This window comes from Streptosporangium sp. NPDC049078 (genome assembly GCF_040648855.1).
Taxonomy (GTDB): domain Bacteria; phylum Actinomycetota; class Actinomycetes; order Streptosporangiales; family Streptosporangiaceae; genus Streptosporangium.
Genome location: NZ_JBEZEL010000009.1, coordinates 214,938 through 269,397, shown reverse-complemented (window position 1 = coordinate 269,397; position 54,460 = coordinate 214,938). Strand labels below are relative to the sequence as shown.

Genomic DNA, 54,460 nt, shown 5'->3' with positions numbered 1-54,460 from the left:
CGCCGAGCAGCACGCGGTGCCCCTCCCGTACGAGGGAGCGCGCCCTGACCACCAGGTCGTCGAGGGAGGTCGTCGGGTCGTCCCCGGCCGTAACCGCCGAAGTGCTCGTCACGTGAACGAACGTAGCCGAGCCGCCCGCCGACCTCCAGCGCGGCCCGTACGTCCCGACGGCGCTGCAACAATTCCGGTCCCTGCGCCGTCTAGGCCGTAACGACGCAGAAAGGACGACAGTTGGCCGACGAACCCGGCTTTGACGACTTCGTGGTCGAACGAGGCGAGGCGCTGCTCCGCTACGCGTACGTCCTGACCGGCAACCCCCACGACGCCGCCGACCTCACGCAGGAGGCGCTGACCCGATTACGCGCCGCCTGGCCGAGGGTGCGGCGCAAGACCGACGCGCTCGGTTACGCCCGGACGACGATGGCTCGGCTGCACATCAGCATCTGGCGCCGGCGCAGGCGCGAGCATCTCACCGGGGAGCCGCCCGAGCAGACCTGGGAGGTGGTCTTCCCGTCCGACGAGGACCGGGGGCTCTGGAAAGAACTGGCCGCGCTGCCCCGCAGACAGCGCGCCGTGCTGGTGCTCCGCTACTACGAACAGCTGACCGACGCCGAGATCGCCGAGGTGCTCCGCATCTCCCAGGGGACCGTGCGCAGCCAGGTCTCCCGGGGCCTGGACAAGCTGCGATCCGCCGTCTCCACCTCACCGAAGGCCTACGGGGGCACGCGATGACCGAGATCGAAGACAAGCTGAGCCGCGTCCTGTCCGCAGCCGCGGAGCAGGTGCCCGAGCAGGCGCGGATCACGTTGTCCGCGGCGGTCAGGGAACGCCGTCGGCCTCGGCGGGCGCCCGCCGCGCTACTCGCGGCGGTGGCCGTGGTCGTGGTGGCCGGTGGGGCGGGTACGGCAGTGCGAACCCTGGGCGCGTCGGCCGTACCCCAGCCCGCGGTGAACGCCACGGGTGCGCAGAAATCCACGCCACCGCCGATCCCGGGATGGGATGACGACCTGCCACCGCACATCGAGCGGGTATGGCCGCAGGCCCTGCACAAGATCCCGGCCAGGCTGCCCGATGGCCGTGTCTACCATCCGCAGTTGCTTCTCGACGATCGGACGCTGCTCGTCATAACGAGAGTGGGCGCCGAGAAAAGGCGGCTCCTGTGGAGCTACGACCTGGTGAGCGGCAAGCTCCGGCGGATCGCCGAGTTCCCGAGCCGGAATTCGACGCTCATCGCCGAAAACGTCACCGTGAACGGCGGAAACATCGCCTGGTGGGCGTCGTACAAGGAGCCGGGCAAGCAACGGGTCGCGCGGATCTGGACGGTGCCCGTCGGCGGCGGCACTCCCCGTAAGGTGACCGACGTCCCGCTGGAGGACGTCATGAAGAAGGGCCACATCCGGGCATTGGAAGTGGTGGGCTCGGACGTGGTCTTCTCCCGCGAGAGCGGCGGGGTGTACACGGCACCGCTACGCGGCGGCACTCCGCACCTGGTGCCGGGCACCGAAGGACAGCACCTCCTGGGGTGGCCCTGGGTCGGCTCCCACAGCAAACAGGCCGTCTTCGCCAAGCTGTTCAATATCAAGACGCGGGAGCGGCGCGACGCCGTCGTCAGGCCCGGCGAGAAGTTCGTCAGGTGCGGCGTCAACCGATGCTATGGCCACAGCTCGTCCGGCGGGCCCGGCCCGCGCGTCTTCGCCCGCGACCGCGACGGCTCCCGGGAGCAGACGCTGCCCTCCGTGATCGAGGTAGGTGACGATCCTGGCCTGGAGCGGTTCTACAAGGGGACGCTCATGAAAGGCGTCGTCCTCCACGACGCGCTTACCGGCACCTCCGCCGACCTGGGCGTACGGCAGGACAAACAGGGGGTGATGACCATCCCCGACGGCGGCTTCGACCGGCTGATGGCCTATCAGGTCGGCAAGGAGATGTACGTCGTGGACCTGGCTGCCATCGAATAGCGAAGATGCCGGGACTCATGCCCACCCCGGCACCTTCGGGGAACGCTCCTCACCGCGAGAACAGCCGACCTCTCCCCCTGAAGGAACCCGGGGAAGACCGGCCGGTCCGAGGTGTACGGATCATCGTCGGGGGCCGAAGGCGGAAGCGTGGTCAGAGCGGTGACGCGGAGGCGGCGCGGAGGGCGGAGAGGACGAGTGCGCTCGCCTCGCGGCCGGCCTTCAGCATCTCCTCCGCCGAGCCGCCGTTGCTCAAGCTGACGACGGTGGCGAGCTTGCCCCCGCCGATCACCGCGCCGACGATCGCCGACGCCTCGACGAGGCTCAGCTCCTTTGGGCATGCCCGGTGCAGGGCCTCGGCGAGCTCCCGCTGGCTCTCGAAGAGGAGTAGCAGGCCGCGCGCCCGCAGCGAGGGGACGGTCATGACGAGGTGGTTGATCGGGCCTATCTCGCCCTGGAGCTGCTCGTCGAGGGTGATCGCGGAGAAGCCGGAGTCGACGGCGCGGGCAAGGAGGTCGATCGCCCGGTCTCCCGGACGGGGCTCCGCGATCACCCGCAGCACGCTCTCGACGCCCTCCCGCGAGTTGGAGAAGATCACGTCCTCCTTGCTCGCGAAGTAGCTGAAGAAGGTGCGCGTCGAGACGTCGGCGGCCGCGGCGATCTCCGAGACGGTGGTCTGCTCGTAGCCCTTTTCCATGAAGAGATCCAGCGCGGCGGCGATGAGCGCGTGCCGGGTGCGCAGTTTCTTGCGTTCGCGCAGTCCCAGTGCCTCACTCATGCGGGCAGTTTAATCCATCAAGCCATACTTTGCACCTATTGAAACTTTGCACTTGATGTAGTTTTCTGGATGGGACGGAGCGCATCACCGCAGAGGAGCGCGAGATGACACAGTCCCAATCGGAAGCACAGGCCCACCGGGAACAGGCTCACCAGGAAGCGGTCACCTTCCCCTTCGGACGTCCCAGCCCCTTCGAACCGCCCGAGCGCCTGACCTCGTTACGCGAGGAGGGGCCCATCACCCCGATGGTCTACCCGGACGGCGCGACGGGCTGGCTCGTGACCGGCTACTCCGCCGTACGGTCGATCCTGGCCGATCCCCGCTTCAGCTCCCGGCGCGAGCTGCTGCACGTCCCCATGCCCTTCCCGCTGATGCAGGAGATGCGCCAACCGGCCGACCCCGGCATGTTCATCCGGATGGACCCGCCCGACCACACCCGCTACCGCAAGCCGCTCACCGCGCAGTTCACGGTGCGGCGGATGAAGCAGCTGGAGCCGAGGATCCACGAGATCACCGAGGAGCGGCTCGACGCGATGGAGAAGGCCGGGCCTCCCCAGGACCTGGTGAAGGAGTTCGCGCTGCCCATCCCCTCCCTGGTGATCTGCGAGCTGCTCGGCGTCCCGTACGCCGACCGCGAGGAGTTCCAGCGGTCCACCGCGGTGCTGCTGAACCTGGAGTCCTCCGTCGAGGACATCCGCGCGACGCTCGTCAATTTCAGCGCGTTCTTCGCCCGGCTCATCGAGGCCAAGCGGGCCGACCCGGCCGACGACCTGCTCAGCGGGCTGATCGAGGGCGGCGAGCTGACCGACCAGGAGCTGAGCAACATCGGGTTCCTGCTGCTCGCCGCCGGGCACGAGACGACGGCGAACATGCTCGGGCTCGGCACGTTCGCCCTGCTCCAGCACCCCGACCAGCTCGCCGCGCTGCGCGCCGACCCCTCGCTGATCGACAACACGGTCGAGGAGCTGCTGCGCTATCTCGGGATCATCCACGTCGGCCCGCTCCGCGCGGCCCTGGAGGATGTCGAGGTCGAGGGGCGGCTCATCAAGGCGGGAGACCCGGTGACCCTCTCGCTCGTGGCCGCCAACCGCGACCCCGCCCGCTTCGCCGACCCCGAGCACCTGGACATCACCAACCCCGCGACCGGGCACCTCTCGTTCGGCCACGGGCTGCACCAGTGCCTCGGCCAGCAACTCGCCCGCGTGGAGATGCGCACAGCGTTCCCGATGCTGTTCGACCGCTTCCCCGGCCTGCGCCTCGCCGTACCGGCGGAGGAGGTCCCCATGCGCGAGAAGATGTCCATCTACGGTGTACGGGAGCTGCCGGTCAGATGGTAGGAGGCGACATGAAGGTCACCACGGACGTGGCGCGGTGCATCGGAGCGGGCATGTGCGTGCTCACCGCGCCCGAGGTCTTCGACCAGAGCGAGGACGAGGGCACCGTCGTGCTCCTCGACGAGACGCCCCCGCCCGAGTTGCACGCCGCCGTCCGCCGGGCCGTGCAGCTGTGCCCCTCGGGCGCGATCTCGGTGAGCGATCCGGAGAGCTGAGGCAAACGGATCGGTCGGCCCTGAACAGGAGGACTGAGGCCGGCGGGCCCGCCGACTCTGAACGGGAGGGTCGAGGTTACACGGGCCCGTCGGTCCTGAACGGTAGGGCCGAGGCTACGCGGGCCCGCCGGTCCTGAAGTAGTGGCCCTTCTCCAGGTCCTCGATCAGGCCCGGCTGGGTGGGCTGCCACCCCAGCAGTTCGCGGGTGAGTTCGCCGGAGGCGGGGTTGTCGGTGGCGAGGAACCATGACAGCCACCCGAAGTGCCCGGCCGCTTCGTCGACGGAGACGGAACGGGTCGGCAGATCGAGGTGACGGCCGACGACCTCGGCGATCGAGCGGATCGGCACGCCCTCTTCGGCGACCGCGTGCAGTACCGATCCGGGCGGCGCCCCCTCCAGGGCGAGCCGGAACAGGTGCGCGGCGTCGAGGCGGTGCGTGGCCGGCCAGCGCTGGGAGCCGTCGCCGACGTAGCCGGAGAAGCCCTTGTCGAGGGCGATGCCGACCAGGGCCGTCATGAACCCGTTGTCGCCCTCACCGTGCACGGTCGGCGGAAGTCGTACGACGGACGAGCGGATGTTCCGGTCGGCGAGGGCGAGGGTGAGGTGCGCGGTGCTCAGCCGGGTCCGCGGGCCGCTCTCCAGGCCCGCGGGCAACGCCTCGGGGGTGAGCACGTCCTCTTCCGTGGCCAGATGGCCCGGGGTGAGCCCGAGCACCCCGGAGGCGAGCAGGAACGGCCGGGCGGACCCGGCGAGCACCTCACCGAACGTCTCGACGACGCGGCGGTCCGCGTCGGCGGCGCCCTGGAAGTCTCCCGCGAAGGCGCTCTCGTGCTTGAACGCGAGGTGGATCACCCCGTCCGAGGCGGCGGCCGCGTCGCGCAGGACGTCGAGATCGTCGAGCGTGCCGCGGACCACCTCGACCCCGGCCCCGGTGAGGGCGGCGGCCGAGGCGTCGGAACGGGCGAGCCCGACGACCCGGTGACCCGCGTCGATGAGTTCGGGGACGAGTGCGGAGCCGATCCATCCGGATGCTCCGGTGACGAAAACGCGCATGAGTCATGCCTCCAGCCCGGTCGGTCACCCCCGCGCGGAGAAGGCGCGTCGGGCGACCAAGTAATGTCAGTCGCTGCCATCACACCGTAGCAACCGATGTCAGTCGCTGTCATCATATGGCGGCGAACAATGTCAGCGACTGTCATCACGCGACGCCGACCGATGTCAGCCACTGCCATCGGGTACACTGCCCGACATGGGAAGATGGGAGCCGAACGCACGATCTCGGCTCGAACAGGCGGCGCTGGATCTCTACCTTGAGCACGGCTTCGAACGCACCTCGGTCGCGGAGATCGCCCTGCGGGCGGGGCTGACCGAGCGGACGTTCTTCCGCCACTACGCGGACAAGCGCGAAGTGCTGTTCTCGTGTCCGAGCCTGCTGCAGCAGCTTTTCACGGACGCGGTCACCCAGGCCCCCGAGTCCGCCACCCCGATAGAAGCCGTGGCGGCGGCCATCGAGGCCACCGCGGCCGTGCTCCAGGAACGCCGGGAGTACACCCTCCGCCGCCAGACCATCATCGCCGCCAGCGCCGAGCTGCAGGAACGCGAGCTGATCAAACTCGCCACACTGTCGGCCACACTCACCGACGCGCTGCGGCAACGCGGAGTCGAGGACGCCTGCGCGAACCTCGCCGCCGAGGCGGGCATCGCCGTCTTCAAGGTCGCGACCCGCCTCTGGGTCGAGCAGTCCGGCCAGGGGGACCTCTCCCGGTTCGTCAAGGAGTCGTTCGAAGGACTCAGAGCGGTGACCGCGGGCACCTGACCCGCGAGGCCCGACCGGCTCGGATTCCCGGCGCTCGACGTTCCCCTTGGTCAGGTGCCCGCGTTCTCCCGGTCAGCTGCCGACGTAGGCCGCGAGGTGTTCGCCGGTGAGGGTGGAGCGGGCGGCGACGAGGTCGGCGGGGGTGCCCTCGAAGACGATCCGGCCGCCGTCGTGGCCGGCACCCGGGCCGAGGTCGATGATCCAGTCGGCGTGCGCCATCACCGCCTGGTGGTGCTCGATGACGATGACCGACTTGCCGGAGTCGACGAGCCGGTCCAGCAGGCCGAGCAGCTGCTCGACGTCGGCGAGGTGCAGGCCGGTGGTCGGCTCGTCGAGGACGTAGACGCCGCCCTTCTCCGCCATGTGGGTGGCGAGCTTGAGCCGCTGCCGCTCGCCGCCGGACAGCGTGGTGAGCGGCTGACCGAGGCTGAGGTAGCCGAGCCCGACGTCGGCGAGCCTGCCGAGGATGGCGTGCGCGGCCGGGGTGCGCGCCTCGCCCGCTCCGAAGAACTCCTCGGCCTCGACCACCGACATCGCGAGCACCTCGCTGATGTCGCGACCGCCGAAGTGGTATTCCAGCACCGACGCCTGGAACCGCTTCCCCTCGCACTCCTCGCAGACGGTGGCGACGCCCGCCATCATCGCCAGGTCGGTGTAGATGACGCCCGCGCCGTTGCACTCGGGGCAGGCACCCTCGGAGTTCGCGCTGAACAGTGCCGGCTTCACGCCGTTCGCCTTCGCGAACGCCTTGCGGATCGGTTCGAGCAGGCCGGTGTACGTCGCCGGGTTGCTGCGCCGCGAGCCCCGGATCGCGCTCTGGTCGACCGAGACCACCCCCGCGCCCCGGGGGATCGACCCGTGGATGAGCGAGCTCTTGCCGGACCCCGCGACACCGGTGACGACGACGAGCACCCCGAGCGGGATGTCGACGTCGACGTTCTGGAGGTTGTGGCGGTCGGCGCCGCGAATCTCCAGCGTGCCCTTGGGTGTCCGCACCGTCTCCTTGAGCGTGGACCGGTCGTCGAAGTGGCGGCCGGTGATCGTGCCGCCGGTCCTCAGCCCCTCGACGGTGCCCTCGAAGCAGACGGTGCCACCCGCCGTACCGGCGCCGGGGCCGAGGTCGACGACGTGGTCGGCGATCACGATCGTCTCCGGCTTGTGCTCCACGACGAGGACCGTGTTGCCCTTGTCCCGCAGCCGCAGCAGCAGGTTGTTCATCCGCTGGATGTCGTGGGGGTGCAGGCCGATGGTGGGCTCGTCGAAGACGTAGGTGACGTCGGTGAGCGAGGAGCCGAGGTGCCGGATCATCTTCACGCGCTGCGCCTCGCCGCCCGACAGCGTGCCCGCGGGCCGGTCGAGCGAGAGGTAGCCCAGCCCGATCTCCACGAACGAGTCGAGGGTGTGCGCCAGCGTGCCGAGCAGCGGAGCCACCGAGGGCTCGTCCAGGCCGCGTACCCATCCGGCCAGGTCGCTGATCTGCATCGCGCACGCGTCGGCGATGCTGACCCCGCCGATGCGCGAGGACCTCGCCGCCTCGCTGAGCCGGGTGCCGTCGCACTCGGGGCAGGTGGTGAAGGTGACCGCCCGGTCCACGAACGCCCGGATGTGCGGCTGCATCCCCTCCCGGTCCTTCGACAGGAACGACTTCTGGATCTTCGGGATCAGTCCCTCGTAGGTGAGGTTGACGCCGTCGACCTTCACCTTGACCGGCTCCCCGTAGAGGAAGTCGTGGAGCTCCTTCTTGGTGTAGTCGCGGATCGGCTTGTCCGGGTCGACGAACCCCGACTCGGCGTAGACCCGTACGGTCCAGAAGCTGTCCGACTTCCAGCCGGGGATGGTGAACGCGCCCTCGGCGAGCGACTTGGAGTCGTCGTAGAGCTGGGTGAGGTCGATGTCGGAGACCGCTCCCCGGCCCTCGCAGCGCACGCACATGCCGCCGATACGGGTGAAGGTCGCCTTCTCGGCCTTGCGGGCACCGCGCTCGACCGTGATCGCACCGCTCGCCCGGACCGTGGCGACGTTGAAGGAGAACGCCTGCGGCGAGCCGATGTGCGGCTGCCCGAGCCGGCTGAAGAGGATGCGCAGCATCGCGTTCGCGTCGGTGGCGGTGCCGACCGTGGAGCGGGGGTCGCCACCCATCCGCTGCTGGTCCACGATGATCGCGGTCGTCAGCCCTTCGAGGACGTCGACCTCGGGCCGCGCCTGCGTCGGCATGAAGCCCTGCACGAAGGCGCTGTAGGTCTCATTGATCATCCGCTGCGACTCGGCGGCGATCGTACCGAAGACCAGAGAGCTCTTGCCCGAGCCGGAGACACCGGTGAACACCGTGAGCCGTCGCTTCGGGATCTCGACGCTCACGTCCTTGAGGTTGTTCACCCGCGCGCCGAGCACGCGGATCAGATCGTGGCTGTCGGCGGCGTGCGGCTCGGACGACCTCTCGGTCATGCTCATCGGCTCTCCAACTGTCTGCGGGGGCGGTTGTGCGAGTTCTTCTTGGCTGCGCTTTCCCCGGGGGATCAGCGCAGCTCCTGGATGCGGACCAGGTTGCCCGCGGGGTCACGGACGGCGCAGTCTCGAACGCCGTACGGCTGCTCGGTCGGCTCCTGGCTGATCTCGGCGCCACCGGCACGCAACCGTTCGAAAATACTATCGAGATCGTCGGTGGAGAGGACAATACCGGCGTAGGTGCCCTTCGCCATCATTTCCACGATGGTGCGGCGCTCGTCGTCGGTGACTCCGGGGTCGGCGACCGGCGGTTGCAGCACGATGGAGGTGCTCGGCTGCCCGGGGGGACCGACCGTGATCCAGCGCATCCCGGCGTATCCGGCGTCGTTGCGGACCTCGAAGCCGAGGATGTCGCGGTAGAAGGCGAGGGAGGCTTCCGGGTCGTCGTGCGGAAGGAAGCTCGCGTGGATGGTGATGTCCATGGCATTCACGCTAGGTGCGGCTCGGGGGTGGTCGCTTCTCCGATCCTGACCGGTCGGGTCACCTGTCCGGCCAGGCAGGACGGTATTTCCGTCGCCGCCCGGCCGAATCCGGACGGAGATTTCGACATCCCTCCCGGGGAGAGCGCAAAAATCTCATGCCCGCTCCGACTACTCATCGAAAGGACACACTTCAACGATCATCGGAGAACGAGATGAACCATCCGCGTATCGGCGTCAGCCTGCCGCACTTCGGACCGTACGCGGGCCCGGACGCCATCGTCGCCGTGGCGCGGGCGACGGAGCGGCTCGGGTTCCACGCCGTGTCCGTCAGCGAACGGCTGCTCATGCCCGCCGCGCCGGACTGGACCAACGACGCCGGTCTGCCCGAGTCCCATGTCTGGGACTCGCTGGAGATCCTGACCTGGGCCGCCGCCCACACGGAGCGGATCCGGGTGAGCACCGGAATCGTCAATTCGATCTTCCAGTCGCCCGTCATCCTCGCCCGCAGGCTGGCCACCCTCGACCGGCTGTCCGGTGGCCGTCTCGACGCCGGTATCGGCCAGGGGGGCGGCACGATGGAACCGCCGTACTACATTCCCGAGGAGTTCGTCGCGGCGGGAGTGCCGGCCTCGCGCAGGGGCGCCGGGTTCGTCGAGCACATCGCCGCGATGCGGGCCTGCTGGGGTCCGGACCCCGTCTCGCATCACGGCCGCCACTACCAGATCCCGTCGTCCCTGGTCGGGCCGAAGCCGTTCGGGGACACCATCCCCCTGTTCATCGGCGCGCTCACCCGGCAAACCATCGAACGGGCGGCGCGCGTCGGTGACGGCTTCATCGTCGTGGCCCTGGACTGGGAGGAGACCCGGACCAAGATCCTGTGGTACCGGGAGGCGGGCGGCACCGGCACGGTCGTGGTGAACACGATCCAGGCCTACCCCGACACCCCGATCACCCCCGCCACGTTCACGGACGCCATGCTGAACGACCTCGAACGCGCCGCGAAAGCCGGCGCGGACGAGATGCACCTCACCCTCAACCTCAAGCCCGTCTCCCCTGACGATCAGATCGAACTGCTGGAGGCCCTCGCCGGCAAGCTCGGCCTGCCCGCCTGACGAGGCGCCGGTGAACGCCTCGTCCCGCGTTCACCGGCACCTCTCCCGTCGGCTTCTACGAGAGCGACGTCGTCGCCGCTACGCGCCGGACGACCCCCTCAGGAGTCGCGTCGCAGCGACGACAGCCCCCACAGCTCGGCGATGCGCCCGTCACGCACCCGGAAGATCTCCAACATGGTGGGTGATTCCCGGCCGGGAATCCCGTGCACGCTCGTGCGGACGGCGACTGTGTCCCCTTCGACGACCATGTCCTCGATGACGACCCGGGCATCGGGGAACGCCTCGTGGAACCCCTGCCATGCCCGGGTGACGCTCGCGGGGCCGGTCGTGCCCAGAGGGTGGCTGTAGAAGTCCGCCGTGAATATCCCCTCCGTCGCGGCGTGGTCGTGGGCGTTGAACGCCGCGTACATCCGCCGGGCGGCGGCCCGCACGTCTTCGGTCATCGGCCCTCCTGTTCGAGGATGTTCGCGCGGACGCGACGCAGGACATCCAGCACGATCTCCCGCTGTTGCGGGGTGGTCCGGTCGAGAAGCCGTTCCTGGTACGCCTGGTGTGCTCGCTCCAGATCGGCCGCCACCCGCTCACCGGCAGCGGTCAGCGCGGCCAGGGTGTAGCGGTTGTCCTCCGGGTCCAGGCGACGGCCGAGCAGTCCTTCGGCCTCGAATTCCTTGACCAGCCGGGTGACGCTCGCGCCGTCGACGCTCAGTGTCCGGCGCAGGTCACTGTGACTGGTCTCGCCGTCACGCCACAGCCGGATGAGCAGCTGCACTCGCTGAGGGCTCATCCCCACGTGCCGGGCGAATGCCTGCCGCAGCTCAGCACAGGACCCGCCAAGCTCACGGAAGAACGTGTCCTCCACCGTCTCTTCACGCATGATCTCTTTATATTCTCAACTCTTGACTTCATCAAGAGATTTATCGCCCCGCCCAGGACACGGAATCGAGGAAGATCAAGAAGTGACGCCGAAGCCACCTCGCGCCCTGCCCGACGTCCGCCGGGAGCGGTGCCCTCGCCACCCCTGACAAGGGCACCGCCACGGCGACCGGGGTCATGAGTCCCGGTCGCCCCCGGCCCCGCGAGCGATCCCGGAAGGTTCGCACCACCGCTCGCGCTCGCGGGAGTCGTCGGCGCGACGATCACGAGACCGCCGCCGCGCCCGTCCGGGAGACGTACCGGAGCCCTCCACCTCGGGGCGGACGGCCAGAGCCATCACGATCCCGTACATCTGGGCTTCGAGATCGTCGGCGGTGGCCCCCTGGAGGATCACCGGGCCAGGCACCGGCCAGGCCGCGATCGCGTAGAACAGCCGCGAGTGCGTGCCGTAGAAGACGGTCCAGTCCTTCCACTCACGATCCAGCCGCTCCGCCTCACCACGGGCACGGTGATCCCACGTACGCCGGGGAACGAGAGCGGGGGCCATACCGTCCCGGTGCCGCCCTCCGCCGGACGCGGGCCTGCGCCGGATCACGAGACCGCCTGCTCGCTCACCTGCCGAGCGGCACTCTCCTGCCGCTCGACCTCCTCCCGCAACTCGTCGAGAGTGTCGGCGTCGACCGTACGCGCCGCCCCGGCATCGAACTCCGCATCGGTGAACGGAACGACACGAGACGCCCACAACCGCCCCTTGTCACTGAGAATGACCCGCCAACCGGAAATCACCGGCTCGCGGGGCGTTGATTTATCATCGTCCATGGATCGGACCTCCATCCGATCAAGGGGCCCGTTCCGGCGTGTAGTGCCGTGGCGGGCTCCGCCATTTCACGGGGATCTTCGCCGCGTCCATGTAATAGTGGAATTGCCGAACGAGATATCCAAGAGGTTTACTGGGGGAAGAGGCACACCCCCCAAACTCCCCAATCCCGGAGTACGAAATGCCACGTACGTCCCAGCCGGTTAATCCCGCTGATTCACCTTGGCACCTGCTTGGCAGCACTATTCGCCATTGGCGGGAAAATGCCCGTTTTTCGCAGCGCGACCTCGCCGCGATGATCCACGTGGACCACACGATGATCTCCGCCTGGGAGCGTGCCGCCTCACGCCTGGACACCACCAACGTCCGGGCAATCGATACGGCATTAGAGGCGAATGGGCAGATCTCAGAGCTTCATGCCCTCGTTGTGGAAGTTGACCGATTCCGGGTAAGTAAGGTGGAAACAGACACCTCAATATGTAATGAGGATGATGTGGAGCGCCGTACCCTTCTCCAGCTCTTGGCGATGATGGGTGCCGGTGCCGGCATCCCCGCTTCCGCCGTAGACGCTCTCCACGCGGACCTGTGGCGGGTCACGGACGCGGCCGACAACAGCGTGAGCGACTGGGAGCAGATCGCGTGGGACTACGCACAAGGCGTGTGGACCGAGCCACCGGGTTCCAGGAGCGCCGACCTGGCGGGCGACATCCGTAACCTGGGCCTTGCTTTGACGCGCTCCCACACCCCGGCCGACCGCACCACCTTGCTGCGCGTCTACGCCCAACTGGCGGCCTTCATGGCCCTTGATCTGGCTGAAACCTCCAGCGCCCGCGCATGCTGGCGTTCATGGCGTGCGGCCCGGTCGGCGGCCGACGCCTCAGGCGACCGTGAGCTGAGCGTGTGGGTACGCGCCGAAGAGGCCACCAAGTCGTTCTACATGCGTCGTCCCGGACCGGCCGCAGGTGTCCTGGTCGAGGAGGCCGTGCATCTCGCGGACGGCCATGCGTGTCTCGGCTTGTTGGAGGCACTGAAAACACGGAGCCGCATTCTCGCCGCAGACGGGCGGGTGGCCCCCGCCCGTGAGGTTCTCGACGATTTCAGGGACGTTTACGAGCGGCTCCCCGACTCCGTGACCAATGACCCCATCTCCGTGTGGGGATATCCCCTGGAAAGCGCACAGTACGCCGAGGCTTTTGTGCTCTCCATGCTGGGAGACGGGAAGTCGGCGACGCCGATACTGGAGCAGGCTCTCGCCTCATGCCCACGAGAGAAGGCCGGAGGCAGGGCCAACATCGGCCTCATCCAGGCATGGGGGCTAATCCAGGAGCGAGATGTGACCGAAGGGCTCGACCATGCTCTCAACATCGCGACATCCCTCCCCACCACAACCGCCAGACGCAAAATCATGCGGGAGGTCGTAACCGCCCTCCCCGAACGCGCCCGAACCCTGCCCGCCGCCCGCGAACTCCACGCCCTGACGACAGGAACCCGTTCGGGATGACACCTTGAAGAAACGTCCGCGTGACGGTGGGCTCCAGAATCCCGACCAAGTATCAATGCCTAATTCCGTCAGTTGCAAGACAGGTGATCATGGTGGAACCGGCCCACCTGTACGCTCCCGTCAGGCCAGACTGAAATTCAGGAGGTAGACGTGACCGAAAGGCCACATGCCTATCTCCGTATTGCCGATCACCTGCGAGAACTGATCGTGTCGGGCGAGCTCGCCCCAGGAGCGAAGCTGCCGACGCAACGGCTCCTTGCCGAGGAGCACGGGGTCTCCGACATCCTCATCCGGCGGGCGCTGGAGATCCTTCGCAACGAGGGCTTGGTCGAATCGCGCCAGGGCTCCGGAACGTACGTCCGGGAGCGTCTGCCTGTACGCCGCATCTGCATGGACCGCTACCTGATCGATGCGGGGCCGCAGGACAGTCCGCAGACGAGTTTCACACATGATGTCGGGATCACCTGGTCGCAGTACCGTCTCGACAAGGCTTACCGGATGATTCAAGCCGACGAGCGCCTGGCCGGCCTGTTCGGAGTCCCGGCCGGAACCCGGGTCCTTGAGCGCCGGTTCGTCTTCTACGCCTCGGGCAACCCGAGCCAAATGGCGCGCTCGTGCCTGTTGGCCGCTGACGTGGAGGGCACGCCGGTCGCCAACCCGAATAATGAGCCGTGGCCGGGCGGCAACATCGGTCAGCTGCGGACTCTCGGGATCGAGATCGACAAGATCACCGAAGAGACCGCGACGCGCATGCCGACACCGGAAGAGACCGAGCTGCTCAGGATCGCGGCTGGAGTTCCGGTCTTCGCGATCACGCGACTGATGTACTCGAAGAAGCGTGTCGTCGAGGTCGCGGATCCGATCGTCATCCCCGGCGACCGGGCCGTGCGGGTGGATCACATCGTGCTGTGAGAGGCAGCCCGCTCAGGGGTCCCAACAGAGGGTAAGGCGTCGTCGGCAGCCAATCGTGAGGGCCACGAAGACCTCGTGAATATCATCACGCGTCTCCCTCTCAACGGATACGTGGTCGGTGAAACCAGCGCAGCGGGCGATCGTCTGCTCGCCCTCCATCAGTCCAGCCCAGTCAACTGGCCCGTTAATTACAGAAGCACCTCGACACTATTCACCTTCAAGGCTCCGCAGAAATTTATACATCCCAGAGGATGGGTTGTCATGTGGAAAAGATGTGCCATTTTGCGCGTGCCGTGCATCGAGGCGCTTGGCGTGCTCGGCCGCCTTCTTTCTTAGAGGCATATAGACTTCGGGGTCGATCCTCTTTCCTGATCGGCCGTCCAGCGAACGGGATCGACTGTCTGCGGAATTCGTGTCCATAAATGCACTGCAGTTGCTGTAGTGCAAGATCAGCCACAGCTCGAAACACGGGTTTGATATCGCAAGGTTTATCCCGTTCGACCTCGCGAGATCTATTGCCTGCGGCAGGTTCGGGTGATTTTGGGGCCACTCCACATCAAAAAGGCACCAACATTCATCGATTTCAGGATCGCTCTTGTACGCCATGGCCTTCTTGACCAAAGTAAGAGGCACGCCCTGTTCGGGATGGATCTCTATGCTCAGCGCGGTGTTTTCGGCTATGTGTGGAAGCCTCTTCAGGCCGTTTATGTAATCGGGTTCAGAGTTCTGCCCTTCACAGAAGACCATTATCGTGCGGAGCTCAGGCCGCTTTTCAGCGGTCCTTCTCAGTGATTTTCCGCCCCTTTGGCGCCTACTCGAAATCATCAGCCGATTAATCCAAGAGCGCGCAGCAGGGCAGTCTGGTCCACTTGGGGTAGCGCGCCGAACCTGCCGTGAAGATAAGCATTCTCAAGGTTCTGCGATTTGCGCACACGCTCTCCGGAAAAATCAGCCAATGCGCCGAGGCGGGTGGAGCCGTCGGCTTGCTTTTCGGTCAGCCAGACTTCGTCTCGATTGAGGTGATTCAGAAGACTGGTGTCGTGAGACGTAAAGATCAATTGAGCACCGCGTGGATTGGTCACCGGACTACGGAAGATCCGTAGCAATTCCGCTGACAAGGTTGGGTGCAGGCTCGCGTCCAGCTCGTCGAACAGGACGACCGAACCCTGCCGCAGGGCAGTCAGAACTGGGCCGATCAGAGCGAACCATGTTCTCGTACCCTCTGACTCGACATCTAAATCAAACGGGACGCTCTCCTCTGTGGTCTTATGTAGAAGTCGCACCCTGCGTTGAGTACGCACCTCCGAGTCGGAATAGATGACCTCTCGGCGATCGATGACCACGTCTTCGATGCCAAGGTCGGCCAGACGCAACAGCGCCAATGCTTGTTGGCGAACTCCGATAAATCTCCCGCCAAGTTCGTTGTCATCGAAAAGGGTCAGCTGGTTGCCCTCCTCTTCGAACCAGCGAATTGTTGAGCGATGACTTGGGTTTCGATACGCTCCCGCCGGGAGGCGCGACTTGCTACGCCTGGGCATGTGACCAAGGTTCTGTATGCCTAGAAGCTCTCGCGTGAATTCCGACACCAGCGGTTCATCGAACCGGCGCGCGATCGAGAGTGCCAGAGTCCTGTGCGTCATAAGTTCGCGAGTGCCGGACAGACCGCCAAGCCCTCTTTGCAGCTTCAGCTCCAACTCTTCTCGTTCGAATATTCTCCTGCGCTTTTTCTCGGGATAGTGAAACAAGCCTTCATAGATCACATGTTCGCGGTCCAACTCAAGTATGTACTCAAAACGAACGCCGTCGATTATGACTTCGACGCTGAACTCACTCGCAAGTGAACGGCCATCACCAAAGGCAAACGGCTCAACCGGTATTTCGTCCTCCCAAAAACGAAAAGAAAAACTGACCGCATCGCACAACCAGGAGAGCGCTGCTACGACGTTTGACTTTCCAGAGGCATTTGGTCCATATATCGCCGCAATTGGTAGAAGGCTCTCTCCGAGCAGCGGTACGGGGCGCGCTTCTTCGCGATCTCGATCGATTGCGACCATCGAAAGATCGACTGGCCCTCTGATGGAGCGATGGTTCGTGGCTCCGAATCTGATCAACACGATCTCACCCTACATGCACTCCAACTGCTGACACAGGGCCTACGCCGTAAGTTTAAGACGAAATCAGTCCTCTGCCTGCAGCACTCCTGCATGCACGCGCCTACGTTGATACGCCCCGCGATGATCGCCACGCCGAGATCGAGGTCGGCACACGACTGGGGGCATCGTTGCCGCACTGCTTTCAGTCCTCGGGGTTTACATGCCATCGAATAACAAGAACGGCTTAATACAGCAAAACCGCTCTGAACGATCAAAAGCACCAGACCGTATCTGCCGCTTAGAACTCCTGACAGAATGCGGCCGGCAGTTGAGGCCGCCCCCTTCTACATCACCCTCAAGCCGGACAAACGGCGACCAAGTTTCTTACAACCCCCGTCCGGTCAGTGCGACGAGTCGCAGGAGACACGCCGGTGCGGGGTGCGCAGTCCGTCGATGAGCAGCGCGACCATCCGTCGGCTGTGGTCGTGGCCTTCGCCGGGTACAGGCATGCACAGGTTGGCGACGGCGTACAGGAGGTCCCGGGCGCTGACGTCGTCGCGCACCGACCCGTCGGCCACGGCGGCGTCGAGCAGTGCCGTGAGAACGGGGCCTGTCTTGTCGATGAAGTAGCCGGAGAGGGTCTCGTAGGCCGGGTCGCCGGAGTGGAGGGCGGGGGCCAGTCCTCGTTTGGTCCCCAGGAGTTCGGCGTACCGGCGCAGCCACCGGGCGAGCGCTTCCGCGGGCTCGTGGGCGGCGCTGAGCTCGGGTCCTGCCGCGGCGACGGCGTCGATCCCGCTCTCCACGACCGCCTTGACCAGGTCCGAGCGCAGCGGGAAGTGCCGGTAGAGAGTTCCGACGCCGAGTCCGGCCAGGTCGGTGATCTCTTTCGCGGGCGCGTCGACACCGGTCGTGTCGAAGACCGTCTTCGCCGCCTCGATCAGGGCGTCGACGTTGCGCTGCGCGTCCGCGCGCATGCGGCGGGACGGCCCTGTCTTCTCGGTCATGAGATCCCTCCGGTTGCGTAACCGGAAAAGCTTTCCGTATAGTTCCGGAAAGCTTTTCCGCTTAGATGGAGCGTAGAGCACCCCGCGCACGCTCCACCACACCCCGAGGAGAAACCCCATGCAGTACCGTCCCCTGGGGCGCACCGGCATCAAGGTCAGCCCCTACGCACTGGGCACCCTCATGTACGCCACGCGCATGGGCAACGAGCCCGAGGAGTCGGCACGCATCATTCACAAGGCTCTGGACGTCGGCATCAACTTCATCGACACCGCCGACGCCTACGGCGACTCGGAGGAAGTGGTGGGCAGGGCCCTCAAGGGACGCCGTGACAGCGTCGTCCTCGCGACCAAGTTCGGCAATCCGATGGGCGAGGACCCCAACCAGCGGGGCACCTCCCGGCGCTGGATCACGACCGCCGTCGAGAACTCGCTGCGACGGCTGCGGACGGACCACATCGACGTCTACCAGATCCACCGCCTCGACCCCACGACCGATGTCGAGGAGACCCTCTCCGCGCTCACCGACCTGATCCGCAGCGGCAAGATCCGCGCGATCGGCTCCTCCACCACCCCGGCCTCCGACATCGTCGAGGCGCAGTGGGTCGCCGAGCGCCGGAACCTGGAGCGATTCCGGACCGAGCAGCCGCCCTACTCCCTGCTCAACCGCGGCATCGAGCGCGAGGTCCTGCCCGTCGCGCAGAGATACGGCATGGGCGTCATGGTCTGGGGTCCGCTCGGTCAGGGCATGCTCACCGGCCGCGTGCGCAAGAACGGGGAGAACGACCTGAGCCGCGCGGGCTTCTTCAGGCACCTCAACGACGAGCGCCGCATCGACGTCGTCGAACGACTCATCCCCGTCGCCGAGGAGGCGGGCATGCCCCTGACCCACCTCGCCATGGCATTCACCATCGCCCACCCGGGTGTCACCAGCGCCATCGCCGGCCCTCGCACGATGGCCCACCTCGACGACCTCCTCGCCGGCATCGACGTCCGGCTCGGTGACGACGTCCTGGATCGGATCGACGAGATCGTCCCGCCCGGCACCGACGTCGGCGCCCTCGACCAGGACTACCTGCCGCCCGCCCTGCAGACCGCGGCCCTGCGCCGCCGCCCCGTCGGCGAACGCGCGGCAGCCTGATATCCCGGCCCGAATCCCGCGGCCGGTTTCGTACGCCGAGCAGCCTGCTCGACCAGGTTCGAGCTCACTCTCGGCCCCGCCCCACCGGTGTTCCCAGGTCGGAGGCCGCCTCTCCTGTGGACCGGCCGGGCACCGTCGCCCGGGTACCGACGTAGCCTGCGGTGACGTCGAAACCAGAAACGTTCGGCAGGCGCCATGACATCGAGGGGCCTTCCTCTTCACCGGCCTCGGGCGGTTACAGCCAGTCGTGTTCGCGGGCGTATCTGGCCGCTTCGTGGCGGGTGCGGGTCTGGGTCTTCTGCATCGCGTTCGAGAGGTAGTTGCGGACCGTGCCCTCGGCCAGGTGGAGCCGGGTGGCGATGTCGGCGGCCGAGTAGCCTTCGCCGGTCGCTCGCAGGACGTCGAGCTCGCGGTCGGTGAGCGGGCAGTCGTCGATCACGGCGAGGGCGGAGACGTCCGGGTCGATCCACCGCCTGCCCTCGTGCAGGGTGGTGATGACCGAGACGATGTGTGCCGGTTCGGCAGACTTGCTGACGAAGCCCTGGACGCCGAGCCTGAGTGCCCTGCGCAGCACGCCGGGTCTGGCGTGGCGGGTGAGCATGAGGATCACCTGGTCGGGCCGGGTACGGCGGATCTCCGCGACCGCGCCGAGGCCGTCCACGCCGGGCATCTCCAGATCGATGACGAGCACGTCGGGCCGGTGTCGCAGGGTGGCCTGGACGGCCGTCTCCCCGTCCTCCGCTTCGGCGAGTACGGTGATGTCGCCTTCGAGGGGGAGCAAAGCGGCCAGCGCCTTGCGGAGGAGGGCCTCGTCGTCGGCGAGCACCACGGTGGTCATGTCGGTCGATTCTCCTTCCACAGGTCGTCGATTTTCACAGGTCGTCGATTCTCCTTCCACAGTTCAGGGAGTGGCGTTCGAGGGGCCGTGGGGGAAAGTCGCGGCTGTGAGGAAACGTCCGTCCTTCTGCTCCACGGTCAGCTCGCCCCCGTTCGTCGTCACCCGTTCCCTGAGGGTGGCGAGCCCTCGGAGCGGGGGAAGCGGGGCGTCCGGGACGCCGTCGTTCACGATGACGATGCCCGACTCCGAGAGGGTGACGCGCACCTGCCTGGCCTGGGCGTGCCGCAGGATGTTGGTCGTCGTCTCCCGCAGGACCAGGCCGAGCAGTTCGCCCGCGCGGGCGTCGACCTCGGCCTCGCGGTCGACGCGTACGTGGATGCCCGCGGCCTCGAAGAGGTTCTTCGCGTTCTCCAGCTCCGCGGAGAGGTTGAGCCGCCGCTGGGCGTAGGCGAGCTCCTTGGTCTGGTTGATGGTGTCGCTGACCAGGGCGTGCACCTCGCGTAGCTCCTGCTCGGCCCGTTCGGCGTCGCTGCGGACGAGTCTCTGCGCCAGCGCGATCTTGAGCTTCACCACGTGCAGGGTGTGGCCCTGGATGTCGTGCAGGTCGCTGGCGAACCGGACGCGTTCGCGGATGACGGCCAGCTCCGCTTCGCGCTCTCGCGCCTCCTCCAGCTCCTCGACGAGGCCGTAGAACCGCTTGTTGGGGAACATGAGACCGATAACCGCGGCCGTGCCTCCCGTGGGAAAGACGAGGTACTCGATCAGGGCGGAGGAGTCGACCTCCTGGGTGATCAGCAGCCTTGTCGCCCCCACCGCGGCGACGTAGGCGACCACTCCCAGGGCCGCCGCGACCCGGTGGCGCGGCAGTTGGGGGATGACGTGGGAGGCCACGATCGAGATGCCGTAGAACGCCATGCCGCCGCCGACCACGAACACGGAGAAGGGCCACACGGCGGCGGTGACGATCAGGCAGGGGATCGCGACGCGCAGGACGTCGCCCGCCGCCCACCGTACGAAGACCACCAGGGCCGCCACCACGCCCGCGCTCAGGACGAGGGCATCCCCCCAGGTCCGGGCGTCCTTCACCACCGTCAGCACCCCGACGCCGATGAGCAGCGGGAGGAACAGGGTGAGGTTGAGCCTGCGCAGCCGCCCTCGCGTGGACTCGGTGGCCTGGGGCACCGCGTGTGTCGGGCTCACTGATCCTCACCTGGTCGCCGGACGGTCGGTCCTCGCGGTCGGGCCGCTGGGCCGCGGGTCGTACACAGCCGCAGGTCGTACGCGTCGGCCGTGTCCACAGCCGGCGGCATCGCGCGGTGGTCCCGCAGGAACGGCTCTCCAGGGTCGAACAGCGGAGTCCGTCCCGGCATTCCTCTCGCTCCGGGGCACCACCGGTGACACCGTTTCATGGATTAAATGGATTGACCTGCGGAAACGTCACGACAGCCCTTCGCGTCCCGCCGCCGAGGCAGGAGCACACGAGGCACTCCCCTACGGTCGGCGACGTCGAGGGGCGTCATCGGCGCGGCTCCCAGCGGAAGATCCGGGAGGCGAGCACGACGGCGACGATCACCCAGCCCAGGGTGGGCCCGAGGAGGAGCAGGGAGTCGGTGAAGGGAACGCCGCCGTTCCAGGCGTTGACGGCGAGTTCGGTGGCCGAGCCGCCGGGGAGCAGCCGTTTGAGCAGGGCGAGTTCCTCGGTGCCGGTGATTCCCACCCAGCTGGCCACGGCGATGGCGCCGAGACTGACGGGCAGCGTGGTCACCTGGGCGTGTTCGGGGGAGTTCGTCACTCCCGCCGTGGCCAGTCCCAGGCCGAGCATCATGACCAGCATCGAGAGGACGGCCGCCACCAGGAGGAGGACGTTGTCCGGCCGGCCCGTGACCGCGGCCAGAACGGTCATGATCACGGCCACCTGGACGAGCGCGATGACGGCGACCGGGAGGATCAGCCCGGAGATGATCTCACTGTCGCTCGCCGCGGTGGAGCGGAGCCGCTTGAGGAAGAGATTCTGCCGACGTGAGGCGAGGGTCGTCACCACGGTGGTGTAGAGCCCGAACGCCCCCACGGTGAACATCGTGATCGCCGCGATGTATCCGAGGCTGCCGATGGCGGCGAAGCCCTCGTGCTGGTAGATGAAGAACCCGCTGACCACCATGGGCATGACGAGACTGGTGACCAGGACCAGCCGGTTCCTGAAGATCTGGATCAGCTCGCTGCGAGCGATCGAGAGCATGGCGAAGCTTCTTTCCTTTGAGGGTTCGGGGGTCTGCTGAGGGTTCGGGGGTCTGCTGAGGGTTCGGGGGTTTGCTGAGGGCTCGGGGGTCCACGCGCTTGAGGGGACGGAGGTCTACTCGCTGCCGAGGGCGCGGAAGACGTCGTCGAGCCGGGTCGATCCGGCCTGGAGGTCCCGCAGTTCCACCGAGTGGTCCTGCGCCCAGCGGAGCAGGGTGTGCAGGTCCTTCTGCAGGCCGAAGGTCTCGATCAGGAACGTGCCTTCGGCGTCGCGGGCGGCCTGCAGCGGGAGCGGCGCCTCGGGGAGGGTGCCCGGCAGGGAGAAGCGGATGGTGGAGGGGAGGGTACGCGTCAGTTCGGAGACGGTCCCCTCCCGCTGAAGGGTGCCCTGGTGCATGAGGCCGATGCGGTCCGCGTACTGCTGCGCCTCTTCCAGGTAGTGCGTGGTGAGAACGATGGTGGCGCCGTCTTCGCGCAGCCGGCCGACGGTCTTCCACAGGTCGTCCCTGGACTGGATGTCCAGGCCGGTGGTGGGCTCGTCCAGGAAGATCAGCTCAGGCGTTCCGTACACGGCGGTGGCGAAGTCCAGGCGTCGCTTCTCACCGCCGGAGAGCTGGGCCACCTTGGTGTCGGCCTTGCGGGTGAGGTTCACGACGCCGAGGACGCGGTCGACCGTGTCCGTACGCCGGGTGAGCTTCCCGATCAGCCGGACCGACTCCCGCACCGTCAGGTCCGGGGAGAAGCCGCTTTCCTGCAGCATGATGCCCATCCTGGGCCGTACGGCGCTCCTGTCGTTCGGGCTCTGCCCGAAGACCCGCACGGTGCCCGAGGTGGCCCTGCGGTGGCCTTCGACGGTCTCCAGGGTCGAGGTCTTCCCCGCCCCGTTCGTGCCGAGCAGCGCGTAGAGCTCTCCCTGCCGCACCTGGAGGGAGAGGTCCTTCACTGCGTGGAAGTCGCCGTAGGCGAGATTCAGACGTTCAACGTCGATAACCGGTGTCGAGGACATGCGTCGATCTCAACAGCCGCCGCGCTCATCGGGCAGTGCGACCACGTCATGAGCTTGTCATGACATTTATCGCGCGAACGTATGACGTGGCGTCACTGTTACCGCCATCCCGGAATGTCTTCTCAGTGTGATCGATCGACTGCGATAGGTTACGGATCGTCGTTCGGGAAGTCCTCGTGCGGCATGGGGCAGGAGGCGATGGTGGACGAGATCCTTCTGCAGGTCAGGCGGGGTGAGAGGTTCGCCTTCGGCCGCAACTGGAAGTCCTTCGTCGATCTTGTCGACGAGAGTCGCGTCCAGCGCGCGATCGACTCGCTGCGGGCGACCCTGGAGGTCGAGGATCTCGCCGGGCGCACCTTCCTCGACGTGGGCTGCGGCAGCGGCCTGTTCTCGCTCGCCGCGCATCGCCTCGGGGCCCGCGTGCACTCCTTCGACTCCGACGCCGAGGCGGTGGAGTCCGCCGTACGGCTACGGCACGTCTTCGCTCCCGACGTCTCCCTGTCGGTCGAGCGGGGAGCGACCGACGCCCCTCGGACGGCCGAACGGAGGGCGGCCGACGTCCCCCAGACTGTCGAGCGGGGAAACATCGACGCCTCCCGGATGACCGAACGGGAAGTGGTCGGCGCCTCCTGGACGATCGAGCGGGCATCGATTCTGGACGACGGTTACCTCGCGGGGCTGGGGACCTTCGACGTGGTCTACTCCTGGGGGGTGTTGCACCACACCGGGGCGATGTGGCGGGCCTTCGACGCCACCGTCGGGCTCGTCGCCCCCGGCGGGCTGCTGTTCGTCTCGCTCTACAACGACCAGGGCAGGCAGAGCCGGGCCTGGACCGCCGTGAAGCGGCGCTACAACCGGTCGGGGCCGGTGACCCGCTGCGCCCTGGTCGCCGGGAGCGCGGCGTACGTCTACCGGGCCTGGCCCCTGGTCAAGGCCGCGCGGCTGCTCCGTGGCCGGGCCGATCCCACGGTCCCTCCGCCACGGGGCATGTCGCGACGGCACGACATGCTCGACTGGGTGGGCGGCTACCCGTTCGAGGTCTCCAAACCCGAGCAGGTCCTCGCCCGTGCCCGCGCGCACGATCTCAGCCTCCTGCTCCTCAAGACGTGCGGAGGCGGGCTCGGCTGCAACGAGTACCTGCTCGGGCGACCGGCCGAACCAGCCCGGCCGGCCGGACCAGCCCGATCAGCCGTATCGGTCGGGTCGGCCATATCCACCGAATCAGCCTGACCAGGCGGGTCGCCCCCGATCGGGTGGATCAGCGGACGCGCAGGAGTCCGCGGAGCCGGCGGGCGATCTCGCGCACCTCGACGGCACCCGGGACCAGCAGCCGCAGGGGCAGTCCCGCCGATCGCGCGAACCAGCCCAGCTGGGTCGCGGCGAGGGCCGTGTAGGCGATCGTGGACGCCAGGGCGCACCCCGCGGCACCCGCTTCGGGGATGAGCAGGACGTTCAGCACGAGGTTCGCCGACAGCGCCGCGCCGTACATCAGCGAGGTGGCGAGCGGCAGGTCGAGGCGGAGCAGGTAGGCCGCGGCCGGGGCCGCGGTCGCGGCGGCGGCCACGCCCGGTGCGAGCACCAGCATCGGGACGACGCACCCGGCGAAGGCCGGACCGGCCGCGGCGACCACCAGGAACGGCCCCGTCAGGCAGAGGAGGACGAGTGACGAGGCGGCGAGGACGGCGGTGATCCGGATCGTCCGCGCCGTGTACGCGGCGGCCGTCTCCCGGCTCGACTCCATCTGCCGGGGCAGTGCGACCTGAACCACCGCGCCGGTCATCGCCCGCAGGAGTTCGGCCGGCGTCACCGCCATGGAGTAGATCCCCACCGAGGCGGGCGTGCTCATCGCGTTCAGGATGAGGACGTCGAGCCGCAGCAGCAGGAAATGACAGACGTAACCCGGGTGGTAGCGCAGCCCGCACGAGAGCGTACGGGCGACCAGCCGCCCCTCTCGCGGTCGGCGTACGGGCAGGGACGGCAGCAGGAGCAGCAGGTTCACCACGCAGGAAAGGGCCCAGACGATCACCACTCCCTCGACGGTGAGCCGTCCGGGAAATCCCAGGGCCGCCAGGGCGAAGCACTGCAGGGCGGCTCCGGCCAGCGAGCCCCGGTTGACGACCCCGGTGCGGGCGCGCAGGACGTGCACATTGTTGACGTAGACGATCGTCATCATGACGGGTACCGCGGCCAGCCCCCAGACCAGCGTGGAACGGTCGGCACCGACGCCTGGCAGGGGCGCGACCGTGAGGAAGGCGATCCCCGCAGCCACCGCGCCCGCGGCGAGCCCCAGCCACGGGGCGTTCGCCGCGATCGCGGGCCGATTCTCCTCCCGCGTCCACAGTGCCGTCTGCGACTTCTCCACCGACAGGTTTCCCATCGCCGCCGCTGTGGTCGCGAGGGTGACGATCACCCAGTAGGCGCCACGGTCCCCCGGCCCCAGGGCGCGGGCCACGATCACGCTGGTGAGCCCTCCGGCGACGGTGAGCGTGAGGTGGGTGAGGAGCAGGTGGGCCAGGCGGGTGGCGGTCGCGTCTCCGCCGCGCCTCGTCGTGACCGGGGCACTCATGTGAGCCGGGGTCGCCGACAACGGTCCTCGGCCGGTTGTACGGCGGGTTGTTCGGCCGATCGTGCGACCGGTTCTGCGGCGGGTCGTGCGACGAGTTCCTCAGTCAATCGCGTGACCGGCTGCCCAACCGGTTGCACGACGGACTGTTCGGTCGATCGTGCGACCGGTTGTACGGCGGGTTGTTCCGGCAGGTGGGTTCGGTGCCAGAGCTCGAACTGCAGCAGGGCCCAGATGCGCTTCGAGTGGTCCTGCCCTGCGGCGTGCTCGGCGAGCAGGCGGGCGACGACCTCCGGATCGAAGATCCCCCGGTCCCGGGCGGTGGCGTCGGTGAGCAGGTCGTGGGCGAGGGGACGCAGCCCGCTCCTGAGCCAGGAGGCGAGCGGCACCCCGAACCCCATCTTCGGGCGCCTCAGCAGGTGGGCGGGCAACCAGCCGGCGAGGGCGTGCTTGAGGAGGTACTTCGTCGTACCGCCACGGACCTTCAGCTCCCCCGGCAGGCCCGCGGCCCATTCCATCAGGACGTGGTCCAGGAAGGGGGAACGCGCCTCAAGCGAGTAGGCCATCGTGCTGATGTCGGTCTTCACCAGCAGGTCACCGGGCAGATAGGTGTTGACGTCGACGTCCATGACCCGGGTGAGATCGCAGCCCGCCGAGGACTCCTCGAAGGCCCGCTCGATGATGTCGCCGCTGTGGACGCCCGCCACCAGGCCACGCTGCCACGGGGTGTAGACCTGCCACTTCTGTTCCTCGGTGAAATAGGACATCAGGCGCGCGTATCCGCCACTCGTCGGCAACCCGGCCAGCTCCATGCCCCACCCCGCCTTGTGGAGCATCGATCCCGGGCGCGACAGGGCCCGCACGCTCCTGCCCGCCGCGCCCAGCAGCGGTGACGTCGCCGACGGCAGTCGCAGCCGGGAGATCCACCGCAGCAGCGCGTAACGGCGGTAGCCGCCGAAGGACTCGTCCCCGCCGTCCCCGGTGAGCACCACCGTCACCTCCCGGCCGCTCAGCTGAGCCACGAGGAGGCTGGGAATCGCCGAGGAGTCGGCGAACGGCTCGTCGAAGTGCCAGGCCAGGGTGGGAAACACATCCAGCGGAGCGCCGGAGACGACGAGCTCGGAGTGGTCGGTGCCGTAGAGGGCGGACACCTCCCCGGCGTGCGCGCGCTCGTCGAAGGCGGCCTCCTCGAAGCCGACGCAGAAGGTGCGGACCGGCCGCGAGGACTGCCGCGCCATCGCCGCGACGACCGCGGAGGAGTCCACTCCCCCCGACAGGAAGGCTCCGATCGGGCGCTCGCCGGTCATCCGCAGCCGGGTCGCCTCCAGCAGCAGCTCGCGGAGCCGTTCGGCCTCCTCCTCGACGGCGGCCACCGGACGGGGGGTGGCGTCCAGCCGCCAGTAGCGGTCGACGCGCACCCGGCCTTCCTGCCACACCAGGGTCGAGCCCGGCGGGAGCTTGCCGATCCCCTCGAAGATCGACCAGGGGGCGGGTACGTACTGCAACGTCAGATAGTGGTGCAGGGCGACCGGATCGATCTCGCCGCGCCGGCCCGGGTCACGGATCAGCGCCTTCAGTTCGGAGGCGAACCGCAGCGAGCCCGACCTCGTCTCCCAGTAGAGCGGCTTCTTGCCGACCCGGTCACGGGCGAGCAGCAACCTCCGCCTGCGACCGTCCCACAGGGCGAAGGCGAACATGCCGCGCAGGCGGTGAACGAGGGCGTCGCCGTGTTCCTCGTACAGGTGGACCAGGCACTCGGAGTCGCCGTTCGCGGCGAGGCGGTGTCCCTTGGCCAGCAACTCGGCCCGCAGCTCGGCGAAGTTGTAGATCTCGCCGTTGAACACCGCGACGACGCGGCCGTCCTCGCTGTAGACGGGCTGGTCGCCACCGGACACGTCGACGACGGCGAGGCGGCGCGTGCCGAGCACGACCGAGTGCTCCGTGTGCAGGCCACCGCCGTCGGGGCCGCGGTGCGCGAGCGTCTCGCACATGTCGCGGACCGTGTCCGGGTCCACCCCGTCCGGGCAGAGGGCACCGGCTATCGCGCACATCGCTCCCCCAGAAGGCGCCGGTACAGCGTCAGATGCCGGTCGATCATGGAATCCACGCGGAGGTTGTCCAGCGCCCAGGCGCGGGCCGCGCCGCCGAGAGACGCTCCCAAACCAGGGTCGCCCAGCACACGCTCCAGGGCGTCGGCCAGCGCCCCGGGATCTTGCGGGGGGACCAGCAGCCCGCGCCCGTTCAGCAGCTCGCGGGTACCGCCCACCTCGGTGGCGACGATCGGCCTGCCCGCCGCCATCGCCTCCATGACCGCGTTGCTCATCCCCTCCTGGAGTGAGGCGAGCACCACCACCGACGCCCGGTGCATCAGGGCCTCGACGTCCCTGCGAAGGCCCAGGAGGCGCAGGTCCACCCCCAGCCTCTCCGCCTGGGGTGTCAGGGCGTCGCGCTCAGGTCCCTCTCCCGCGAGCACCAGCGTGCACGGCGTACCCCGCTCCGCCAGCAGCGCCATCGCCTCGATGAGGTAGCGGTGGCCCTTGTACGTCAGCAGGTTGGCGACGCAGCACACGACCGGCAGGTCGGTCGCGATCGACGCGGGCGCGGCGGGCAGGAAGGCCGACTCGGGCAGCCCGTTGTAGATCACGCTGATCTTCTCAGGGGCGAGCCTCTCCACCCTTCTGGCGTCCTCCGCCACGGCCACGGCGTTGGCCACCACGTGCCGCGTCAACCGGACGGCGGGGCGCTCCAGCGTGTGGCTCCCGTACGGGAGCCGTTTGAAGACGCTCAGGCTGCGCCGTCCCGCCACGATGACGGGAACCCTGGCCAGCCAGGCGATCGGCGCGCCGATCACATAGGCGTGGTAGAGGAAGGCGTGCAACACGTCCGGCCTGAGTCGCCGCACCAGCCTGACGAGGCGTACCGCCGCGAGCAGGTTGCGGGGAAGGGCGGTGATTCCCATCGACAACGCCGTGAACCCGGCGTTGTGCACGGGGATGCCGGCCCGTTCGAGCGCGTCACCGTAGGGTCCTCCCGAGTGCAAGGTGACCACGTCGACCTCCACGCCGCCGCGAACCAGACCCGTGGCCAGGAGGAAGATCTGCTTCTCGGTGCCACCGACTCTCAACTGCCCGGTCAGCAGCAGGACGCGGCGGAGCCTGCCGGAGGCCGTTTCCCTGTCCGAGATCACCCTGAAGCTACTCTTCACGTTCGCGATCTTACGTTCGGTCATCATCGGCGTGAGGGAGATCGTGGCCGGTGAGCGTGTCGCGGCCCTGCGGGCGAGGGATCGCCCCGTCCGCCCCTCTCCACGCCGACACCGAGAACGCCATGGCCACGCCGTATCCACACCATGGCCGCGCCGCCGACACGCCCGTCGTCGGCCCGGCCTGCCCAAGCCCGGCCACGCGACCCGCCGGCCCCGGCCGGTCAGTTCAGGTCAGTTCAGGTCAGGTCCGCGGTCCCGGGGCCCGGCGGAAGGCGAATGGCTGGCTCTCGCGGCCGGGGACGACGAACCAGCACTCGCCGGTGCCTTCGCTGTCGAGCAGCCGGAAGAAGGTGTCGACGACGGACGAGACGTCGAGGATCGGGAAGCCGAGTCCCTCCAGCACCGCCTTGCTCTCACCGAGGATCGCGGTGTCGGCGAAGGACGGGCAGAGCGCCTGCACCCTGATGCCGTGCGGCCGGAGGTCTTCGCCGAGCGAGCGGACGAGTCCGACGACGGCGTGCTTGTTGGCGGCGTAGACGGGGTCGGAGGGGATGCCGACGATGCCCGCCATGCTCGCGGTCGCCACGATCGTGCCGCCGCCCGACGCCCGCAGGGCGGGGATCGCGGCGTGCGCCCCAAAGACGACGCCGTCGAGGTTCACACCCATCGCGAGGCGGTAGCGCCGGATGTCGAAGTCCTCCCCCAGGCCGCAGCCCGAGGCGATGCCCGCGTTGAGGAAGGCGAGGTCGAGCCTGCCGTACCGATCGACCGCGGTCGCCACCGCCGTCTCGTTGTCCTCCAGCCGGGACACGTCGCAGTGGACGTACGTCGCTCCCAGCTCGTCCGCGAGCCTGCCGCCCGCGACGTCGTCGATGTCGGCGAGGACGACGCGGGCACCGCCCTCGGCCAGCCGCCGGGCCACTCCCGCGCCGATGCCGTTGCCGCCGCCGGTGACGAGGGCGACCCTGCCCTCCAGCTCGTCGGCGCGGACCACGTTGAACGCCTCCGCCGGGCTCCCCAGGCTCCCCGTTCCCAGCCCACTGAGCAGCCCGCCCCCGGTGAGGCCGGCCTTCGCACCCGCGCCCGCCTTCTCCGGGCCCCCCGTCCCCGTCCCTGTCCCCGTGACCTCCATGCTCGTGTTCTCCGTGTTCACAGGGGCGGCCCTCCGGTGGCGGCGTTGGTCGAGCCCGTACTCCGGTACGCCGCGATCGTACGCTCGGCGGCACGGTCAGGGGAGGTTCACGCGGGTGCGATCGGACTCAGGCGCCCGCGTGGGCCGCCTGGAAGGCGCCTCCCGCCGCGTAGGTGACCAGCGTGGTCAGCACCTCCTTGACCGAGTCGCGTCTGCGCACGTCACAGAGGATGATCGGTGCCACGCCGTCCAGGCCCAGTGCCCGCCGTACCTTGATCGGGTCGTGCCGGCGCGCGCCGTCGAAGCAGTTGACCGCGACGACGAACGGGAGCCCGCGCTGCTCGAAGTAGTCCACGGCGGGGAAACAGTCCTGCAGGCGGCGGGTGTCGGCGAGGACGACCGCGCCGAGGGCGCCGACGGACAGCTCGTCCCACATGAACCAGAACCTGTCCTGGCCCGGGGTGCCGAACAGGTAGAGCCAGAGCCCGTCGCGGATGGTGATCCGGCCGAAGTCCAGCGCGACGGTCGTGGTGATCTTTGACTCCACGCCCGCGGTGTCGTCCACGTGGATGCCGCGCTCGCTCAGCAGTTCCTCGGTGTGCAGAGGCCTGATCTCGCTGATCGTGCCGACCATGGTCGTCTTGCCGACCCCGAAACCACCGGCGACAAGGATCTTGATGGCCATCGCGGGGGTGTCGCCCGGGGGCATGCCCGGCTCAGAGGCCGCGTATTCCATGCAGCACTTCCCTGTAGATGCGTTCGTCGATCGTCTTCCCCATCGGCCGGGGCTTGTCGATGGTGACCAGGCCCTCGCGTCGCAGCTCGCTGAGGAGTACGCGGGTGATGTTGAGTGGCAGTTTGAGATGCGCGGCGACGTCGGCCACGGTGGTGGGCCGACGGCACGCGTGCAGCACGTTGAGATGTTCGGGCATCAGCCCGACCGGCTCGAAGGGCATCTCGACGGTCGTGACGATGGCCACCAGGTCGAAGCTCTCCCCGACCGGGCGCGCCCTGCCTCCGGTCACCCCGAAGAGCCTGACCAGAGGCCCGGGATCCTCCCCCATCACGTCCTCGTACCGTTCCAAGCGGGCGCTGGGGCGGCTCCCCTCGGCTGAGCGGACAGGTGCTCACCGACGCGCTTGACCAGCAGCGCCATCTCGTAGGTCACCATGCCCAGTTCGGCGTCGCCCGCGGCGAGTACGGCCAGCCTGGCTCCCTGTCCCGCCGCGGTGACGAACAGGAAACCCCCCTCCATCTCGATGATGGTCTGCCGTACGCCTCCGAGGCCGAAGTGCCGCCCCGCGCCCAGCGCGAGGCTGTGGCTTCCCGCCGAGATGGCGGACAGGTGTTCGGCGTCCTCCCGGGTCAACCCTCGGGAGCCGCCCATCGCCAGGCCGTCGGCGGACAGCACGATGGCGTGCCGGATACCGGTGACCCGCTGGGTCAGGTCGTCGAGCAACCAGCTCAGTTCAGATCTGGGGTCGGGCATCGGAGTGGCCGTCCTTTCGCTTCCACACGTCCGTTTCCTGCTCCGCATGGCTGCGGCCCTGCTGCCAGCCTCGCTGCATGGAGGACATGAGGTGTGAGAGCTCCTCGGGGGTTCGCGCGGTGGTGTCGCACGGTTCGGGGGAGCGTGTCTGGCGGAGCTGGGGGGCAAGATTAGCCTGCCGTACCCGCATCGGCAGCCCGTCCAGGTCGTCGTCGGTGTCCGGGATGAAGACGGCCCGCCGCACGGGTATCGGGGCGGGGGCATCGGGAGCCTCGCGCCGCTCCTGGGTGGGGAACCAGCTCGACGTGGTCTCGGGAGCGCGGGCCGCCTCGTGGTCCTCGGTGGGGAACCAACTCGACGTGGTCTCGGGAGTGTGGGTCACCCCGTGGTCCTGGGCGCCGGAGAGCGCCCTGGGCCAGTCTTCCGATGCCGCGCTCAGCGCCCGCGCCGGTCCGCCCGGGTGCGCGCCGTCCTGACGCGCCCGGTTCGGCATGGTCTCGACGGCGAGCGACTCGCAGGTGGCGAGCAGGCTCTGCGGCAGCAACACGATCGCGGTGGTGCCGTCGTACGGCGAGGGGCGCAGTACGACCTTGATCCCGTGCCGGGCGGCGAGCCTCGCCACGACGAACAGGCCGAGCCTGTCGCTGTCCGCCAGGTCGAACTCCGGCGGGTCGGCGAGCTTGGCGTTGAGCTCGTCGAGGTTGGCCTGGCTCAGTCCCAGGCCGCGGTCCTCGACCTCCAGCGCGAAGCCGTTCGCCGCGGCCATGCTCCGCACGTGGACCGCGGTGTTCGGCGGCGAGAAGGTGGTGGCGTTCTCCACCAGCTCGGCGATCAGGTGGATCACGTCGGTGACCGCGGCGCCGACCAGCAGCGGCGCGTGCGGCATGGGGAGCACGGTGACGCGGGTGTAGTCCTCGACCTCCAGGATGGCGCTGCGCACCACGTCGAAGATGGGCACCGGGTCGCGCCACCTGCGGGACGGAGCCGCGTCGGACAGGATGATCAGGTTCTCCGCGTGCCGCCGCATGCGGGTGGTCAGGTGGTCGAGCTTGAAGAGATCCTCCAGGATCTCCGGTTCTTCGACGCGGCGCTCCATCGTGTCGAGGAGCGTGAGCTGGCGGTGCAGCAGCGCCTGGTTGCGCCAGGCGAGGTTCAGGAAGACCAGGCCGACCCCCTTGCGGAGCGTCGCCTGGCCGACCGCGGCCTCCACCGCGGTGCGTCGCACGGCGGAGAACGCGTGCACGACGCGGTCGACCTCGGCGGTCCTCGCGGGGGCGAGCTCGGGGGCCTCGATCGCCGGGTTCACGTCGTCGCCCCTGCGCAGCCGCTCCACCAGCCGGGGCAACCGCTCCTCGGCCAGTTCCACGGCGGACGCCTGGAGCCGCTTCAGCTCGGCGACCAGGGAGCGGCCGAACCGGTAGGAGGCGAGGATCGAGACGACGATCGCGAGCAGGCCCAGTCCCAGGATCAGCCCGATCCGCAGGTAGGTGTCGTTCCTGAGCGCCTCGCCCCTGGTCGCCGAGCGGGCGAACTCCCGCACGCTCTGCTTGTTGACGGCGACCAGAACGGCCTCGGCGTCACGCTTCCACTCGGCGGCGTCCAGCGGGGGCTTACCGGCGAGGTTCCACGAGAAGATCCTGTCCTCGCCCGCGGTGAACCGCTGGTAGGCGGGGCTCTGCAGGAAGGCCTCGTGATCCGCTTTCAGGTCCGGGCTCATGTCCCGCTCCGCGTAGACCAGGTAGTTTCTCCGGCTGGTCATCGCCGAGACGAAGGCCGCGTGTTCCGCGGGCGTCATCGCGCCGCGCTTCAGCGCCGCGGTGAGGACGGCGTGCTCCCTGCTCGCGAACTCGGCGGTGGTGCTGTAGGCGCCCATGCCGCGGACGTTACGGAATGCCTCCAGGTCCGCGATCGCGGTGGCGTCACCGATCTGCCGGTTGGCGGCGCCGACGAACTCGTTGTAGCCGTCGGTCACCTGGACGGGGCTGAGCGCACCGCGGTCGGTGAGGGTACGGACCTGGCTGAGCCCTTCCATCGCCGCGATCAACGCCCGGATGTCCGTCGGGGCGTTGTCGGGCTCGTACGCCTCGGCGGACGCGACCGCCTGGCGTACCCGGTCCAGTTGGACGTTCGTGATTCGCCGCTGCTCGGAGAGGGCCTCGTTCTGGGCGGTGGCACCGGCCAGCTCGGCGGAGATCTGACGCTCCCGCTGGATCTCGAAGATCAACCGCCGGATCGGCTCTCCGATCACCTCCCAGCGGCTCTGGGTCTGGGCGATGCCGGCGACCTGCGCGACGGTCGAGTAGGCGACGAATCCCCACAGGACGATCAACGAGAGGATGGGAAGGAACAGGATCGCGAGGATCTTCGAGCGAATCGGAGGGGGGTTGCTCATTCGGACTTTCCAATCCGCGGTTCCTGCGCCTGGCCGGCGCCCGCAGGCCGAACGGGCCCCGCGGTCGCACGCCGCGACTGGTGCGTGTGTGATTCGACACACTATGCCCATGGGACTTATCACGCTTCAAGTCACCAGAGCGAAGATTGAATATCAATGTTCAGGGTGGGTAGGGCGGTTTTTTATCAATAAGAAGTGGGTTTCTGGCGATCGCCCAGCTCACACCGGGTGCGGACCGCGAGTGAGCACTCTCCGCCGTCACCACTGATCGAGACGGTTTCGTCACCATCCGCCGATGGACCGCCGGTCAGGCGCCGAGCCCCTCCGCTCCCTCGCGGAGTGCTCAGTCGTCGGCCCTGCGGGCGAGGATCGAGTGGATTTCGAAGGAGGGGGCGCTGAAGCCCGGAGCCGACATGACCTCCCGGACCTCCCTGAGCTGCCCCGAGGTCATCCCCGCCGCCATCAGGTGCTCCTCCAGATGGTGGCTGTTGCTGATCAGGAGGCCGAGCCCGGCGGACCCGCGCTCCCACACCTCGGTCCAGCGCACCTGGTCGATGTCGACCAGGCCCGCCGCCGCGATGTCCCGCGCGGCCACACTCCCCCAGGTCGGATCGCTACCCGCCGCACCCAGGACCCGGGCCATGGCCGTGACGTAGATCCCGTACACCTCCCCTTCGCGCCCGCCGGAGGCTGGGGGCGCCACCCAGCGGGTGATGTCGATCTCGTCGAGCTGCAGCCGGCCGCCGGGCCGCAGCGCGGCGCGCAGGCGCCTCAGGACCTGGCGGCGCTGCGGCAGGTGGCTGAGCACGAGCCGGGCGTGGATCAGGTCGAACGCGTCCTGTGGCAGCGGGTCGACGACGATGTCGTGGCGGGCCACGGTCAGCCCCGGTCTGGACGGGATCAGGCCGGGCTTGATGTCGGTCGCCAGCACGTGTCCACCCGGCGTCACCCGTTCGGCCAGCCAGAGGGCCACGCTGCCACCGCCCGCCCCGACCTCCAGGCACCTCCAGCCGGGCCCGACACCGGTCAGGGCGAGACGCTCGAACGTGAGCGGGTCGAGAAGCCGGGCGAGGTAGTGGTGCTGGTCGGACGAGTGGTCCCCGTCGTTGTCGAAGACGTAGTCGGACGCGGTCGCCGAGTTCTGCCCGGTCATCTGGCCCCTTCCGAGAGCGGTCACCTCGTCCGCATGGTAAGTAGGTTGACACGGAAAGTGACAGGCATCCGGCCGGACCTGGCCGTCTTCTCTGGAGAACCTATCCCTCCGGCTACACTCTGTACGTATAAAGAACTTTTGTTCGATATATGAACGATGATGGGCCGTGAGACACAAGTCCCCTCGACACGCGCCGCCCTGACTCTTCCCGGGCGATCCTGAGTGATCCGGCGAAATACGGTGAGGTACCCCGGTGACGCCGGACATGAGGGGGCACCATGGCGACCGTCGCCGAGCAGTTCATCGAGGTTCTCCGCCAGGCCGGGGTGGAACGGATCTACGGGGTGGTGGGCGACAGCCTCAACCCGGTGGTCGACGCCATCAGGAAGGCCGGTGACATCGAGTGGATCCACGTGCAGAACGAGGAGGCCGGGGCGTTCGCCGCCTCGGCCGAAGCACAGGTCACCGGGCGCCTCGCGGTCTGCGCGGGCAGTTGCGGGCCCGGCAACACCCACCTGCTCCAGGGCCTCTACGACGCCCACCGCAGCGGTGCCCCGGTGCTCGCGATCGCCTCGCACATCCCCGCCGCGCAGATCGGCACGGGCTTCTTCCAGGAGACCCACCCCGAACGACTGTTCGTGGAGTGCAGCCACTTCTGCGACATGATCAGCACTCCCGAGCAGATGCCCCGGGTGCTGCGCACCGCCGTCCAGCAGGCGATCGGCCTCGGTGGCGTCTCCGTCGTGGTGCTTCCCGGTGACGTGGCGGAGCTGTCCGCCGCCCACCCCACCGGCGAGCACGACTTTCTGACCACGACCGGCACGGTCGTACCCCCCGCCGACCAGGTGGCCGAGCTGGCGGCGGCGCTGAACCGCGCCGAGAAGGTGATGCTGTTCTGCGGCGCTGGGACACGTCACGCCCGCGACGAGGTCATGGCGCTGGCCGGACGCGTCCTGGCACCGGTCGGGCACGCGCTGCGCGGCAAGGAGTGGATCCAGTACGACAACCCGTACGACGTGGGGATGAGCGGGCTGCTCGGGTACGGCGCCTGCCACGAGGCGATGCACGACGCCGATCTGGTGGTGCTGGCCGGGACCGACTTCCCGTACGACGACTTCCTGCCGGGCGCGCGGACGATCCAGATCGACCACGACGCGGGGCGGCTGGGCCGCAGGACCCCGCTGGAGCTGGCCGTGCACGGCGACGTCGGCGCGACGATCCGCGCGGTGCTGCCCCATGTCACCCAGAAGACGGACCGCCGCCATCTCGACAAGACGCTGCGCAAGCACCTGAAGGTGCTGGAGAACGTCGTGGAGGCGTACACCCACGACATCGAGCACCACCTGCCGATCCACCCCGAGTACGTCGCGAACCTGATCGACGAACTGGCCGCGGACGACGCCGTGTTCACCGTGGACACCGGGATGTGCTGCGTCTGGGCCGCCCGTTACCTCAGCCCCAACGGGCGCCGCCGCGTGATCGGCTCGTTCGTGCACGGGAGCATGGCCAACGCGCTCCCGCAGGCCGTCGGCGCCCAGTTCGCGGACCGGCGCCGCCAGGTCGTCTCGCTCTCCGGGGACGGCGGACTCGCCATGCTCCTCGGGGAGCTTCTCACCGTCCGGCAGCACGATCTGCCGGTGAAGACGGTGGTGTTCAACAACTCCTCGCTCGGCATGGTGAAGCTGGAGATGATGGTGGAGGGGATGCCCGACTTCGGCACCGACCACGCCCCCGTCGACTACGCGGCGATCGCCGGTGCGGCCGGGATCGGGGCGTTGCGGGTGGAGAATCCCTCGGACGTACCGGAGGCCCTCGCCACGGCCTTCTCGACCCCCGGCCCCTTCCTGCTGGATGTGGTCACCGACCCGGACGTGCTCGCCATGCCGCCGAGCGTCAGCGGAGCGCAGGTGAAGGGGTTCGCCCTCGCCGCGAGCAAGATCGTGCTCAACGGCGGGGTGGGACGCATGATCGACATGGCGAAGGCGAACCTGCGCAACATCCCCCGTCCATGAAACCGGCGGGTCGGGACATCCGGTCACCATCGTTTCGAGATGAAACCGACAGGTTCGGCCGTCCGGTCACCGTCGTTTCGAGATGAAACCGACGGGTCCCGCCGTCCGGTCACCGTCGTTCCGAGATCCGGACCGCCCCGAAGCCGACCCGAGGCGGGGCCGAAGCCTGGCCGACCCGGGACGATCCCGGTGGATCCACACCGGCCCGGGGTGGAATCGTCGGCGCAGAGGTTCAGAATGGGCGCCATGGACAACTGGCGTGAGGTCCGCGAGACGCTGCGCGAGTTCGCGTTGCGCCTGCCGGAGACCTACGAGGACCACCCTTGGGACGACACGGTCGTCAAAGTCAACAAGAAGATCTTTCTCTTCCTCGGCGTCGAAGAGCCGACCGAGAAATGGAGGCCGAGAGTCGGGATGAAGTTGCCGGAGTCGAGCGGCCACGCGTTGGCGTTCCACGGCGTCAAGCCGTCCGGCTACGGACTGGCCAAAACGGGATGGGTCTCGATCTCCCTGATGAACGCGAGCGCGCTCCTGGAGACCGAGATACTCCTCGACTGGGTCGAGGAGAGCTACCGCGCCATCGCTCCCAAGAGGCTCGTCGCCACGCTCGACGCGCCCTCACAGATCGGCGACGAACCGTCGCCCGTGGACGATCGATCAATGTAGTTCCCTTCCGTGCACCCTTTCCTTTTCCAGTGGACTTGGTCTCGGCGTGTCATCACATGGCCCTCACGTGAGGCTGTAAGCATCGTCACTGTCACGATGAAGCGGCTCGGCGCACCGGTAAAAACCGCATTCCGGTCAGTGGATTGGTCGCGACCACAGACTGTGTCTCGAAGGGAATGGTGTCTCCATGCTCACTCCCCACCCTCAAAAAAGCGCCGCAACCATACGTAAACGACGGAAAGGGTACCGGCCGAAGAAAGGGCCGGCGATGCCGGCCCTCACCGGATTCCTCTGTCTGGCCCTCACGGTCACCGTGCCCTCCGCTCTCCCCGCACCCGCCACCGCCTCCGCGCTCGGCGACCCGTCACCCGACTCCAATTCGTCCGCGCTCGGCGACCCGTCACCCGACTCCGACTCGTCCATCACGTCGACCAGCACCTCCACCAGCGCCTCCCCCTCCTCCAGAGACAGAGACACCGACAACGGGGTCGGCACCGGAACCGGCAACACCGCGACGGGCACGGAAACCGGAAACGACACCGACGGTCCCCGCCACACGCTTCTGGATCAGGCGCGCAAGAAATGCAGGCCGAGGTCCTTCTTCAGGTTCCACTCCTTCAGACCGAGGAATTTCTTCGTTCCCCGCACGCGCTTCATCGACGGCCCCGGCGGCACGATGACGGTTTCCGTCACCCGGCAGCACCGCGTCTACGCCGAGATGGAACTGGAAAGGGAGAAACTCAGCGAGATCGACAGGGGCGAGTTGATCCGCCAGTTGAGAAATCTGGTCAGTCCGCTGCTCGCCGAGGAATACATCGTCGAGACCGGGCACGAATACGCACAGGAGATCACCGACGGCAAGTACGGAAACATGTGGTATCGCGTTTTCGGCTACCGGGTGGGATTCTCCGCGTGGCGCCAGATCTACACCTGCCGGGTGCGCAAGATCGCCGCCGGAGTGGCCAACGTCCCCGCGCGGGTGGAGGGCTGGAAATACTGGGAGACCAACCACCCGATGTACAGGGGACGCCGCCTGAGCAGGCGCTGAGCCTCCCGGTCCCCCGGCGGCGCGTCCCTTCCGGACTTCGGCCCGGCGGCCGGTCCCGCTCAGCGTCCGAGAAACCGGGTGGCGTTGCCGCCGAGCAGCTTGGCGCGGGCGGTGTCGGAGAGAAACCCCGCCCGGCGGATCAGCGAGCCCACCGGTGACTCGCCCAGCGGGTAGGGGAAGTCGGAGCCGAGCATCACCCCGTCCTCTCCCATCGTGTCGACCAGCAGTCGCAGCGCCCGCTCGTCGAACACGACCGAGTCCACGCTGAACCGGTCGAGATAGTGCGACGGGGGAAACTCCGAGACCCCGACCAGGTCGTTGCGACGGTGCCAGGCGTTCTCGAAGCGGCCGAGCCAGAAGGCGAACGAGCCGCCGCCGTGCGCGAAGCACAGGCGCAACGTCTTCGGCACCCGGTCGAGGACGCCGCCCAGGATCAGGGCGAGCACCGACAGGTGCGTCTCGGCGGGCATGCCGACCAGCCACTGCGCCATCCAGCGTTCCAGCCGGGGACCACCCCCCATGTCCCAGGGATGGACGAAGACAGGTGCCCCCACCGAGGCGCAGTGCTGGAGGAACTGGACGATTCCCTCGTCGTCGAGGTCGCGGTCGCCGACGTGGTTGCCGATCTCGACGCCCGCGTGCCCGGAGGCGAGGCACCGGTCCAGCTCGGCGCAGGCCAGATCGGGATCCTGGAGCGGCACCTGGCAGAACGGCACCAGCCGCTCGGACGCGCAGATCTCCAGCGCCAGGTCGTTGAACACCCTCGCGACCCGTACGGCCTCGGCCGCCGGACGCTCGTAGGAGAAGAAGACCGGCGTCGGGGAGACGACCTGAACGTCCACCCCGTCGGCGTCCATCCGTTCCAGGCGGACCGAGGGATTCCAGCAGTCGTCGGCGATCCGGCGGAACTCCCGATCCCCGAGCAGGATCACGGCCTCCCGCTCGGAGTCGACCCTGAGCCGGGGCGCCCCCGGCCAGCCCAAATCGGGCCAGCCCTTGGGGACGTGGTGCGTGTGAACGTCGATGATCAACGGCTATCCCTTGCCGGGGTGGACGGTGCCGCAGTTCCCGCAGGTACGCGCCTTCTCGTCGTCGTAGAACGCCTGGAAGATCGGCGGCAGGTCGGTCACGATGTCACGGACCTGGAGTTCCACCTCGTGGACCACGCCGCTGCACCGCGGGCAGTACCAGAGGAACTTCTCCAGCACGCCTTCCGGCCTGATCCGCTCCACCACCAGGCCGATCGACCCCTCCTCCGGGCGCTGCGGCGAGTGCGGCGTGTTCCCCGGGAGCAGCCACATCTGGCCCTCGCGCACGTGCACGGTCTCCGGCCCCTCGGGGGTCATGATGTTGACGTGCATGTTGCCGCGGATCTGGTAGAAGAGCTCCTCGTACGGGTCGATGTGGAAATCGGTCCGCGCGTTCGGCCCCCCGACGACCATGACGATGAAGTCGCCGGTGTTCTCGAAGACCATCTTGTTGCCCACCGGCGGCTTGAGCAGGTGGGCGTGCTCGTCGATCCACTTGGTGAGGTCGATGGGGGCGGTCATGGGCGAACCTCCGGTCGATGGGCCACGGCCTGAATCTCGATGAGCAGGTGCGGGTGGGGCAGTTGGTGGACGGCCACGGTGGTGCGTGCCGGGCCGGTCTCGTCGAAGTACTCCGCGTAGACCGCGTTGTATCCGCCGAAGTCATTGATGTTCACCAGGTAGGTGGTGATCTGCACGAGATCGCTCAGGTCGGCTCCCGCCGCCTTGAGGATGTCTCCGATGTTCTCTATCACCGCCCTGGTCTGCTCGGCGATGTCGAGCTTCACCGTGCCGAACTCGTCGACCTCGGCTCCCACGATCGTGTTGTCGGGCCTGCGTGAGCTGGTCCCGGACACGTACAGGAGGTCTCCCGCACGCTTGACGTGCGGAAACCTTCCTCGCGGCGTCGCCTTTCCCTCGACGACGAGCCCTTCGCTCATGATTCCTCCCCAGAAGTGCCCGGCCTCTCCGAAGCCCCCCGTACCCCGGAAACCCCCGGCGTCTCGGCCGAGGCCCCCGGCGTCGTCGGACCGGGTGCGGAGGCGGATTCGGGCACGGAGGCGGATTCGGACGCGGAGGCAGGTTCGGGCACGGAGGCGGTGAACGAGACCGAGCCCAGGTGCTGGATCTCGGCCCGCACCCGCGCACCGGGCACCAGCGGCTCGGCGGGCGTGGCGGCACCGGCGAGCAGGACCCAGCCCGGCTCCAGGACCATCCCCGCCTGGAGGGCGAGGCGCACGGCCTCGGCGAGTGCCCTGCGCGGGTCGCCCAGGATCGCACCGGTCGACCCGGTCTGGACCACCCGCCCGTCGATCTCCAGGACGACGCCCAGGTTCCAGCGCGACGGGTCGTACGGCTGCCAGGGGCCGACGACGTACCCGGCGGCCGAGGTGTTGTCGGCGATCACGTCGGGCAGCGAGAACCTGAAGTCCTCGTAGCGCGAGTCGATCACCTCGATACCGGCCGCGACGGCCGCGACGGCGCCCGGCGCGAGCGCGTCGCCCGGCGACGCGATGCGCCGGCCGATGAGGTAGACGACCTCCGGCTCCACCCTCGGATGGATGAATCCAGAAATATCCGCGTACGAGCCGTCGAGGATGGCCGACGACTCCGGCACCCGGCCGAAGATGACGTCGTGCACCCCCATCTGGCGGCGCTTACCCTCGCTGGTGAAGCCCAGCTTCACCCCGGCGAGCCGGTCCCCGCGCTCCAGGCGGAGCCGGATCAGCTCCTCCTGGACCCGGTAGGCGTCGGCCACGCCGTAGTCCTGCTCGGGCCTCGGCACCGCGCGACCGGTGCGGGCGGCCTCGTCCAGGACGGCGGCGAGCTTGTGCAGGTCGGTCACTGGGACACCATCTTTCTCGCGGGCGCCACTGCGGCGCTCGGTGAAGGGACTCGGCGGGAGCCGGGGGACGGTGACATCGCCACAGCGTTCGGTGAAAGGGCCCGGCGGGAGCCCGAGGACGGTGACACCACTACGACGCTCGACGAAAGAGCTCGGCGGGAGCCGGGGAGAGCCGGAGGACCGCCCGTGTCACGACGGCTCCCCGGTCCGTGCCAGGTCCAGCGCGATGTCCACGATCATGTCCTCCTGGCCGCCCACCATCCGGCGGCGGCCCACCTCGGTGAGGATGGTCCGGGTGTCGACCCCGTAGCGCGCCGAGGCCGCCTCCGCGTGCCGCAGGAAGCTGGAGTAGACACCCGCGTAGCCGAGCGTCAGCGTCTCCCTGTCCACCCGGACCGGCCGGTCCTGCAGCGGCCTGACCAGGTCGTCGGCCGCGTCCATCAGGGCGTGCAGGTCACAGCCGTGCTCCCAGCCCATCAGGTCGGCCACCGCGACGAACACCTCGATCGGGCAGTTGCCCGCCCCCGCGCCCATCCCCGCCAGGGAGGCGTCCACCCGGTAGGTGCCGTTCTCCACCGCGACGACCGAGTTGGCCACGCCGAGACCCAGGTTGTGGTGGGCGTGGATGCCGATCTCCGTACCCTCGTCGAGCACCGAGCGGTAGGCCCTGACCCGCTCCCGCACCCCGTCCATGGTCAACCGGCCGCCGGAGTCGGTCACGTAGACGCAGTGGGCGCCGTACGACTCCATGAGCGCCGCCTGCCGCGCCAGTTCGTCGGCGGAGGTCATGTGGGACATCATCAGGAACCCGGCCACGTCCATCCCGAGCTCGCGCGCGGTGGAGATGTGCTGGGCGGAGATGTCGGCCTCGGTGCAGTGGGTGGCGACCCTGACCGAGGTGACACCGAGGGCGTGCGCGCGCCTGAGGTCGTCGATGGTGCCGATGCCGGGCAGCAGCAGGGTGGTCAGCTTCGCCCGCCGTACGGCACCGGCGACCGCCTCGATCCACTCGTCGTCGGTGTGCGCGCCCGCGCCGTAGTTGAAACTGCCCCCGGAGAGGCCGTCGCCGTGCGCGATCTCGATCGCCGCCACCCCGGCGGCGTCGAGGGCCGCGGCGATCTCGGCGGCCTGGGCGACGGTGTAGCGGTGCCGGATGGCGTGCATGCCGTCCCGCAGTGTCACGTCCTGCACGTAGAGCTTCACGCGCCCACCTCCGCGTCCGTACGAGCGGCCAGGTCCGTGCGGTCCCGGTCTTGCGCGCGGCCCGCGTCCGCGGCCCGCTCCGTCACCTCGGCGAGCCGCTCGGCGGTGCGCAGCGCGGCGGAGGTCATGATGTCGAGGTTGCCGGCGTAGGCGGGCAGGTAGTGGGCGGCGCCCTCCACCTCCAGGAAGACGGTCACCTTCACACCGCCGTCGCGGGTGCCGTCGGGGAGCGGCTCCCCAGCCGGGATCGTCTCAAGCTGTATGTCCTGTTTGAGGCGGTAGCCCGGCACATAGTCGTTGACCCGCGCCACCATTTCCAGCACGGCGTCCTTCACCTCCGCCACGGTCGCCTCGTCGCACTCGTCCACCAGGCAGTAGACCGTGTCCCGCATGATCAGCGGCGGCTCCGCCGGGTTGAGGATGATGATCGCCTTGCCCCTCGCCGCCCCGCCGACCCGCTCGATCGCCCGGGAGGTCGTCTCGGTGAACTCGTCGATGTTGGCCCGCGTGCCGGGCCCCGCCGACCGGGAGGAGATGGAGGCGACGATCTCCGCGTACCGGACGGGCACCCGCGAGGCGACCGCCGCGACGATCGGGATGGTGGCCTGCCCACCGCAGGTGACCATGTTGAGGTTCGGTTCGGTGAGGTGGTCCTCCAGGTTGACCGGAGGCACCACGTAGGGGCCGATCGCGGCGGGGGTGAGGTCGATGACGCGCTTGCCGTGCGCCCTGAGCACCCGGTCGTTGTGCCGGTGCGCCCCGGCCGAGGTCGCGTCGAGGACGACGTCCACCTCGGCGAACCCGGGCAGCGCGACCAGTCCTTCGACGCCTTCGTGGGTGGTGGCGACCCCGCGGCGGCGGGCGCGGGCCAGTCCGTCGGAGTCGGGGTCGATGCCCGCCATCGCGACGACCTCGACCTTCTTCGACAGCAGTGCCTTGAACATCAGGTCGGTGCCGATGTTCCCCGAACCGATGATGGCGATCTTCACAACAGGCCCGCTTTCACACGTCGTACGAGTTCCCCTGGTCCTTCGAGCTCCCCGAACTCCCCGAACTCCCAGGACTTGCCGGACTCCCCGAGCTCTCCGGGATTGCCGACTCCCCAGGACCTGCCGGGCTCCCCGGGCTTCACGGATTTCACGGGCCGGTCCGGTTCGTGGGCTCTCACGAGAAGGTCGTGGGCGGCGGGGCGGCGGCCGACTCCCGGCTGAGGACGAGGTTCGTGGGCTCTCACGAGAGGTTCGTGGGCTCTCACGAGAGGTTCGTGGGCTCTCACGAGAAGACCGTCCTGACCGAGCCGAGGCCCTCGATGTGGGCCTCGAACACGTCGCCCGGCTCGACGCCGACCATCGGGCCGAGCGCGCCGGTGAGCACGACGTCCCCGGCGCGCAGTGGGAAGTCCGTACCGCCCAGCGCGTCGGCGAGCCAGACCGCGGCGTTGAGCGGATGCCCCAGGCAGGCCGCGCCCACCCCGGTGGAGACCTCCTCGCCGTGCCGGTTCATGGTCATCCCGGCGAGGCGCAGGTCCAGGCCGCGCAGGCTCACCGGGGTGTTGCCGAGGACGAACGCGCCGCTGGAGGCGTTGTCGGCGATCGTGTCGACGAGGGCGATGTCCCATCCCGCGACGCGGCTGTCGACGATCTCGATCGCGGGCAGCGCGAAGTCGACCGCCCGGATGACGTCGGCGACCGTGAACGGACCGCCCTCCAGGTCGCTCCCGAGGACGAGCGCGACCTCCGCCTCGACCTTGGGCTGCAGGAAACGGCCGGTCGGCACGGGCAGGCCGTCGAGATAGGCCATGTCGGCGAAGAGCATCCCGAAGTCCGGCTGGTCCACGCCGAGCTGGCGCTGGACCGCGGCGGAGGTGAGCCCGATCTTCCTGCCGACCAGCCTCCTGCCCTCGTCCAGCGCCCGCCTGGTGTTGATCTCCTGTACGGCGTAGCCGGTCTCGGCGCTCCCGCTCGGCAGCATCTCGCGCACCGGGGCGCACGGCTTGCCGCTCCTGGCCGCGTCGAGCAACCGGTCGGCCGCCTCCACGCGCACGTCGGTGGCCTCGCTCCACTCAGTCATGTCCAGGCTCCAGCTTGATGGTGATCGTGGTGGGCTCGGAGTAGAAGTCCAGCGAGCGCGTGCCGCCCTCGCGGCCGATGCCGGACAGCTTCACCCCGCCGAAGGGGGTGCGCAGGTCGCGCAGGTACCAGGTGTTGACCCAGACCAGCCCGGCCTCCAGCGACCTGGCGACCCGGTGGGCCCGGCTCAGGTTGGAGGTCCAGACGGTCGCCGCCAGGCCGTACTCGCTGTCGTTGGCGAGCCCGACCGCCTCGGCCTCGGTGTCGAACGGGGTGACGTGGCAGACGGGGCCGAAGATCTCCTCCCGGTTCACCCGGGAGTCCGGCGGCAGGCCGGTCAGCACGGTGGGTTCGACGTAGTAGCCGCCGTCGCGGTCGTCGCCGAAACTCGGCACCCCGCCACCCGCGCGGATCTCGGCGCCCTCGTGCTTGGCCAGCTCGTAGTAGGAGAGCACCTTGTCCCGGTGCTCGGCGGAGATCATCGGCATCATCGTGGTGTCCTCGTCGGAGGGGCGGCCGAACCGCAGGTCACCGGCGCGCCTGGCCAGCCGCGCGGTGAACTCCTCGAAGACGGGCCGCTCCACGTAGAGCCGCTCGGTGCACAGGCAGACCTGGCCGCCGTTGGTGAAGACCGACCGCACGCTTCCCTCGACGGCCGCGTCCAGGTCGGCGTCGGCGAAGACCAGCCCGGCGTTCTTGCCGCCCAGCTCGAACGAGACGGGCTTGACCCGGTCCGCGACCGCCTTCATGATCGTCGATCCGGTACGGCTCTCGCCGGTGAAGGTGACCGCGTCCACGCCGGGGTGCTCCACCAGGAACTGGCCGGTGGAGCCGCCGCCGAAGCCGTTCACGACGTTGAGGACACCGGGCGGCAGACCGATCGAGGCGGCGATCTCCGCGAGCACCGCGACCGAGCCCGGCGTGTGCTCCGAGGGCTTGACCACGACGGTGTTGCCCGCGACGAGCGCGGGACCGAGCTTCCAGGTCGCCAGCAGGAACGGCAGGTTCCACGGCACGATCACCGCCACCACGCCGAGTGGCTTGCGCACGGTGTAGCTCAGCACGTCCGTGAGGTGGAACGCGTCCTCCGGGTGCTGGGCCGCGATCTCGGCGAACGACCGGAAGTTCGCGGCTCCGCGCGGGATGTCCAGGGTGCGGGTCTGGGTGATCGACTTCCCCGTGTCGGCGATCTCCGCCGCCACCAGGTCCTCGAACCGCTCCTCGATCGCGTCGGCGAGACGGCGCATCCAGGTGGCGCGCTCCGCCACCGGCAGCGCGGCCCATCCGGGCAGGGCCTCGCGGGCCGCGGAGACCGCCCTGTCGACGACGTCCCGGTCCGCCTCGCGGACCTCGCGCACCGGTCGGCCGGTCACCGGGTCATGGGTGGCGAACGTCGCGCCCTCGGCGACCGGCACCCCACCGATGAAGTGGTTCACCTGGTCAGACAAGTCTGCTCCTCGGGAAGATGCTCCTTCAGGTCACTACGTACGGGTATAGGGCCGCAAACGGCCGTAGGCAAGAATGGGTTCCGTGAAACGGAACCCCGACCGTCTGTCCCTGCTGGAGAAATCCTGGCTCGTACTCGACGCGTTCCGCCCCACGGGAGGACCGCTGCGGCTGGCCGACGTCGCCGAGCGCTGCCACCTGCCCAAGACCACCGCCTTCCGGCTGCTCACGGAACTGACCGCGATCGGCGCGATCACCCGCCGCCCCGACGGCTACTATCTCGGCCGTCGCCTCTTCGAGCTCGGGAGCATCGTGCCCCTGGAGCGCGACCTGAGACACGCGGCGCTCCCCTTCATGCACGACCTTTACGAGGCGACCCACGAGACCGTCCACCTCGGTGTGCGCGACGGCCTCGACGTCGTCTACGTCGAGAAGATCCGCGGTCAGGAGACGTTCGCCCTGCCCTCGCGCGTCGGCGGGCGCCTCCCGCTGACGTGCACCGGGATCGGAAAGGCCCTGCTCGCCTACTCGGGGCCCGACCTGATCGACGAGGTCCTCGGCCGCCCGCTGCGCCGGTTGACCCCGCACTCGATCGTCGACCCCCGGCGCCTGGAGGAGGCGATCGGCCAGATCCAGGCGGCGGGGCTCGCCTACGAGCGGGAGGAGGCCCAGCTGGGCGGCGCCTGCATCGCGGCCCCGGTGTTCGGCGACGGCGTGGCCGTGGCCGCGCTCTCGGTCTCGGTGCCGCTGGCCCGCTTCCAGCCCACCCGGCTCGCCCCGGCCGTCAAGGCCGCCGCCCTGGGCATCTCCCGCGCTCTGGCCAGGACCATCTGACGGGCGGTCGGCCGCGCCGAGGTGACCGAGACGCGGGTGGCGATCCGGGTACGGTCCCGCGCCGAGCGGGGCGACAGGCCGTCTCTCCCCAGCCCGGGGTGGAGGCGGCGGGAGCGTCGACGGGAACTCGAAGCCGCCTGGTGATGACGAGGCTTTCCAGGGTGTCCACAGGCGCACCTTATCGGCGGAACACGTCCATGCTCGGCGGGTTTTCCGGGCCTGCGCGACCAACCATCCGTTCTCCGGCAAAGGGGCCGATTCGATACCGCACATCTGTCCGCGTTCGGCGGGTATACGGTTCGCCGACCGTTCGTCCGTCATACGCCGGAACGCCGGCGGTCGACAAGCCAGCAGGAGGATCCCGTGGAAGTTCGCACCGAGACGGTCACCGTCGCCGACGGCTCGTTCGACCTGCACCTGTGGCTTCCCCCGAGCGGCCGGGGCCCGGTCATCCTGCTGGTCCAGGAGATCTACGGGGTGGGACCGTACATCAGGAAGGTCGCCGAGGACCTGGCCGCGCTCGGCTACGTCGTCGGCGCGCCGGACCTGTTCTGGCGGATCCGGCCCAACTGGGTGTCAGGCCACGACGACGCGGGAACGGCCCTGTCGGTCGAGATGGTCTCCACGTTCGACGTCCCCCAGGGGGTGGCCGACTCCGCCGTCGCCCTGACGCACCTGCGGGAACTGCCCGAGGCCGAGGGTGGGGCCGGGGTGGTCGGGTTCTGCCTCGGGGGTTCCATCGGCTACCTGCTCGCGGCCACGGTCGAGGTGGACGCGGTCCTGTCGTTCTACGGGTCCGCCGTCCCCGACGCCTCGGGCATGCTGGAGAAGATCACCTGCCCGCTGCTGCTCGTCTTCGGCGGTTCCGACCCCTACATCCCTCGGGAGCGGGTCGCCGTGGTGGAGGAGGCCGCGTCCGGCCGGCCGAACGTCAGGGTGTACGTCGCCGAGGAGGCCGGGCACGCCTTCCACAACCACGAGGCCCCCCAGTTCTACGACCGGGAGGCCGCGCGGGCCGCCTGGGACCAGGCCGTGCACTTCCTCGGACGCAACCTCCCGTTGCCCGCCCTTCCTTGAGGCGCATACCGCGCGGGGAGCCCCCCTCCCCTGAGGCGCATCACCCAGGCACATGCCGCCCCGGCCTCCCTTCCCCGGGGTGCCTCCTCGGCTCGGGGCCTACGTACGCGCGAACGCGCCGACGACCTCTCCTCGCGCCCGGGCACCCTTTCGCCGTTCGGGGAGCCGCTCACGGGGTGAGAACGCCCCTTGCCTGGAGGTCACCTTCTCGTAACCTCGAAGGCCGCCCGAGAGGACTCCGCGCACCCCATCATGTGCCTTGTGCACCAGACGTGGCAGCAGTGGGGGAATGTCGTTCTGGCGGCCTTGCTCGCGGTCCCCGCGGTCGTCGTCGCCGCCTGCCTGCTCACCCTCCGCCGCACCCGCTCCGGCCACCCCTTCCCGGCGCGCACCGCCCTGGCCGACGTGGTCGCGGTGGCGGGGACCGCACCCTGGATCTGGATGATCCTCACCCCCGGAGCGGGGATCTCCGGCGTCAGTCCTGTCCCGTTCTCGGATCTGTGGGCGACACTTCACGGACCGGGACAGACGGCGTTCGTGCAGGTCGGGGGGAACCTCCTGGTCTTCGCCGCGCTCGGGGCGATGCTTCCCGTCCGTTCGGCGCGGTTCGCCTCGCTCACCCGGATCGCGACCGTGGCGGCCGGGGCGTCGCTCACCGTGGAGGTCCTCCAGTACGCCCTGCGCCTGGGGCGGGTCAGCTCCGTCGACGACGTGATCCTCAACGCGGCGGGGGCCGTGCTGGCCGCGGCCGTCACGCGCCGATGGTGGGCCGTACGAATACCGGTCAGGACCGTTCCACGGTAACGGACCGGGAAAACTCTTTAAGATCGCCACACGGGCACGATCCTCCCAAAAGAAGCACGATACCAACCTCCGTATCTGTGCGATCGTGGACAAGGCGGGGCAAGTTCTCTGGAGACGCCAAACCCGGTTGGTGACAGAGGGTGATCGAACGTGCAGCATTCCCCGGTACCTCCCGAGCCCCCGATCTATCGGCGCATCGCCGACGGGCTTCGCGAAGCGATCCTGTCCGGCGATCTCCGAGACGGGGATCGGCTTCCGGGCGAGAACGCCCTGATGGCCAGTCACGGCATAGCCCGTGCCACCGCCAGGCAGGCCCTGTCCGTACTAATCAACGAAGGCCTCGCCGTCCCCAAGCGCGGCTCAGGGGTGTACGTCAGGCAGTTCCGCCCCATCAGGCGGCACGGCTCCCGGCGGCTCTCCCGTGACCATTGGGAGCGCGGTGAGGCGATCTGGGACTCCGACACCAGGGGGCGCCCCTACACCGTGGACCAGGTGGACATCGACCGGGAGACCGCCGAGGACGCCGTGGCCAGAGTGCTGGGCAGCTCCGAGGTGTGGGTCCGCAGGCGACGCTACTCGGTGGACGAGCGGCCGGTGCAACTGTCGGTCTCCCACTTCCCCGCCCTCCTGGTGGACGGAACCGCGATCACGAGAGAGGACACGGGCCCCGGAGGCGTCTACGCGCGCCTCGGCGAGCTCGGCCACGCCCCGGCGCACTTCACCGAGGAGATCAGGGCCCGCATGCCCCATCCCCACGAGACCGTCCAGCTCGACCTGCCCGCGGGCACCCCGGTCATCGTGATCGCCCGGGTCGCCCGCACCGTGGACGGCGTCGCCGTCGAGGTGAACGAGATGACTCTCGACGCCGCCTCTTACGTACTTCAATACGACTTCGACTCATAGATCAAGACCATCCGTCAACCGATAGGTTGACCTGTCCCCCGCGATCATTGATTTCTCTAGAGAAGTGCCTCACCGTCAGAGGTGGAGCGTCGCACAGACGGGCCTGGGCGCGGGGAAGGTGCACAGATGTCTCTCGACCGACATCTCGCTGAGATCGCCCGGGAGTTTCCCGACTGGACGATCTGGCGGAGCGACGCGGGTCGGTGGTGGGCAACCCGCCACCACCCGCTGACCTCCGCCCAGCGTGATGTCGGCTGCGCGATGACCATCGACGCGGACGATCCGGAAGGGCTGCGTGAGCAGCTACTCGACCAACGGGAACGTTCCGGCGACACCGAGCCGGAGACGGACCCCTGAAGACCGCCCGGTGCCGGGATGAGCGGATCCGATGCGGTCCCGGCGCCGGGCCCCCAATCGCGGAAGTCCCCGACCCGATCGGGGGCGGGGGCTTCCGCTTGATCCTCACCCCTGGCGGAGGCTTCCGCGAGTCTCCTCACCCGTCTGCACGGCCGTGCGAGCCCCTCACGGTCTTCGGGGCCGACGTCTCCACGGCCGTGCGGGTTCCCCCTCATGCCTCCGAGGGCGAGGGCTCTTACTTTCTTCTGGGGGTGGCGTACTTGTCCTCGTCCTTGCCGGCCTTCTCCGCGGCCGGACCGAGGTCGGTGTCGCCGGCGAGGTCGGTGTCGTCGTACACCTCGACGCGCGTCTCCTCGGCACGGTCCTCGTCCTTGCCACGCCGCTCGTCCGCGCCCCCGACGGTGTCGTCGTCCACGATCACGCGTACGGACTCCAGGTCGGGTGAGTCGAACCCGGCGTTCCGCCCGCCCATGGACGCGTCCCCGGATCCGGTGGGCCCGGCCTGTCCCGGCGACGCCTCCGCGTCGGAGGACGCGACGGCGTCCGCCGCGCCGGGTGTGCCGTGGACGTCGTCGGGCGTCTCCTCGGAGGCGGCCCCGGAGACGGCGTCAGGCCCCGTGGCGGGGGCGGCCAGCGCCGGCTGGACGCGGGCCGGGGGCAGCACGGAGCTCTCGTCGATCAGAGGTCCCGCCGAACTCTCACGGTGGAGCAGGTCGCCCAGGACGGTGCCCATCTCGTGCAGACGGCGCATGACCTCGTGGTGGGTGTCGGTGAGGTAGACGACCCGGCGGCCGGTGGTCTCGTCCAGGGCGGCGGCGCGCTGCTGTGCCGCCGACAGGGTGGAGTGCGCGTCGTTGTTGGCGGCGAGCACGGTCGCCTCCGCCTCGGCGCGGGCGGCGCTCAGCGTGGAGTCGGCCTCGGCGCGGGCCTCCTGGACCGTCCGCTCGGCCTCGTTCCGCGCCGAGGTGACCATCCGGTCGGCCTCGGTGCGGGCGCTGCGCAGGGTGTCCTCGGACTCGGCGCGGGCCGCGTTGAGCGTCTCCTCGGCGTCGTTGCCCGCCTGGGACAGCATCTGCTCGGCGGCCGCGGTGGCCTCGGCCACCCGGCGCTCGGCCTCCTGCTGCGCGGCGTTCAGGATGCCCTCGGCCCGATCCTGCGCGGAGGTGATCAGCCGCTCGGCCTCCATCGCCGCGTCGTCGCGGAGCTTGATCGCCTCGGCCTCGGCGACCTGCTTCTTGGAGGTGGCCTCCTCCTCCCCGAGTTTCAGTATCTGGCTGAGCCGCTGGCCGAGCTCGTCGTAGTCCTGCGGGGCGTCGGAAAGCCGCTTACGAGCCTCGGCCAGCTCGATCCGGCTCTGTTCGGCCTGGTCGATCGCGCGCCCGAGCCGCTCCTCCAGGTCGCGGATCTGGTGGCGGTGGCGGTCCATATAGTCGTGAACCTGACGACGGCTGTAGCCGCGCATGACGACCTCGAACGAGTCCTCATGCATCAGGTCGGGAAAGCTCTCGTGCTGGTTTGTCATAGCACTACCCGTGGAGGTTGTGTGGCGGAAAAGGAGACGTCAGGAGACGACTTTCCTGCTTACTGCCCAAGTCTGCAACCGGAACGCCCGACGTGCTTGCGGAAATACCGGACAGATCGACTCCTCGTAACATCGTTCACATGAACGTCACGCCCTACATCGCGGCCCTCGACGGCGACGCGATCCCGCAGATCCATCCGGACGCCTACATCGCCCCCGGAGCGGTGGTCGTCGGGAGGGTACGGCTGGGCCGTGCCGCGAACGTCTGGTACGGCTCGGTCCTGCGCGGCGACGACGAGGACGTCGAGGTCGGGGAGGAGTGCAACATCCAGGACCTGTGCTGCCTGCACGCCGATCCCGGTCAGCCCGCCGTGCTGGAGCCCCGGGTGAGCCTCGGGCACAAGGCCATGGTGCACGGGGCCCATGTGGAGACCGGTGCGCTCGTGGGCATCGGCGCGATCGTGCTGGGCGGCGCCAGGGTCGGCGCGGGATCGCTGATCGCGGCGGGTGCCCTGGTGGCGCCGGGGAAGCGGATCCCCGCCGGGGTGCTCGTCTCGGGTGTCCCCGGAAAGATCGTCCGTGAGCTCACCGACGACGACCGCGCCCTGTTCGCCGGTACTCCGGCCGGCTACGTCGCCAAGGCGGCCCGCCACCGGGCCGCGACCCCCGTGCCACCGGCCTGACTCCCGACCCGGGTCGTGGCGCACGCTCCCCGACACGGTGGCGGGGAGAGCCTTACGATCGTGCGAGGCCCGATCGGGGGATCGCGGGGCCTGGCAACGACCTTGACCGCTTGACCGAAGGGAGGCAGGGGCGTCCCGCCCGTGGCACCAGGCTGTGGGTACTCGCCCCGGAATGCCGATGACCGGCATGTGGCAGTGGGATGGGTTCGACGCCGTCGAGAACGACGTGCGGACCATGGTCACCGACCCACGGTGGACGGCGCTGCCGCCGCTCGCACGCGCCCAGGCCATCGCCCAGCGCACGCTGTCCACCCCGGACGGCGGGCGCTGGCTGTTCGGCGCCCACGCCCGCTGGTACCGCCAGGATCCCGCCGACGGCCGCTGGCACCTCACCGCTCCCCCCGCCGACCGGGGCTTCCGCGCCGCGGCGCACGTGGTCAACGTCACCTCGATGATCATGCAGCACCTGATACCGACCGGCGCCGACTTCGCCGTCGACCGGGGGTCGGTCCAGGGGTTCGTCGGCCCCGACGTGCCGTACGAGATCACCGAGAGGGTCCGCGAGCTGGTGATCGCCCAGCGCGGCAGGCGCAGGGAGGACTTTCCCGTCACCGGGCCGTTCGCCGGACTCTTCGCCGGGGAGGTGGCCAGTCCCGTCGCCGCGATCTGGGGCACGCTCATGTGGTGCGCCTACGCCCCGGCCTTCGACGGCAACGAGGTGTTGCTGTCGATGTTCGGGGAGTTCCTGGCCCGCCCGCTGCCCGGCGACGAGTGGGTCCGCTGGCTGCCGCCCACCTCGCTGGACGACCTGGTCGCGCTCTACGGCGAGCGGGTCAGGGCCGGGCACCCCGAGGCGGGCCTGCGGCTGGTCGCGCTGATGGCCGACACCGCCGCCGTGGTGCGTGCGGATCCGAGGTTCAGGCCGAAGGCCGACGCCCTGCTGTCCATGATCGAGCCGTTGCTCCGCCGGGCCTGTCAGGATCCCGCCATCGCGCACCAGGGCGACGACGCGGTGCGGAACGCGTGGCTTTCCCGCTGCCCACCCCACATGACGCTGCCCGACGACTCGCCGGGCGAGCACTTCCAGCACGCGCTCTACGACCTGGTCCAGTCGCTGGGGTTCCTCGCCCCGATGGGCGCCGACCCGCGGGCGGTGGCCGCCTCACTGCTCGCCGCCGACCTGTCGGGTGTCGCGCCCAGGGCGGCCGACCGTCTCTACCCGTGGCTCGATCCCGAGCTGCGGCACATCCTCCACGTGGTGCTCACCGACGCCTCGCATCCGCTGAGGGGATGCTGGCCGCGCTCGGGCGAGCTGCCTTCCGCGCTGCACCCGCCGGACCGCAACGCCGCCGCGGCTCTGCTCGGTGCCGCCTACGCCACGGGGCTCGCGTGGTGCCGCCTGACCGGGACCGAGATACCGGAGCGCGGGTTCGCGACGGCCTCGGCGGTGGTGCACCGGCTGACGCACGAGCGCGACGACCCGGTCCCTCCTGTGTCAGGGACTTACCCCCGCCACTTCTGACCCACATCAGTATGCTTAAACCACAAATTTAGTTATTTCATCCTTACTCCCCCTATATCCTTCTAGCCCCCTGCGCATCGGACAATTAGCTGAATTGTGATCTCCTAAACGGGAAATGATCCTCCGTGAGGACGTGTCGGGCGGGGCGAGGAATGGTCCCGATGGGCCATGGGCACCGATGACCGCCCGCCGTAACCTCGAAGTGGGTGTGGGCTGCGGAAGGAAGGACGACGCGGTGGGGCACGACGACCTGGACTCTAGGGTCCACGACCGTGTCGCGTTGGACGAGATCGCGCTCTATGCCGAGGTGCTGTCCGCCGTCGCGATGAGCGAACGGCCCCTCACCTCGGTGGAGCTCGACAACGCGCTCGGATTGAGCGCTTCGGCTGTTTGCTGAGGCCTCGGGAAGAACCGTTTCCAAGACCTTGTCCCGGACCCTTCGACGGGGTCCGGGACGTGGTCGGAAAAGATAGTCATGTGACTAGTCACGAACGGACGAGACGGGCGATCGCGGCCGACGCCTCCTTGACCTTCTCCTCCGCCTCCGGCCCCCCGGCGCTGATGGCGTCGGCGACACAGTGCCCGATGTGGTCCTCCAGCAGGCCGAGCGCCACCGCCTGGAGCGCCCGCGTGGCGGCCGAGACCTGGGTCAGCACGTCGATGCAGTAGGCATCCTCTTCGACCATCCGCTGCAGGCCCCTGATCTGCCCCTCGACACGCCGCAACCGGGTCAGATAAGCCTGTTTGTCACCGCTGTACCCATGCATGTCCCAACGGTACCGGTGTCAGGCGCGGCGGGATGTCGCCGCGATCAGTTTCTCCCAGCGGTCGGCCACCGAGGACGCGCCGTGGCCCGCCGCGACCTCCAGCGCCCCCGCGGCCAGCTCCCTGCGCCGCCGCTCGTCGTCGATGAGCGCGAGCATCGCGGACGCGTACGCCTCGATCTCGTCCT

The 54,460-nt window shown here is 68.9% G+C and carries 57 protein-coding genes (2 of these 57 only partly in view); 20 read left to right on the top strand and 37 right to left on the bottom strand.

Translation table 11 applies throughout. The features are described from left to right. Positions 1 to 112, bottom strand: partial view of a nucleoside/nucleotide kinase family protein gene (locus AB0B90_RS17525; RefSeq protein WP_362923370.1) — the 5' end (the start) only. The gene continues 635 nt to the left of window position 1, outside the view; the window shows 112 of its 747 coding nt (coding positions 1-112); it begins with the start codon at positions 110 to 112; the stop codon falls past the left edge of the window. Between the two features lie 119 nt (positions 113 to 231). Here AB0B90_RS17525 and AB0B90_RS17520 point away from each other — a divergent pair, with 119 nt between their 5' ends. Both AB0B90_RS17520 and AB0B90_RS17515 read left to right on the top strand, forming a co-directional pair. Further along, on the top strand, positions 232 to 732 hold the full coding sequence (locus tag AB0B90_RS17520; RefSeq protein ID WP_362923368.1) for a SigE family RNA polymerase sigma factor: 501 nt from the start codon (positions 232 to 234) through the stop codon (positions 730 to 732). Further along, the gene (locus tag AB0B90_RS17515; protein WP_350941427.1) at positions 729 to 1,958 is read left to right on the top strand and encodes a hypothetical protein; all 1,230 of its coding nucleotides are present in this window, start codon (positions 729 to 731) and stop codon (positions 1,956 to 1,958) included. Before AB0B90_RS17520 ends, AB0B90_RS17515 begins: the two co-directional genes overlap by 4 nt. Positions 1,959 to 2,109: 151 nt before the next feature. Here AB0B90_RS17515 and AB0B90_RS17510 read toward each other — a convergent pair whose 3' ends face one another. Beyond that, entirely contained in the window at positions 2,110 to 2,733 is a 624-nt protein-coding gene (locus tag AB0B90_RS17510; RefSeq protein WP_362923365.1) for a TetR/AcrR family transcriptional regulator, read from the bottom strand. A gap of 104 nt (positions 2,734 to 2,837) precedes the next feature. On the opposite strand from AB0B90_RS17510, the gene AB0B90_RS17505 reads away from it, so the two are divergent. Together AB0B90_RS17505 and AB0B90_RS17500 are read left to right on the top strand one after the other, a co-directional pair. Continuing rightward, positions 2,838 to 4,070 carry a cytochrome P450 gene (locus AB0B90_RS17505; protein ID WP_362923364.1) on the top strand — a complete coding sequence of 411 codons (1,233 nt, stop codon included), beginning with the start codon at positions 2,838 to 2,840 and terminating at the stop codon, positions 4,068 to 4,070. A gap of 8 nt (positions 4,071 to 4,078) precedes the next feature. Then, on the top strand, positions 4,079 to 4,282 hold the full coding sequence (locus AB0B90_RS17500) for a ferredoxin (RefSeq protein ID WP_350941432.1): 204 nt from the start codon (positions 4,079 to 4,081) through the stop codon (positions 4,280 to 4,282). Between the two features lie 114 nt (positions 4,283 to 4,396). On the opposite strand, the gene AB0B90_RS17495 is transcribed toward AB0B90_RS17500, so the two are convergent. Continuing rightward, positions 4,397 to 5,335 (bottom strand): SDR family oxidoreductase, encoded by a 939-nt coding sequence (locus AB0B90_RS17495; RefSeq protein WP_362923362.1) that lies wholly within the window; start codon positions 5,333 to 5,335, stop codon positions 4,397 to 4,399. Positions 5,336 to 5,531: 196 nt separating this feature from the next. Between AB0B90_RS17495 and AB0B90_RS17490 the strand changes: the two genes are divergently transcribed. Then, the gene (locus tag AB0B90_RS17490) at positions 5,532 to 6,098 is read left to right on the top strand and encodes a helix-turn-helix domain-containing protein (protein WP_362923360.1); all 567 of its coding nucleotides are present in this window, start codon (positions 5,532 to 5,534) and stop codon (positions 6,096 to 6,098) included. 72 nt (positions 6,099 to 6,170) lie between these two features. Here AB0B90_RS17490 and AB0B90_RS17485 read toward each other — a convergent pair whose 3' ends face one another. Beyond that, positions 6,171 to 8,549: an excinuclease ABC subunit UvrA gene (locus tag AB0B90_RS17485; protein WP_362923358.1), complete on the bottom strand. Its 2,379-nt coding sequence runs from the start codon at positions 8,547 to 8,549 to the stop codon at positions 6,171 to 6,173. 65 nt (positions 8,550 to 8,614) lie between these two features. Further along, on the bottom strand, positions 8,615 to 9,025 hold the full coding sequence (locus tag AB0B90_RS17480; protein WP_350941437.1) for a VOC family protein: 411 nt from the start codon (positions 9,023 to 9,025) through the stop codon (positions 8,615 to 8,617). Between the two features lie 212 nt (positions 9,026 to 9,237). Here AB0B90_RS17480 and AB0B90_RS17475 point away from each other — a divergent pair, with 212 nt between their 5' ends. After that, positions 9,238 to 10,137 (top strand): TIGR03619 family F420-dependent LLM class oxidoreductase, encoded by a 900-nt coding sequence (locus AB0B90_RS17475; protein WP_362923355.1) that lies wholly within the window; start codon positions 9,238 to 9,240, stop codon positions 10,135 to 10,137. Positions 10,138 to 10,235: 98 nt separating this feature from the next. Here AB0B90_RS17475 and AB0B90_RS17470 read toward each other — a convergent pair whose 3' ends face one another. The 4 genes from AB0B90_RS17470 to AB0B90_RS17455 form a co-directional block, all read right to left on the bottom strand. Continuing rightward, a complete protein-coding gene (locus tag AB0B90_RS17470) occupies positions 10,236 to 10,580 on the bottom strand; it encodes a nuclear transport factor 2 family protein (RefSeq protein ID WP_350941439.1) in 345 nt (114 codons plus the stop codon). Continuing rightward, a complete protein-coding gene (locus AB0B90_RS17465; RefSeq protein WP_350941440.1) occupies positions 10,577 to 11,011 on the bottom strand; it encodes a MarR family winged helix-turn-helix transcriptional regulator in 435 nt (144 codons plus the stop codon). Before AB0B90_RS17465 ends, AB0B90_RS17470 begins: the two co-directional genes overlap by 4 nt. Positions 11,012 to 11,185: 174 nt before the next feature. Continuing rightward, positions 11,186 to 11,557, bottom strand: a complete 372-nt coding sequence (locus tag AB0B90_RS17460; protein WP_362923353.1) for a hypothetical protein — start codon at positions 11,555 to 11,557, stop codon at positions 11,186 to 11,188. Positions 11,558 to 11,601: 44 nt separating this feature from the next. Then, positions 11,602 to 11,829, bottom strand: coding sequence for a hypothetical protein (locus AB0B90_RS17455; protein WP_362923351.1), 228 nt, complete (start codon positions 11,827 to 11,829; stop codon positions 11,602 to 11,604). Positions 11,830 to 12,008: 179 nt separating this feature from the next. Between AB0B90_RS17455 and AB0B90_RS17450 the strand changes: the two genes are divergently transcribed. Further along, entirely contained in the window at positions 12,009 to 13,328 is a 1,320-nt protein-coding gene (locus tag AB0B90_RS17450; RefSeq protein WP_362923349.1) for a helix-turn-helix transcriptional regulator, read from the top strand. A 150-nt stretch (positions 13,329 to 13,478) separates the two neighbouring features. Continuing rightward, a complete protein-coding gene (locus AB0B90_RS17445) occupies positions 13,479 to 14,240 on the top strand; it encodes a GntR family transcriptional regulator (RefSeq protein ID WP_350941445.1) in 762 nt (253 codons plus the stop codon). A 207-nt stretch (positions 14,241 to 14,447) separates the two neighbouring features. On the opposite strand, the gene AB0B90_RS17440 is transcribed toward AB0B90_RS17445, so the two are convergent. The 3 genes from AB0B90_RS17440 to AB0B90_RS17430 all read right to left on the bottom strand — a co-directional run bounded on the left by AB0B90_RS17440 (position 14,448) and on the right by AB0B90_RS17430 (position 17,337). Beyond that, a complete protein-coding gene (locus AB0B90_RS17440) occupies positions 14,448 to 15,065 on the bottom strand; it encodes an RloB family protein (protein WP_350941447.1) in 618 nt (205 codons plus the stop codon). Continuing rightward, positions 15,065 to 16,354: an ATP-binding protein gene (locus AB0B90_RS17435; protein WP_362923346.1), complete on the bottom strand. Its 1,290-nt coding sequence runs from the start codon at positions 16,352 to 16,354 to the stop codon at positions 15,065 to 15,067. The genes AB0B90_RS17440 and AB0B90_RS17435 overlap by 1 nt, the downstream gene beginning before the upstream one ends. Before the next feature lie 380 nt (positions 16,355 to 16,734). Next, positions 16,735 to 17,337 carry a TetR/AcrR family transcriptional regulator gene (locus AB0B90_RS17430; RefSeq protein WP_362923344.1) on the bottom strand — a complete coding sequence of 201 codons (603 nt, stop codon included), beginning with the start codon at positions 17,335 to 17,337 and terminating at the stop codon, positions 16,735 to 16,737. A gap of 118 nt (positions 17,338 to 17,455) precedes the next feature. On the opposite strand from AB0B90_RS17430, the gene AB0B90_RS17425 reads away from it, so the two are divergent. Continuing rightward, positions 17,456 to 18,475 (top strand): aldo/keto reductase, encoded by a 1,020-nt coding sequence (locus tag AB0B90_RS17425; protein WP_350941452.1) that lies wholly within the window; start codon positions 17,456 to 17,458, stop codon positions 18,473 to 18,475. A 235-nt stretch (positions 18,476 to 18,710) separates the two neighbouring features. Here AB0B90_RS17425 and AB0B90_RS17420 read toward each other — a convergent pair whose 3' ends face one another. The 4 genes from AB0B90_RS17420 to AB0B90_RS17405 form a co-directional block, all read right to left on the bottom strand. After that, positions 18,711 to 19,313: a response regulator transcription factor gene (locus tag AB0B90_RS17420; RefSeq protein ID WP_350941454.1), complete on the bottom strand. Its 603-nt coding sequence runs from the start codon at positions 19,311 to 19,313 to the stop codon at positions 18,711 to 18,713. A gap of 63 nt (positions 19,314 to 19,376) precedes the next feature. Next, positions 19,377 to 20,513 carry a histidine kinase gene (locus AB0B90_RS17415; protein ID WP_362923341.1) on the bottom strand — a complete coding sequence of 379 codons (1,137 nt, stop codon included), beginning with the start codon at positions 20,511 to 20,513 and terminating at the stop codon, positions 19,377 to 19,379. A 316-nt stretch (positions 20,514 to 20,829) separates the two neighbouring features. Further along, positions 20,830 to 21,549 (bottom strand): ABC transporter permease, encoded by a 720-nt coding sequence (locus AB0B90_RS17410; protein WP_362923339.1) that lies wholly within the window; start codon positions 21,547 to 21,549, stop codon positions 20,830 to 20,832. Between the two features lie 114 nt (positions 21,550 to 21,663). After that, complete coding sequence (locus AB0B90_RS17405; protein ID WP_350941459.1) at positions 21,664 to 22,554, bottom strand: ABC transporter ATP-binding protein; 891 nt, start codon at positions 22,552 to 22,554, stop codon at positions 21,664 to 21,666. A 201-nt stretch (positions 22,555 to 22,755) separates the two neighbouring features. Here AB0B90_RS17405 and AB0B90_RS17400 point away from each other — a divergent pair, with 201 nt between their 5' ends. Continuing rightward, positions 22,756 to 23,784 (top strand): methyltransferase domain-containing protein, encoded by a 1,029-nt coding sequence (locus tag AB0B90_RS17400; RefSeq protein ID WP_362923336.1) that lies wholly within the window; start codon positions 22,756 to 22,758, stop codon positions 23,782 to 23,784. A 28-nt stretch (positions 23,785 to 23,812) separates the two neighbouring features. Here the strand turns inward: AB0B90_RS17400 and AB0B90_RS17395 are convergent, their stop codons facing one another. From AB0B90_RS17395 to AB0B90_RS17355, 9 genes are all read right to left on the bottom strand, one after another. Beyond that, a complete protein-coding gene (locus tag AB0B90_RS17395; RefSeq protein WP_350941462.1) occupies positions 23,813 to 25,120 on the bottom strand; it encodes a hypothetical protein in 1,308 nt (435 codons plus the stop codon). Then, a complete protein-coding gene (asnB, locus tag AB0B90_RS17390) occupies positions 25,117 to 27,168 on the bottom strand; it encodes an asparagine synthase (glutamine-hydrolyzing) (protein WP_350941463.1) in 2,052 nt (683 codons plus the stop codon). The genes AB0B90_RS17395 and asnB overlap by 4 nt, the downstream gene beginning before the upstream one ends. Next, positions 27,156 to 28,322: a glycosyltransferase gene (locus AB0B90_RS17385; protein ID WP_350941465.1), complete on the bottom strand. Its 1,167-nt coding sequence runs from the start codon at positions 28,320 to 28,322 to the stop codon at positions 27,156 to 27,158. Before AB0B90_RS17385 ends, asnB begins: the two co-directional genes overlap by 13 nt. 241 nt (positions 28,323 to 28,563) lie before the next feature. Continuing rightward, positions 28,564 to 29,454, bottom strand: coding sequence for an SDR family NAD(P)-dependent oxidoreductase (locus AB0B90_RS17380; RefSeq protein ID WP_362923333.1), 891 nt, complete (start codon positions 29,452 to 29,454; stop codon positions 28,564 to 28,566). 127 nt (positions 29,455 to 29,581) lie between these two features. Next, positions 29,582 to 30,190, bottom strand: a complete 609-nt coding sequence (locus AB0B90_RS17375) for an ATP/GTP-binding protein (protein ID WP_350941467.1) — start codon at positions 30,188 to 30,190, stop codon at positions 29,582 to 29,584. Then, positions 30,171 to 30,518 carry a DUF742 domain-containing protein gene (locus AB0B90_RS17370; protein WP_350941469.1) on the bottom strand — a complete coding sequence of 116 codons (348 nt, stop codon included), beginning with the start codon at positions 30,516 to 30,518 and terminating at the stop codon, positions 30,171 to 30,173. Before AB0B90_RS17370 ends, AB0B90_RS17375 begins: the two co-directional genes overlap by 20 nt. Next, positions 30,518 to 30,943, bottom strand: a complete 426-nt coding sequence (locus AB0B90_RS17365; protein ID WP_350941470.1) for a roadblock/LC7 domain-containing protein — start codon at positions 30,941 to 30,943, stop codon at positions 30,518 to 30,520. Before AB0B90_RS17365 ends, AB0B90_RS17370 begins: the two co-directional genes overlap by 1 nt. After that, on the bottom strand, positions 30,924 to 33,335 hold the full coding sequence (locus tag AB0B90_RS17360; RefSeq protein WP_350941472.1) for a nitrate- and nitrite sensing domain-containing protein: 2,412 nt from the start codon (positions 33,333 to 33,335) through the stop codon (positions 30,924 to 30,926). The genes AB0B90_RS17365 and AB0B90_RS17360 overlap by 20 nt, the downstream gene beginning before the upstream one ends. Before the next feature lie 343 nt (positions 33,336 to 33,678). After that, on the bottom strand, positions 33,679 to 34,488 hold the full coding sequence (locus AB0B90_RS17355; protein WP_350941474.1) for a class I SAM-dependent methyltransferase: 810 nt from the start codon (positions 34,486 to 34,488) through the stop codon (positions 33,679 to 33,681). Positions 34,489 to 34,766: 278 nt separating this feature from the next. Here AB0B90_RS17355 and AB0B90_RS17350 point away from each other — a divergent pair, with 278 nt between their 5' ends. From AB0B90_RS17350 to AB0B90_RS17340, 3 genes are all read left to right on the top strand, one after another. Next, positions 34,767 to 36,500, top strand: coding sequence for a pyruvate dehydrogenase (locus AB0B90_RS17350; RefSeq protein ID WP_362923330.1), 1,734 nt, complete (start codon positions 34,767 to 34,769; stop codon positions 36,498 to 36,500). Between the two features lie 237 nt (positions 36,501 to 36,737). Beyond that, entirely contained in the window at positions 36,738 to 37,166 is a 429-nt protein-coding gene (locus AB0B90_RS17345; RefSeq protein ID WP_350941478.1) for an MmcQ/YjbR family DNA-binding protein, read from the top strand. Between the two features lie 268 nt (positions 37,167 to 37,434). Then, on the top strand, positions 37,435 to 38,214 hold the full coding sequence (locus tag AB0B90_RS17340) for a hypothetical protein (RefSeq protein ID WP_350941479.1): 780 nt from the start codon (positions 37,435 to 37,437) through the stop codon (positions 38,212 to 38,214). A 59-nt stretch (positions 38,215 to 38,273) separates the two neighbouring features. Here the strand turns inward: AB0B90_RS17340 and AB0B90_RS17335 are convergent, their stop codons facing one another. From AB0B90_RS17335 to AB0B90_RS17295, 9 genes are all read right to left on the bottom strand, one after another. Next, complete coding sequence (locus tag AB0B90_RS17335) at positions 38,274 to 39,245, bottom strand: amidohydrolase family protein (RefSeq protein WP_350941480.1); 972 nt, start codon at positions 39,243 to 39,245, stop codon at positions 38,274 to 38,276. A gap of 3 nt (positions 39,246 to 39,248) precedes the next feature. Beyond that, positions 39,249 to 39,764 carry a 3-hydroxyanthranilate 3,4-dioxygenase gene (locus tag AB0B90_RS17330; protein ID WP_350941482.1) on the bottom strand — a complete coding sequence of 172 codons (516 nt, stop codon included), beginning with the start codon at positions 39,762 to 39,764 and terminating at the stop codon, positions 39,249 to 39,251. Beyond that, a complete protein-coding gene (locus tag AB0B90_RS17325; protein ID WP_350941483.1) occupies positions 39,761 to 40,183 on the bottom strand; it encodes a RidA family protein in 423 nt (140 codons plus the stop codon). Before AB0B90_RS17325 ends, AB0B90_RS17330 begins: the two co-directional genes overlap by 4 nt. After that, the gene (locus AB0B90_RS17320) at positions 40,180 to 41,088 is read right to left on the bottom strand and encodes a fumarylacetoacetate hydrolase family protein (RefSeq protein ID WP_362923326.1); all 909 of its coding nucleotides are present in this window, start codon (positions 41,086 to 41,088) and stop codon (positions 40,180 to 40,182) included. Before AB0B90_RS17320 ends, AB0B90_RS17325 begins: the two co-directional genes overlap by 4 nt. Before the next feature lie 189 nt (positions 41,089 to 41,277). Then, positions 41,278 to 42,291 carry a 4-hydroxy-2-oxovalerate aldolase gene (dmpG, locus tag AB0B90_RS17315; RefSeq protein WP_350941487.1) on the bottom strand — a complete coding sequence of 338 codons (1,014 nt, stop codon included), beginning with the start codon at positions 42,289 to 42,291 and terminating at the stop codon, positions 41,278 to 41,280. Continuing rightward, positions 42,288 to 43,280: an acetaldehyde dehydrogenase (acetylating) gene (locus AB0B90_RS17310; RefSeq protein ID WP_350941489.1), complete on the bottom strand. Its 993-nt coding sequence runs from the start codon at positions 43,278 to 43,280 to the stop codon at positions 42,288 to 42,290. The genes dmpG and AB0B90_RS17310 overlap by 4 nt, the downstream gene beginning before the upstream one ends. After that, positions 43,277 to 43,432: a hypothetical protein gene (locus AB0B90_RS17305; RefSeq protein WP_362923324.1), complete on the bottom strand. Its 156-nt coding sequence runs from the start codon at positions 43,430 to 43,432 to the stop codon at positions 43,277 to 43,279. Before AB0B90_RS17305 ends, AB0B90_RS17310 begins: the two co-directional genes overlap by 4 nt. Positions 43,433 to 43,563: 131 nt before the next feature. Continuing rightward, positions 43,564 to 44,361 (bottom strand): fumarylacetoacetate hydrolase family protein, encoded by a 798-nt coding sequence (locus AB0B90_RS17300; RefSeq protein ID WP_350941492.1) that lies wholly within the window; start codon positions 44,359 to 44,361, stop codon positions 43,564 to 43,566. Then, positions 44,354 to 45,808, bottom strand: a complete 1,455-nt coding sequence (locus AB0B90_RS17295; RefSeq protein WP_350941493.1) for a 2-hydroxymuconic semialdehyde dehydrogenase — start codon at positions 45,806 to 45,808, stop codon at positions 44,354 to 44,356. Before AB0B90_RS17295 ends, AB0B90_RS17300 begins: the two co-directional genes overlap by 8 nt. Positions 45,809 to 45,881: 73 nt before the next feature. On the opposite strand from AB0B90_RS17295, the gene AB0B90_RS17290 reads away from it, so the two are divergent. The 5 genes from AB0B90_RS17290 to AB0B90_RS17270 all read left to right on the top strand — a co-directional run bounded on the left by AB0B90_RS17290 (position 45,882) and on the right by AB0B90_RS17270 (position 49,781). Continuing rightward, on the top strand, positions 45,882 to 46,640 hold the full coding sequence (locus AB0B90_RS17290; RefSeq protein ID WP_350941495.1) for an IclR family transcriptional regulator: 759 nt from the start codon (positions 45,882 to 45,884) through the stop codon (positions 46,638 to 46,640). Between the two features lie 363 nt (positions 46,641 to 47,003). After that, positions 47,004 to 47,717, top strand: a complete 714-nt coding sequence (locus AB0B90_RS17285; protein ID WP_362923321.1) for a dienelactone hydrolase family protein — start codon at positions 47,004 to 47,006, stop codon at positions 47,715 to 47,717. Positions 47,718 to 47,978: 261 nt separating this feature from the next. Continuing rightward, a complete protein-coding gene (locus AB0B90_RS17280; protein WP_362923319.1) occupies positions 47,979 to 48,521 on the top strand; it encodes a VanZ family protein in 543 nt (180 codons plus the stop codon). A 150-nt stretch (positions 48,522 to 48,671) separates the two neighbouring features. Beyond that, positions 48,672 to 49,424, top strand: coding sequence for a GntR family transcriptional regulator (locus tag AB0B90_RS17275; RefSeq protein WP_350941500.1), 753 nt, complete (start codon positions 48,672 to 48,674; stop codon positions 49,422 to 49,424). Positions 49,425 to 49,550: 126 nt separating this feature from the next. Further along, a complete protein-coding gene (locus AB0B90_RS17270; protein ID WP_350941501.1) occupies positions 49,551 to 49,781 on the top strand; it encodes a hypothetical protein in 231 nt (76 codons plus the stop codon). A 235-nt stretch (positions 49,782 to 50,016) separates the two neighbouring features. Here the strand turns inward: AB0B90_RS17270 and AB0B90_RS17265 are convergent, their stop codons facing one another. Then, complete coding sequence (locus AB0B90_RS17265) at positions 50,017 to 51,303, bottom strand: hypothetical protein (protein ID WP_362923317.1); 1,287 nt, start codon at positions 51,301 to 51,303, stop codon at positions 50,017 to 50,019. A gap of 140 nt (positions 51,304 to 51,443) precedes the next feature. On the opposite strand from AB0B90_RS17265, the gene AB0B90_RS17260 reads away from it, so the two are divergent. Then, the gene (locus AB0B90_RS17260; RefSeq protein ID WP_350941505.1) at positions 51,444 to 51,986 is read left to right on the top strand and encodes a gamma carbonic anhydrase family protein; all 543 of its coding nucleotides are present in this window, start codon (positions 51,444 to 51,446) and stop codon (positions 51,984 to 51,986) included. A 178-nt stretch (positions 51,987 to 52,164) separates the two neighbouring features. Beyond that, entirely contained in the window at positions 52,165 to 53,508 is a 1,344-nt protein-coding gene (locus AB0B90_RS17255; protein ID WP_350941507.1) for a hypothetical protein, read from the top strand. A gap of 485 nt (positions 53,509 to 53,993) precedes the next feature. Here the strand turns inward: AB0B90_RS17255 and AB0B90_RS17250 are convergent, their stop codons facing one another. Together AB0B90_RS17250 and AB0B90_RS17245 are read right to left on the bottom strand one after the other, a co-directional pair. Next, positions 53,994 to 54,275 carry a metal-sensitive transcriptional regulator gene (locus AB0B90_RS17250; protein ID WP_350941509.1) on the bottom strand — a complete coding sequence of 94 codons (282 nt, stop codon included), beginning with the start codon at positions 54,273 to 54,275 and terminating at the stop codon, positions 53,994 to 53,996. An 18-nt stretch (positions 54,276 to 54,293) separates the two neighbouring features. Then, positions 54,294 to 54,460, bottom strand: partial view of a glycosyltransferase gene (locus tag AB0B90_RS17245; RefSeq protein WP_350941510.1) — the end only. 910 nt of this gene lie beyond the right edge of the window; 167 of the gene's 1,077 nt are visible here — the last part of the coding sequence; its start codon lies off the right edge, out of view — the gene reads right to left on this strand; it ends in the stop codon at positions 54,294 to 54,296.

What these genes read in the sequence shown, in the direction of transcription:
- AB0B90_RS17515 (WP_350941427.1), top strand. Translation starts at nt 729, where the DNA reads ATGACCGAGATCGAAGACAAGCTGAGCCGCGTCCTGTCCGCAGCCGCG.
- AB0B90_RS17510 (WP_362923365.1), bottom strand. Translation starts at nt 2,733, where the DNA reads ATGAGTGAGGCACTGGGACTGCGCGAACGCAAGAAACTGCGCACCCGG.
- AB0B90_RS17505 (WP_362923364.1), top strand. Translation starts at nt 2,838, where the DNA reads ATGACACAGTCCCAATCGGAAGCACAGGCCCACCGGGAACAGGCTCAC.
- AB0B90_RS17500 (WP_350941432.1), top strand. Translation starts at nt 4,079, where the DNA reads ATGAAGGTCACCACGGACGTGGCGCGGTGCATCGGAGCGGGCATGTGC.
- AB0B90_RS17495 (WP_362923362.1), bottom strand. Translation starts at nt 5,335, where the DNA reads ATGCGCGTTTTCGTCACCGGAGCATCCGGATGGATCGGCTCCGCACTC.
- AB0B90_RS17490 (WP_362923360.1), top strand. Translation starts at nt 5,532, where the DNA reads ATGGGAAGATGGGAGCCGAACGCACGATCTCGGCTCGAACAGGCGGCG.
- AB0B90_RS17485 (WP_362923358.1), bottom strand. Translation starts at nt 8,549, where the DNA reads ATGAGCATGACCGAGAGGTCGTCCGAGCCGCACGCCGCCGACAGCCAC.
- AB0B90_RS17480 (WP_350941437.1), bottom strand. Translation starts at nt 9,025, where the DNA reads ATGGACATCACCATCCACGCGAGCTTCCTTCCGCACGACGACCCGGAA.
- AB0B90_RS17475 (WP_362923355.1), top strand. Translation starts at nt 9,238, where the DNA reads ATGAACCATCCGCGTATCGGCGTCAGCCTGCCGCACTTCGGACCGTAC.
- AB0B90_RS17470 (WP_350941439.1), bottom strand. Translation starts at nt 10,580, where the DNA reads ATGACCGAAGACGTGCGGGCCGCCGCCCGGCGGATGTACGCGGCGTTC.
- AB0B90_RS17465 (WP_350941440.1), bottom strand. Translation starts at nt 11,011, where the DNA reads ATGCGTGAAGAGACGGTGGAGGACACGTTCTTCCGTGAGCTTGGCGGG.
- AB0B90_RS17460 (WP_362923353.1), bottom strand. Translation starts at nt 11,557, where the DNA reads ATGGCCCCCGCTCTCGTTCCCCGGCGTACGTGGGATCACCGTGCCCGT.
- AB0B90_RS17455 (WP_362923351.1), bottom strand. Translation starts at nt 11,829, where the DNA reads ATGGACGATGATAAATCAACGCCCCGCGAGCCGGTGATTTCCGGTTGG.
- AB0B90_RS17450 (WP_362923349.1), top strand. Translation starts at nt 12,009, where the DNA reads ATGCCACGTACGTCCCAGCCGGTTAATCCCGCTGATTCACCTTGGCAC.
- AB0B90_RS17440 (WP_350941447.1), bottom strand. Translation starts at nt 15,065, where the DNA reads ATGATTTCGAGTAGGCGCCAAAGGGGCGGAAAATCACTGAGAAGGACC.
- AB0B90_RS17430 (WP_362923344.1), bottom strand. Translation starts at nt 17,337, where the DNA reads ATGACCGAGAAGACAGGGCCGTCCCGCCGCATGCGCGCGGACGCGCAG.
- AB0B90_RS17425 (WP_350941452.1), top strand. Translation starts at nt 17,456, where the DNA reads ATGCAGTACCGTCCCCTGGGGCGCACCGGCATCAAGGTCAGCCCCTAC.
- AB0B90_RS17420 (WP_350941454.1), bottom strand. Translation starts at nt 19,313, where the DNA reads ATGACCACCGTGGTGCTCGCCGACGACGAGGCCCTCCTCCGCAAGGCG.
- AB0B90_RS17410 (WP_362923339.1), bottom strand. Translation starts at nt 21,549, where the DNA reads ATGCTCTCGATCGCTCGCAGCGAGCTGATCCAGATCTTCAGGAACCGG.
- AB0B90_RS17405 (WP_350941459.1), bottom strand. Translation starts at nt 22,554, where the DNA reads ATGTCCTCGACACCGGTTATCGACGTTGAACGTCTGAATCTCGCCTAC.
- AB0B90_RS17395 (WP_350941462.1), bottom strand. Translation starts at nt 25,120, where the DNA reads ATGAGTGCCCCGGTCACGACGAGGCGCGGCGGAGACGCGACCGCCACC.
- asnB (WP_350941463.1), bottom strand. Translation starts at nt 27,168, where the DNA reads ATGTGCGCGATAGCCGGTGCCCTCTGCCCGGACGGGGTGGACCCGGAC.
- AB0B90_RS17380 (WP_362923333.1), bottom strand. Translation starts at nt 29,454, where the DNA reads ATGGAGGTCACGGGGACAGGGACGGGGACGGGGGGCCCGGAGAAGGCG.
- AB0B90_RS17375 (WP_350941467.1), bottom strand. Translation starts at nt 30,190, where the DNA reads ATGGAATACGCGGCCTCTGAGCCGGGCATGCCCCCGGGCGACACCCCC.
- AB0B90_RS17370 (WP_350941469.1), bottom strand. Translation starts at nt 30,518, where the DNA reads ATGGGGGAGGATCCCGGGCCTCTGGTCAGGCTCTTCGGGGTGACCGGA.
- AB0B90_RS17365 (WP_350941470.1), bottom strand. Translation starts at nt 30,943, where the DNA reads ATGCCCGACCCCAGATCTGAACTGAGCTGGTTGCTCGACGACCTGACC.
- AB0B90_RS17360 (WP_350941472.1), bottom strand. Translation starts at nt 33,335, where the DNA reads ATGAGCAACCCCCCTCCGATTCGCTCGAAGATCCTCGCGATCCTGTTC.
- AB0B90_RS17355 (WP_350941474.1), bottom strand. Translation starts at nt 34,488, where the DNA reads ATGACCGGGCAGAACTCGGCGACCGCGTCCGACTACGTCTTCGACAAC.
- AB0B90_RS17350 (WP_362923330.1), top strand. Translation starts at nt 34,767, where the DNA reads ATGGCGACCGTCGCCGAGCAGTTCATCGAGGTTCTCCGCCAGGCCGGG.
- AB0B90_RS17345 (WP_350941478.1), top strand. Translation starts at nt 36,738, where the DNA reads ATGGGCGCCATGGACAACTGGCGTGAGGTCCGCGAGACGCTGCGCGAG.
- AB0B90_RS17340 (WP_350941479.1), top strand. Translation starts at nt 37,435, where the DNA reads ATGCCGGCCCTCACCGGATTCCTCTGTCTGGCCCTCACGGTCACCGTG.
- AB0B90_RS17330 (WP_350941482.1), bottom strand. Translation starts at nt 39,764, where the DNA reads ATGACCGCCCCCATCGACCTCACCAAGTGGATCGACGAGCACGCCCAC.
- AB0B90_RS17325 (WP_350941483.1), bottom strand. Translation starts at nt 40,183, where the DNA reads ATGAGCGAAGGGCTCGTCGTCGAGGGAAAGGCGACGCCGCGAGGAAGG.
- AB0B90_RS17300 (WP_350941492.1), bottom strand. Translation starts at nt 44,361, where the DNA reads ATGACTGAGTGGAGCGAGGCCACCGACGTGCGCGTGGAGGCGGCCGAC.
- AB0B90_RS17290 (WP_350941495.1), top strand. Translation starts at nt 45,882, where the DNA reads ATGGGTTCCGTGAAACGGAACCCCGACCGTCTGTCCCTGCTGGAGAAA.
- AB0B90_RS17270 (WP_350941501.1), top strand. Translation starts at nt 49,551, where the DNA reads ATGTCTCTCGACCGACATCTCGCTGAGATCGCCCGGGAGTTTCCCGAC.
- AB0B90_RS17265 (WP_362923317.1), bottom strand. Translation starts at nt 51,303, where the DNA reads ATGACAAACCAGCACGAGAGCTTTCCCGACCTGATGCATGAGGACTCG.
- AB0B90_RS17260 (WP_350941505.1), top strand. Translation starts at nt 51,444, where the DNA reads ATGAACGTCACGCCCTACATCGCGGCCCTCGACGGCGACGCGATCCCG.
- AB0B90_RS17255 (WP_350941507.1), top strand. Translation starts at nt 52,165, where the DNA reads ATGACCGGCATGTGGCAGTGGGATGGGTTCGACGCCGTCGAGAACGAC.
- AB0B90_RS17250 (WP_350941509.1), bottom strand. Translation starts at nt 54,275, where the DNA reads ATGCATGGGTACAGCGGTGACAAACAGGCTTATCTGACCCGGTTGCGG.